This is a genomic window from Pseudonocardia parietis, assembly GCF_017876315.1.
Taxonomy (GTDB): Bacteria; Actinomycetota; Actinomycetes; order Mycobacteriales; family Pseudonocardiaceae; genus Pseudonocardia; species Pseudonocardia parietis.
In genome coordinates, this window is sequence record NZ_JAGINU010000001.1 from 6,435,498 (window position 1) to 6,492,810 (window position 57,313).

At 72.0% G+C, this 57,313-nt stretch carries 52 protein-coding genes (2 of these 52 only partly in view); 31 read left to right on the plus strand and 21 right to left on the minus strand.

Annotation, left to right across the window (positions count from 1 at the left end; genetic code table 11):
• The 3 genes from JOF36_RS30335 to JOF36_RS30345 form a co-directional block, all read left to right on the plus strand.
• Window positions 1-116, plus strand: partial view of a tryptophan 2,3-dioxygenase gene (locus tag JOF36_RS30335; RefSeq protein WP_210033699.1) — the 3' portion only. The gene continues 742 nt to the left of window position 1, outside the view; the window shows 116 of its 858 coding nt (coding positions 743-858); its start codon lies off the left edge, out of view; its stop codon occupies window positions 114-116.
• Window positions 113-1,396, plus strand: coding sequence for an aminotransferase class V-fold PLP-dependent enzyme (locus JOF36_RS30340; protein ID WP_210033700.1), 1,284 nt, complete (start codon window positions 113-115; stop codon window positions 1,394-1,396). The genes JOF36_RS30335 and JOF36_RS30340 overlap by 4 nt, the downstream gene beginning before the upstream one ends.
• A gap of 74 nt (window positions 1,397-1,470) precedes the next feature.
• Window positions 1,471-1,878: a dihydrofolate reductase family protein gene (locus JOF36_RS30345; protein ID WP_210033701.1), complete on the plus strand. Its 408-nt coding sequence runs from the start codon at window positions 1,471-1,473 to the stop codon at window positions 1,876-1,878.
• Window positions 1,879-1,902: 24 nt separating this feature from the next.
• On the opposite strand, the gene JOF36_RS30350 is transcribed toward JOF36_RS30345, so the two are convergent.
• Complete coding sequence (locus JOF36_RS30350; RefSeq protein WP_210033702.1) at window positions 1,903-3,744, minus strand: flavin-containing monooxygenase; 1,842 nt, start codon at window positions 3,742-3,744, stop codon at window positions 1,903-1,905.
• 180 nt (window positions 3,745-3,924) lie between these two features.
• Between JOF36_RS30350 and JOF36_RS30355 the strand changes: the two genes are divergently transcribed.
• The gene (locus JOF36_RS30355; RefSeq protein WP_210033703.1) at window positions 3,925-4,509 is read left to right on the plus strand and encodes a TetR/AcrR family transcriptional regulator; all 585 of its coding nucleotides are present in this window, start codon (window positions 3,925-3,927) and stop codon (window positions 4,507-4,509) included.
• Between the two features lie 148 nt (window positions 4,510-4,657).
• Here the strand turns inward: JOF36_RS30355 and JOF36_RS30360 are convergent, their stop codons facing one another.
• Window positions 4,658-5,242: a hypothetical protein gene (locus JOF36_RS30360; protein ID WP_210033704.1), complete on the minus strand. Its 585-nt coding sequence runs from the start codon at window positions 5,240-5,242 to the stop codon at window positions 4,658-4,660.
• A 109-nt stretch (window positions 5,243-5,351) separates the two neighbouring features.
• On the opposite strand from JOF36_RS30360, the gene JOF36_RS30365 reads away from it, so the two are divergent.
• Both JOF36_RS30365 and JOF36_RS30370 read left to right on the plus strand, forming a co-directional pair.
• Entirely contained in the window at window positions 5,352-5,768 is a 417-nt protein-coding gene (locus tag JOF36_RS30365) for a cupin domain-containing protein (protein ID WP_210033706.1), read from the plus strand.
• A 4-nt stretch (window positions 5,769-5,772) separates the two neighbouring features.
• On the plus strand, window positions 5,773-6,123 hold the full coding sequence (locus JOF36_RS30370; protein ID WP_210033714.1) for a VOC family protein: 351 nt from the start codon (window positions 5,773-5,775) through the stop codon (window positions 6,121-6,123).
• 2 nt (window positions 6,124-6,125) lie between these two features.
• Here the strand turns inward: JOF36_RS30370 and JOF36_RS30375 are convergent, their stop codons facing one another.
• From JOF36_RS30375 to JOF36_RS30430, 12 genes are all read right to left on the minus strand, one after another.
• The gene (locus JOF36_RS30375) at window positions 6,126-7,103 is read right to left on the minus strand and encodes an NAD(P)H-dependent flavin oxidoreductase (RefSeq protein ID WP_210033716.1); all 978 of its coding nucleotides are present in this window, start codon (window positions 7,101-7,103) and stop codon (window positions 6,126-6,128) included.
• The gene (folD, locus tag JOF36_RS30380) at window positions 7,100-7,960 is read right to left on the minus strand and encodes a bifunctional methylenetetrahydrofolate dehydrogenase/methenyltetrahydrofolate cyclohydrolase FolD (protein ID WP_210033718.1); all 861 of its coding nucleotides are present in this window, start codon (window positions 7,958-7,960) and stop codon (window positions 7,100-7,102) included. Before folD ends, JOF36_RS30375 begins: the two co-directional genes overlap by 4 nt.
• A 9-nt stretch (window positions 7,961-7,969) precedes the next feature.
• On the minus strand, window positions 7,970-8,905 hold the full coding sequence (purU, locus tag JOF36_RS30385; protein ID WP_210033724.1) for a formyltetrahydrofolate deformylase: 936 nt from the start codon (window positions 8,903-8,905) through the stop codon (window positions 7,970-7,972).
• A 22-nt stretch (window positions 8,906-8,927) separates the two neighbouring features.
• A complete protein-coding gene (locus JOF36_RS30390; protein WP_210033726.1) occupies window positions 8,928-10,262 on the minus strand; it encodes an NAD(P)/FAD-dependent oxidoreductase in 1,335 nt (444 codons plus the stop codon).
• A gap of 44 nt (window positions 10,263-10,306) precedes the next feature.
• Window positions 10,307-11,668, minus strand: a complete 1,362-nt coding sequence (locus JOF36_RS30395; RefSeq protein ID WP_210033727.1) for a trimethylamine monooxygenase — start codon at window positions 11,666-11,668, stop codon at window positions 10,307-10,309.
• Between the two features lie 30 nt (window positions 11,669-11,698).
• Window positions 11,699-14,059 (minus strand): trimethylamine N-oxide demethylase, encoded by a 2,361-nt coding sequence (locus tag JOF36_RS30400; RefSeq protein ID WP_210033735.1) that lies wholly within the window; start codon window positions 14,057-14,059, stop codon window positions 11,699-11,701.
• A 234-nt stretch (window positions 14,060-14,293) separates the two neighbouring features.
• Window positions 14,294-14,605, minus strand: a complete 312-nt coding sequence (locus tag JOF36_RS30405) for a hypothetical protein (protein ID WP_210033736.1) — start codon at window positions 14,603-14,605, stop codon at window positions 14,294-14,296.
• Entirely contained in the window at window positions 14,605-15,666 is a 1,062-nt protein-coding gene (locus JOF36_RS30410) for a DMT family transporter (RefSeq protein ID WP_210033740.1), read from the minus strand. The genes JOF36_RS30405 and JOF36_RS30410 overlap by 1 nt, the downstream gene beginning before the upstream one ends.
• A 55-nt stretch (window positions 15,667-15,721) precedes the next feature.
• Window positions 15,722-16,360: a sarcosine oxidase subunit gamma gene (locus tag JOF36_RS30415; protein ID WP_210033742.1), complete on the minus strand. Its 639-nt coding sequence runs from the start codon at window positions 16,358-16,360 to the stop codon at window positions 15,722-15,724.
• Complete coding sequence (locus JOF36_RS30420) at window positions 16,353-19,235, minus strand: 2Fe-2S iron-sulfur cluster-binding protein (protein WP_210033744.1); 2,883 nt, start codon at window positions 19,233-19,235, stop codon at window positions 16,353-16,355. Before JOF36_RS30420 ends, JOF36_RS30415 begins: the two co-directional genes overlap by 8 nt.
• Window positions 19,235-19,492 carry a sarcosine oxidase subunit delta gene (locus tag JOF36_RS30425; RefSeq protein WP_210030705.1) on the minus strand — a complete coding sequence of 86 codons (258 nt, stop codon included), beginning with the start codon at window positions 19,490-19,492 and terminating at the stop codon, window positions 19,235-19,237. The genes JOF36_RS30420 and JOF36_RS30425 overlap by 1 nt, the downstream gene beginning before the upstream one ends.
• An 87-nt stretch (window positions 19,493-19,579) precedes the next feature.
• The gene (locus JOF36_RS30430; RefSeq protein ID WP_307862668.1) at window positions 19,580-20,875 is read right to left on the minus strand and encodes an FAD-dependent oxidoreductase; all 1,296 of its coding nucleotides are present in this window, start codon (window positions 20,873-20,875) and stop codon (window positions 19,580-19,582) included.
• A 345-nt stretch (window positions 20,876-21,220) separates the two neighbouring features.
• Here JOF36_RS30430 and JOF36_RS30435 point away from each other — a divergent pair, with 345 nt between their 5' ends.
• The 10 genes from JOF36_RS30435 to JOF36_RS30480 all read left to right on the plus strand — a co-directional run bounded on the left by JOF36_RS30435 (window position 21,221) and on the right by JOF36_RS30480 (window position 31,825).
• Complete coding sequence (locus JOF36_RS30435) at window positions 21,221-22,618, plus strand: glutamine synthetase family protein (protein ID WP_210033746.1); 1,398 nt, start codon at window positions 21,221-21,223, stop codon at window positions 22,616-22,618.
• 40 nt (window positions 22,619-22,658) lie between these two features.
• A complete protein-coding gene (locus JOF36_RS30440) occupies window positions 22,659-23,588 on the plus strand; it encodes a class II glutamine amidotransferase domain-containing protein (protein WP_210033747.1) in 930 nt (309 codons plus the stop codon).
• Window positions 23,576-24,400: a GltB/FmdC/FwdC-like GXGXG domain-containing protein gene (locus JOF36_RS30445; protein ID WP_210033749.1), complete on the plus strand. Its 825-nt coding sequence runs from the start codon at window positions 23,576-23,578 to the stop codon at window positions 24,398-24,400. Before JOF36_RS30440 ends, JOF36_RS30445 begins: the two co-directional genes overlap by 13 nt.
• An 11-nt stretch (window positions 24,401-24,411) precedes the next feature.
• Window positions 24,412-25,824: an FMN-binding glutamate synthase family protein gene (locus JOF36_RS30450; protein ID WP_210033751.1), complete on the plus strand. Its 1,413-nt coding sequence runs from the start codon at window positions 24,412-24,414 to the stop codon at window positions 25,822-25,824.
• Window positions 25,817-26,266: a hypothetical protein gene (locus JOF36_RS30455; RefSeq protein WP_210033753.1), complete on the plus strand. Its 450-nt coding sequence runs from the start codon at window positions 25,817-25,819 to the stop codon at window positions 26,264-26,266. The genes JOF36_RS30450 and JOF36_RS30455 overlap by 8 nt, the downstream gene beginning before the upstream one ends.
• A 109-nt stretch (window positions 26,267-26,375) precedes the next feature.
• Window positions 26,376-28,043 carry a sodium:solute symporter family protein gene (locus JOF36_RS30460; protein ID WP_245351036.1) on the plus strand — a complete coding sequence of 556 codons (1,668 nt, stop codon included), beginning with the start codon at window positions 26,376-26,378 and terminating at the stop codon, window positions 28,041-28,043.
• A 30-nt stretch (window positions 28,044-28,073) separates the two neighbouring features.
• Window positions 28,074-28,205: a putative transporter small subunit gene (locus tag JOF36_RS30465; protein ID WP_210033756.1), complete on the plus strand. Its 132-nt coding sequence runs from the start codon at window positions 28,074-28,076 to the stop codon at window positions 28,203-28,205.
• 50 nt (window positions 28,206-28,255) lie between these two features.
• On the plus strand, window positions 28,256-29,878 hold the full coding sequence (locus tag JOF36_RS30470; protein ID WP_210033757.1) for a trimethylamine N-oxide permease: 1,623 nt from the start codon (window positions 28,256-28,258) through the stop codon (window positions 29,876-29,878).
• Window positions 29,879-29,912: 34 nt separating this feature from the next.
• Window positions 29,913-30,599 (plus strand): helix-turn-helix domain-containing protein, encoded by a 687-nt coding sequence (locus tag JOF36_RS30475; protein WP_210033758.1) that lies wholly within the window; start codon window positions 29,913-29,915, stop codon window positions 30,597-30,599.
• Window positions 30,600-30,637: 38 nt separating this feature from the next.
• A complete protein-coding gene (locus JOF36_RS30480) occupies window positions 30,638-31,825 on the plus strand; it encodes an aminotransferase (protein ID WP_307862669.1) in 1,188 nt (395 codons plus the stop codon).
• Between the two features lie 49 nt (window positions 31,826-31,874).
• On the opposite strand, the gene JOF36_RS30485 is transcribed toward JOF36_RS30480, so the two are convergent.
• Window positions 31,875-32,048, minus strand: coding sequence for a hypothetical protein (locus tag JOF36_RS30485; RefSeq protein ID WP_210033761.1), 174 nt, complete (start codon window positions 32,046-32,048; stop codon window positions 31,875-31,877).
• Between the two features lie 233 nt (window positions 32,049-32,281).
• Window positions 32,282-33,931: an FAD-dependent oxidoreductase gene (locus JOF36_RS30490; RefSeq protein WP_210033763.1), complete on the minus strand. Its 1,650-nt coding sequence runs from the start codon at window positions 33,929-33,931 to the stop codon at window positions 32,282-32,284.
• Between the two features lie 192 nt (window positions 33,932-34,123).
• Between JOF36_RS30490 and JOF36_RS30495 the strand changes: the two genes are divergently transcribed.
• Complete coding sequence (locus tag JOF36_RS30495) at window positions 34,124-35,278, plus strand: DegT/DnrJ/EryC1/StrS family aminotransferase (RefSeq protein WP_245351037.1); 1,155 nt, start codon at window positions 34,124-34,126, stop codon at window positions 35,276-35,278.
• A 19-nt stretch (window positions 35,279-35,297) separates the two neighbouring features.
• On the opposite strand, the gene JOF36_RS30500 is transcribed toward JOF36_RS30495, so the two are convergent.
• Window positions 35,298-35,960, minus strand: a complete 663-nt coding sequence (locus JOF36_RS30500; RefSeq protein WP_210033765.1) for a Dph6-related ATP pyrophosphatase — start codon at window positions 35,958-35,960, stop codon at window positions 35,298-35,300.
• Window positions 35,961-36,085: 125 nt separating this feature from the next.
• Here JOF36_RS30500 and JOF36_RS30505 point away from each other — a divergent pair, with 125 nt between their 5' ends.
• From JOF36_RS30505 to JOF36_RS30530, 6 genes are all read left to right on the plus strand, one after another.
• Window positions 36,086-36,724, plus strand: a complete 639-nt coding sequence (locus JOF36_RS30505; RefSeq protein ID WP_210033767.1) for a sigma-70 family RNA polymerase sigma factor — start codon at window positions 36,086-36,088, stop codon at window positions 36,722-36,724.
• A 252-nt stretch (window positions 36,725-36,976) separates the two neighbouring features.
• A complete protein-coding gene (locus JOF36_RS30510) occupies window positions 36,977-37,900 on the plus strand; it encodes a DUF5134 domain-containing protein (RefSeq protein WP_210033769.1) in 924 nt (307 codons plus the stop codon).
• Entirely contained in the window at window positions 37,897-39,354 is a 1,458-nt protein-coding gene (locus tag JOF36_RS30515; RefSeq protein ID WP_307862670.1) for a PepSY-associated TM helix domain-containing protein, read from the plus strand. Before JOF36_RS30510 ends, JOF36_RS30515 begins: the two co-directional genes overlap by 4 nt.
• Before the next feature lie 41 nt (window positions 39,355-39,395).
• The gene (locus tag JOF36_RS30520) at window positions 39,396-40,289 is read left to right on the plus strand and encodes an oxidoreductase (RefSeq protein ID WP_210033770.1); all 894 of its coding nucleotides are present in this window, start codon (window positions 39,396-39,398) and stop codon (window positions 40,287-40,289) included.
• Window positions 40,290-40,361: 72 nt separating this feature from the next.
• Window positions 40,362-41,474 carry a WD40/YVTN/BNR-like repeat-containing protein gene (locus JOF36_RS30525; RefSeq protein WP_210033771.1) on the plus strand — a complete coding sequence of 371 codons (1,113 nt, stop codon included), beginning with the start codon at window positions 40,362-40,364 and terminating at the stop codon, window positions 41,472-41,474.
• An 80-nt stretch (window positions 41,475-41,554) separates the two neighbouring features.
• Complete coding sequence (locus JOF36_RS30530; RefSeq protein WP_210036348.1) at window positions 41,555-41,863, plus strand: MoaD/ThiS family protein; 309 nt, start codon at window positions 41,555-41,557, stop codon at window positions 41,861-41,863.
• An 8-nt stretch (window positions 41,864-41,871) separates the two neighbouring features.
• Here JOF36_RS30530 and mftD read toward each other — a convergent pair whose 3' ends face one another.
• Window positions 41,872-43,089, minus strand: a complete 1,218-nt coding sequence (gene mftD / locus JOF36_RS30535) for a pre-mycofactocin synthase MftD (protein ID WP_210033772.1) — start codon at window positions 43,087-43,089, stop codon at window positions 41,872-41,874.
• Window positions 43,090-43,478: 389 nt separating this feature from the next.
• Between mftD and JOF36_RS30540 the strand changes: the two genes are divergently transcribed.
• The 3 genes from JOF36_RS30540 (at window position 43,479) to JOF36_RS41105 (ending at window position 49,137) form a co-directional block, all read left to right on the plus strand.
• Window positions 43,479-44,525 carry a LytR/AlgR family response regulator transcription factor gene (locus tag JOF36_RS30540; RefSeq protein ID WP_307862671.1) on the plus strand — a complete coding sequence of 349 codons (1,047 nt, stop codon included), beginning with the start codon at window positions 43,479-43,481 and terminating at the stop codon, window positions 44,523-44,525.
• A 132-nt stretch (window positions 44,526-44,657) separates the two neighbouring features.
• Entirely contained in the window at window positions 44,658-45,602 is a 945-nt protein-coding gene (locus JOF36_RS30545; protein ID WP_210033773.1) for a hypothetical protein, read from the plus strand.
• 1,843 nt (window positions 45,603-47,445) lie between these two features.
• A complete protein-coding gene (locus JOF36_RS41105) occupies window positions 47,446-49,137 on the plus strand; it encodes an LCP family protein (RefSeq protein ID WP_210033774.1) in 1,692 nt (563 codons plus the stop codon).
• A 40-nt stretch (window positions 49,138-49,177) separates the two neighbouring features.
• Here the strand turns inward: JOF36_RS41105 and JOF36_RS30555 are convergent, their stop codons facing one another.
• Entirely contained in the window at window positions 49,178-50,791 is a 1,614-nt protein-coding gene (locus JOF36_RS30555) for an asparagine synthase-related protein (RefSeq protein ID WP_210033775.1), read from the minus strand.
• A gap of 246 nt (window positions 50,792-51,037) precedes the next feature.
• Here JOF36_RS30555 and JOF36_RS30560 point away from each other — a divergent pair, with 246 nt between their 5' ends.
• From JOF36_RS30560 to JOF36_RS30575, 4 genes are all read left to right on the plus strand, one after another.
• A complete protein-coding gene (locus JOF36_RS30560; RefSeq protein ID WP_210033776.1) occupies window positions 51,038-52,486 on the plus strand; it encodes an NAD(P)/FAD-dependent oxidoreductase in 1,449 nt (482 codons plus the stop codon).
• 110 nt (window positions 52,487-52,596) lie between these two features.
• The gene (locus tag JOF36_RS30565) at window positions 52,597-53,043 is read left to right on the plus strand and encodes a nuclear transport factor 2 family protein (RefSeq protein WP_210033778.1); all 447 of its coding nucleotides are present in this window, start codon (window positions 52,597-52,599) and stop codon (window positions 53,041-53,043) included.
• 233 nt (window positions 53,044-53,276) lie between these two features.
• Window positions 53,277-53,588: an integration host factor, actinobacterial type gene (gene mihF / locus JOF36_RS30570; RefSeq protein WP_210033780.1), complete on the plus strand. Its 312-nt coding sequence runs from the start codon at window positions 53,277-53,279 to the stop codon at window positions 53,586-53,588.
• An 87-nt stretch (window positions 53,589-53,675) separates the two neighbouring features.
• On the plus strand, window positions 53,676-54,602 hold the full coding sequence (locus JOF36_RS30575) for an alpha/beta fold hydrolase (RefSeq protein WP_210033782.1): 927 nt from the start codon (window positions 53,676-53,678) through the stop codon (window positions 54,600-54,602).
• On the opposite strand, the gene JOF36_RS30580 is transcribed toward JOF36_RS30575, so the two are convergent.
• Together JOF36_RS30580 and JOF36_RS30585 are read right to left on the minus strand one after the other, a co-directional pair.
• A complete protein-coding gene (locus JOF36_RS30580) occupies window positions 54,584-55,276 on the minus strand; it encodes a response regulator (protein ID WP_210033787.1) in 693 nt (230 codons plus the stop codon). The two genes, JOF36_RS30575 and JOF36_RS30580, sit on opposite strands and share 19 nt — an antisense overlap.
• Window positions 55,273-56,913 carry a sensor histidine kinase gene (locus tag JOF36_RS30585; RefSeq protein ID WP_210033789.1) on the minus strand — a complete coding sequence of 547 codons (1,641 nt, stop codon included), beginning with the start codon at window positions 56,911-56,913 and terminating at the stop codon, window positions 55,273-55,275. Before JOF36_RS30585 ends, JOF36_RS30580 begins: the two co-directional genes overlap by 4 nt.
• A 132-nt stretch (window positions 56,914-57,045) precedes the next feature.
• Here JOF36_RS30585 and JOF36_RS30590 point away from each other — a divergent pair, with 132 nt between their 5' ends.
• A protein-coding gene (locus JOF36_RS30590) for a Bug family tripartite tricarboxylate transporter substrate binding protein (protein WP_210033790.1) crosses the window boundary here: on the plus strand, window positions 57,046-57,313 show its beginning. The gene runs 782 nt beyond the window's last position; the window shows 268 of its 1,050 coding nt (coding positions 1-268); its start codon is at window positions 57,046-57,048; the stop codon falls past the right edge of the window.

A 57,313-nucleotide genomic window follows, 5' to 3' on the forward strand; every position in this document is an offset into this window, starting at 1 on the left:
CGATCGGCGCCGCACCCGGCACCGGCGGCTCCAGCGGAGTGGGATTCCTGCGCAGAGCCCTGAACCTGACCTTCTTCCCCGAGCTGCTCGCCGTCCGGACCGAGATCCAGGCATGACCACCACGACCCGCACCGGTACCTGGGCCGAACGCGCCGCGGCACTCGACGCCGCCGATCCGCTCGCCCCCCTGCGGGAGCGGTTCCTGCCCGCCCCCGGCGTCGTCGCCTACCTCGACGGCAACTCGCTCGGCCGCCCGGTCGCGGCCACGCCCGCCCGGCTCGACGAGTTCGTCCGCGACCAGTGGGGGTCGCGGCTGATCCGCGGCTGGACCGAGGACGGCCCCGACGGGCCCTGGATGGACTGGCCGCAACGGGCCGGGGACCGGATCGCCGCCGCCGCGCTCGGTGCCGCGCCCGGGCAGACCGTGCTCGGCGACTCCACCACCGTGCTGCTCTACAAGCTCGCCCGCGCCGCCGTCGACGCCGCCACGGCCGCCGACCCGGCCCGCACCGTGATCGTCGCCTGCGCCGACGACTTCCCCACCGACCGCTACGTCGTCGAGGGCATCGCCGCCGAACGGGGCGGGCGGGTGCGCTGGATCGAGACCGGCCTCGACGACGGCGTCACCCCCGACCAGGTCGCGGACGCCGCCGGACCGGACACCGCGCTGGTGCTGCTGAGCCACGTCTCCTACCGGTCCGGGTGGCTGGCCGACGCACCGGCGATCGCCGCGGCGGCACACGGCGCGGGCGCCTACGTCCTGCTGGATCTATGCCACTCGGTGGGGTCGGTCGAGCTGGCCCTCGACGCCTGGGGCGTCGACCTGGCCGTGGGCTGCACCTACAAGTTCCTCAACGGCGGACCCGGCTCCCCCGCATTCGCCTACATCCGCCGCGACCTGCACGGCGACCTGCAGCAGCCGATCCACGGCTGGATGGGCCGGCACGACCCGTTCACGATGGGCCCCGGCTACGTCCCCGCCGCCGGGATCCGGCAGGTCGTCAGCGGCACTCCCCCGATCCTCGCCGCCGTCCCGCTGCTGGCGGCGCTGGACCTGCTCGACGAGGCCGGGATCGTCGCGGTCCGCGCGAAATCGGTGGCGCTCACCGAGTTCACCCTCGAACTCGTCGACGCCTGGCTCGCCCCGTACGGCGTCGAACTGATCTCCCCCCGGCAGGCACAGCAGCGCGGCGGGCACGTCACGATCCACCGGGCCAGCTTCCGCGAGGTCGTCGACGCCCTCTGGGAACGCGGCGTGCTGCCCGACTACCGCGAACCCGACGCGATCCGGATCGGACCGGCACCACTGTCCACCTCGTTCACCGAGCTCCACGACGGCCTCGCCGTCCTGCGCGAGCTGCTCGGGCCCACCCCGCGGTGGCCCGCCGATCGATGAGTTCCGGGTCGAGCGGAGGTCACAGGCTGCAGGACCACTGCGCAGGCTGACGCGCTCGTACCCGAAGGAGCCCCGTGGCAGAGCTCATCTACTCGATGATCACCTCGCTCGACGGTTACGCCGAGGCGGCGGAGGGCGACCTCGGCACCGGAGCCGACGACGAGGAGGTGCATACCTTCGTGTACTCCACGACGCTGGAGTCGGTGTCCAGCTCGAGGACCAGGATCGAGCGGACCTTCGATCCGGACGCGGTGCGCGAGCTCAAGGCCGCGGCCGAGCACGATCTCACCGTCGACGGCCCGAACCTCGCGGCCCAGGCGATCGCGGCCGGTCTGGTGGACGAGTACCACCTGTTCATCACCACGAGCGTGGTCGGCGGCGGCACGCGGTTCTTCCCCGACGGCGTGCGCCTCGATCTCGACCTGGTCGAGGAGCGTTCGTTCGACAGCGGACTGATCTACGCGCGCTACCGGACCCGCTGAGCCGCACCGATGACGACGAGGTCGTCAGTCATCGTGCTGATCGGTGCCCGGAGCGACCAGGACGTCGTCCATGCCGCTCTCCCGCCACTCGGCGAGGAGCCGGTGGAAGGCGACCGGTCCCGGGCTGTACGAGACGGGCGCCGCCCGCCTCGTCCCCTCGCCGTTGTAGTAGCCCGGCGTGCATCCCGCCAGGAACTCGGAGTTGTCGACCGCGACCTCCCGGATGGTCGCGCACCAGGCGTCCTCGGCCTCGCGCGTGGGCTCGACGTAGCGCGCACCGGCCTTGCCCGCGGCAGCGACGACGGCGGCGATGTGGCCGGCCTGCTCCTGCAGGATGTGCACGAAGTTCACCGAGGTCGCGTTCTGCAGCGGGCCGAGGTGGAACAGGTTCGGGAAGCCGTGCGAGTAGAAGCCGTGCAGGGTCCGCGGGCCGCGGGCCCAGGCCTCGCCCAGCGTCGTCCCGCCCCGGCCGTACACCGGCAGCGTTCCGGAGAGCACGCCCGAGACACCGGCCTCGAAGCCGGTGGCGAAGACGACGCAGTCCACCTCGTACTCGTCCTCGCCGACGACGATCCCGGTCGCGGTCATCCGTGTGATGCCGCCGTGGTCGGCGGTGTCCACGAGCGTGACGTCCGGCCGGTCGAAGGCCTGCAGGTACTGGTCGCTGAACCCGGGCCGCTTGCACATGTACCGGTACCACGGCTTGAGGGCCTCGGCCGTGGCCGGATCGGAGACGAGGTCGTCCACCCGGGCGCGGAGGTCATTCATCGTGGTGAAGTCGGCGAGCTCGTCGAGCCGCTCCCGCTCGGCCGGGTCCAGCGTCGTGTCGACGGCGCCGGTGATCATCTTGCGCTGGAGGCGGGCGGTGGAGGTCCATCCGTCCTGCGTGAGGTCCTCGTCCACCTCCTCACCCGAGAGGATCGCGAGGAAGTTCTCCATCCGCTCGCGCTGCCAGCCGGGCTCCAGCGACGCCGCCCACTGCGGGTCGGTGGGCCGGTTGTCCCGCACGTCAACCGTCGACGGCGTGCGCTGGAAGACGTACAGGTGCTGCGCGTCGCGCGCGACGTGCGGGACCGCCTGCAGACCGGTGGCACCGGTGCCGACGACCGCCACCCGCTTGTCCGCCAGCCCGGTCAGGCCGCCGTCGGCGTCACCGCCGGTGTAGCCGTAGTCCCACCGGCTGGTGTGGAACGTGTGCCCGCGGTAGTCCTCGATACCGGGGATGCCCGGGAGCTTGGGCTGGGTCAGCGTGCCGGAGGAGACGACGACGTAGCGGGCCCGCATCACGTCCCCGCGGTCGGTGCGCACGACCCACTCGGCGGTGTCCTCGTCCCACCGCAGCTCGGTCGCCCGGGTGTGGAAAACCGCGTCGCGGTACAGCCCGTAGTGCTCGGCGATCGCCACCGCGTGCCGGCGGATCTCCTCGCCGGGGGCGTACCGCCACTGCGGGACGTAGCCGACCTCCTCGAGCAGCGGCATGTACACGTAGGACTCGATGTCGCAGTGGATGCCCGGGTAGCGGTTCCAGTACCAGGTGCCGCCGAAGTCCCCGGCCTCGTCCATCATCCGGATCGACTCGACGCCGGTCTCGCGCAGCCGGGCGCCGGTGATCAGGCCACCGAAACCACCGCCCACCACCAGGGCCTCGACGCGGTCGGTCAGCGGCTCGCGCTCGGCCCGCGGTGTGTAGGGGTCCTTCGCGTAGTAGCCGAACTCTCCCGCGGCGCGCCGGTACTGGGCGTTGCCGTCCGGGCGCAGTCGCCGGTCGCGTTCCCGGCGGTAGCGCTCGCGCAGGGCGTCCGGGTCGAAGCCCGGTCCGGAGGGAGTGCCGAGGGGAGAGCCGGTGGACGTCGTGGCGTCGTCCATGAATCGGGCCTTTCGTCGAGACGCGAAGGGGTCGGGATGCGCCTGCCCGGGCACGCGTCGCGAAGGGCCCCGGAGGGCCGGGGCGGTGCGAGCAAGCGACATTCGTCGCGGTAGCAGAGTGAACCGTACATCGAAGTACGTTTCCACGCGCAGCGGGTCCGTTGTCGCTACCCTCGCTCCATGTCCGAGGCACCCACGCGACGCGACGCGACGCGCAACCGCAAGCGCCTCGTCTCGGCAGCCGCGGACGTCTTCAGGGCGCGTGGGCCGGACGTCCCGCTCGAGGAGATCGCCGGCGCCGCGGGGGTCAGCCGCACCACCCTGCATCGCCATTTCGCCGACCGCGAGGCGCTCGCCGCTGCCGTGCTGGAGGAGAACGTCTGCAGGATCGAGGCCCGGGCGGCGGCTCTGACCGATGTGGACGACGGCGCGGAGCAGCTGTACCACTACCTGCTGGACGTCCAGCTCGAAGCCCCGTGGCTCGCCCGGACGGTCGCGGGCGAGGACGTGCTCGGCCTCAGCGATCTCGCCGACCGCACCGCGGCGGCACTCGAGCCGCTCATGACGCGCGCCCGCGCCGCCGGCGTGCTGCGCCCGTCGGTCACGACCCAGGACGTGCTCCTCACCCTGCCCATGGCGATGGCCGTTCAGCCGGTCGCAACGCCCAGCGGCCGCGGGGGCCGCACCGCCAGGTGTCGCGCCATCCTCCACTTCGGCCTCTTCACGACGGAACCGCCGCCCTCACGCGTTCCCGACACCCCCTGAGCGCGGCGCGGATACCGGTCGCACGCTGCGCCCCTACGGGTGCAGGACGATCTCCCCGACATGGTTCCGGCGGGCGAGCCCTCCTGGGCGCAAGCGGCCTGTGGGAATCGGCGCACCGACCTGGGGCGTGCCGGCGCCTCGGCTGCGGTCAGAAGCCGGGGGCACGCTCTCCGTCGGTCTTCTCGTCGTCCCCGATCCACACGTGGATCGCCGAGACACCCGGCGTGCCCACCGTGATCTGGAGGTCCCAGGTGCCGGCGGCCGCGGGTACGACGTCGGTGGAGAACCGGTCCCATTCGCAGTCCGGTGCACACCAGGCCTCGAGTACGAGCTCGTCGTCGATCGCGGTGCGGCCGTCCGGACCGGCGAGGCGGATCCGCATCCGCACCGGGTCCCGCATGGCGGGACCCGCCGGTTCGACGGCGATCAGGATCGGGTGCCGCGCGCCCGGGTGCTCGACCGTGAACGTGTGCCGCTCGGCGAACGGAACCTCCACCGCCGTGGTATCGGTGACGATCTCGTACAGGGTCCGGTCCGCGTTGCCGGAGTCCAGCACGAACGCCAGCGCACCGAACGCCGTGCAGAACGCCATGATTGCCACGGGCAGCCCGGCGTCACGCCACCGGTACCGCCGTGTCCGGGTTCCGTCGCGCAGCTGCGCCCACAGCGCGCACCCGGCGAACAGCACCCCGCACCCGACTGCGGTCCAGAACAGGATCCAGCTCGTCGACACGCCACCACCCCCGCCCCGGATGTGATCATCGACCGCGCAGGCCCGTCATCGTCACGACTGGTGATCGCGGACCGCCCTCACCCGGCGAAACCGGGCTACTCTCCGGACCATGCTGGAGCGGTCCGGCCGGGCGCAGTTCGGGATCACGTTGCACAGCGGGGAACGGCCCACCGACGTGCAGTGGTACTTCCGCGAGGAGAGTGCGCTCCCGGTCGCGATCCAGCGCTGGGAGCTTCCGCCCGGTGGTTCGGAGGGTCTGCACGCACACCCGCCGGGCGCCGAAGCCCTCGAGGAGATCTACGTGCTGCTGCACGGCACCGCCCGGATGACCGTCGACGGGGAACGGTTCGACCTCGAGCCGGGCGACGCGGTTCTCGCGCGTGCCGGCCAGCAGCACGACCTGCGCAATCCCGGCACCTCTACGGCGGTGGTGATGGTCGTCTGGGGGCCTCCGGGTACCGCGCTGGACTGGCCGCGGTACCGCACCGGGCGGGCCTCGCGGGACGCCGCCGAGCGCGAGGAGTAGCCGGATGGACTCGCTGGAGATCACGATCAACGCCGTCGACGGGGAGCGCGCGGCCGGCTTCTGGTGCGAGGCGCTGGGCTACCGGCTCCGTTACCGGCGCGACCGCTACCTCGTCCTCGAGCCGGTGACGGGCACGGGCCCGCAGGTGGTCGTCCAGACGGTCGACGCCGCGCCGGCCGGCGGCGCGGGCACGCACCTGGACCTGCGGGTGGACCGGCGCGAGGAGACCGTCGCCCGGCTGGTCGCCCGAGGTGCACGCGTGCAGCGCGAGGTCACAGAGGCAGGTCGCACGTGGACGGTGATGGTCGACCCGGAGGGCAACGAGTTCTGCGTGTGCCCGGCACGGACCGGGTGACGCTAGATCGCAGCCTGATGCAGTGCGTCGATCGCGCAGCGGGCCTCCGCCGCCATCAGCTGGACCACCGTGGCCGCCGACTCCGCGCGGTCGATCAGCCCGACCGCCTCACCGGCGTGGACGAGGACGGTGTCCGGGTCGTCGCGCCGGGTGCCGTCCCGGAACTGCGCGGTGGCCTCCTGCAGGTGTTCCACCGGCACGCCACCCGTCCCCTTCCGGTGCCACGCGTCGGTGAACCGCGAGCGCAGCGCCCGGGCGGCGTAGCCGTCGGGCCAGTTCACGCCGCGGACGTCGTCGTAGACGCGGGTGGTCAGGGTGTCGTCTCCCCGGGCACGGACCATCCGCTGGAGTGCCGCGGGCGAGACCGTGGCCTCGGCGGTCGCCGCGAACCGGGTCCCGACCACCGCCCCGCCGGCACCGAGGGCGAGCACGGCGGCCAATCCCCGGCCGTCGGCCACCCCGCCCGCAGCGAGCACCGGCACGGTCTCCCCGCGCTCGCGCACCAGGTCACAGACCTCCGGCACGAGCGTCAGCGTCGACCGCAGCCGGGCGCCGTGGCCGCCGCCCTCGCCACCCTGCGCCACGATCACCTGGGCTCCGTGATCCAGCACCCGAGCCGCTTCGTCCCGGTCGGCCACCTGGCAGATCAGCGGGATGCCGGCCGCCCGGATCCGCGCGGCGAACCGTCCGACGTCACCGAACGACAGCATGACGGCGGCGACGTGGTGGTCGAGGGCGACGTCCAGCACGCGTGGGTCGCGTTCGAGGCACCAGGTGATGAACCCGCAACCGACCCGGGCACCCCGGGCGATCCGGAGCTCCGCGGCGAGCCGGTCCGTGTCGGCGTAGCCGGCACCGATCATGCCGAGCCCACCGGCGCGGGACACCGCAGCGGCCAGTGCGCCACCGGCCACGCCACCCATGGGGGCGAGCACGATCGGGACGCTCGTCCCGAGCACGGCAGCGGCCGACGCGCTCACCCGCGGGTCCCGACGGTGTCCTCACTGCGCAGCCGCGCGGCGCGGACGGTGTTGCGCAACAGCATCGCGATGGTCATCGGCCCGACCCCACCGGGGACCGGGGTGATCGCGGAGGCGACCTCGGCGACCCGCTCGGTGTCGACGTCGCCGCACAGGCCGGACTCCAGCCGGTGCATGCCGACGTCGATCACTACCGCTCCGGGTTTCACCGCGTCCGGGCCGATCATCCGCGGCACCCCGGCGGCGGCGACCAGCACGTCGGCACGGCGGGTGACCCGGTCGAGATCGCGGGTGCGGGAGTGGCAGGTCGTCACGGTGGCGTTGCGAGCCAGCAGCAGCTGGGCCTGCGGCTTGCCGACCAACGAGGACCGGCCGACGACGACGGCCTCGGCTCCCTCGAGCGCCACGCCGGCCCGGTCGAGCAGGTGCATCACCCCCGCCGGCGTGCACGGCACGAGACCGGGCTTCCCGAGTGCCAGCCGGCCCGCACTGCGCTCGGTGAGCCCGTCGACGTCCTTCGTCGGCGGGATCCGGGCCAGCAACGCGTTCGCGTCGAGGTGGCCGGGCACCGGGAGCTGCAACAGGATGCCGGTGACCTCGGGATCGTCGGCGAGCTCGTCGATGATCCCGGCCAGCTCGTCCTGCGAGACGTCCCCGGGGACGTGCCGGTGCAGGTCGCGTATCCCGGCCTGCGTGCACTGCTTACGCTTGTTCCGGACGTAGATGTGCGAGGCGGGGTCGTCGCCGACCAGCAGCGTCGCCAGTCCGGGCGCGCGCGGCAGCTCGGCGACCTCGCGCGCGATCTCGGCCCGCAACTCCGCCGCCGCGGCCTTCCCGTCGATCAGTACTGCGCTCACGTGCGCCCCTCAGAAGACGATCGTCGTGGTGTCGTTGAGCAGCACCCGGTCGTCACAGTGCGCCTCGACCGCACGCGCCAGCACGACCCGCTCGATGTCGGCGCCGCGCCGGGCGATCTCCCGCACCGACTGACGGTGCGTGATCCGCGCGACGTCCTGCTCGATGATCGGACCCTCGTCCAGGTCCTCGGTCACGTAGTGCGCCGTGGCCCCCACCAGCTTGACCCCACGCTTCTTCGCCTGGTCATACGGCCCCGCACCGGCGAACGCGGGCAGGAACGAATGATGGATGTTGATCGCCGGAACCCCCACCCGGTGTAGGAAGTCACCGCTGAGCACCTGCATGTACCGGGCCAGCACGACGAGATCGACCCGGCCGTCGAGCAGATCGAGCTGCTGCTGCTCGGCCTGCTCCTTGGTCGCCTTGAACACCGGAATGTGGGCGAACGGGACATCGAAACCCGCCACATCCTTCTCCAGATCCGGATGGTTCGACACCACCTGCACGACATCCACCGGCAGCTCACCACGCCGCCACCGCCACAACAGATCCAGCAGGCAGTGGTCGAACTTCGACACGAACAGCGCCACCCGCTTCGGGATCTCCGCCGCCGTCATCCGGAACTCCATACCCAGCCGGGTCGCCACCTGATCGGCGAACTCCTGCTCCAGCGCGGGCAGCCGATCCAGGAACCCGGGCAGATGGAACACGATCCGCTGGAAGAACTTCCCACCCTCGTGATCGGTGGAGTTCTGATCCGCCTGCACGATGTTCGCACCCCGGGCCTGCAGGAAGGCCGTCACCGACGCCACGATCCCCGGACCGTCCTGACAGGACATCAACAGATGCCCCTGGTCGTGCAGCGCCCCATCCCGGGCCCACTGGTCCCGCCGGTCGGGCGCCACGACGGTGGCGCGGGAGAGCTCTGACCTCGCCTCGTTCATCAGATCTCCTGCATTCGGTTCGTCAGCTCCAGGGGAACGGTGAGTGACTGGTCGGGTGGAGGTCGCCGGTGCGGTACCGATCGAAGCGGAACGGTGCGAGCAGCTCCTGCGGTTCGCCGAGCAGTTCCTTCGCCACCAGTTCGCCGACCCCGAGCATCTTGTAGCCGTGGTTGGCGTCCGCGATCACGTAGGCGTTGGCGCGGAACGTGTCGAACACCGGGAAGCTGTCCGGGGTGAACGCGCCGATGCCACCGGAGGGCTCCTTCGAGTACACGCCGCGCTTGCCCTCGAACCGCTTGTGGCACGCGGCCAGCGCCGAGGTCCACATGCGGACGAACGAGTCGTCGACGACGAACTCGGGGCTGGCCGGCCCGTACGGGTCCACCGCGACGTCGCCCGACGGCCGGTCGATCCGCTGCGGGGACGCGCCTCCCTGGACTCCTCCGAAGTGGAAGTCCGGCTTGTAGTAGATCCCCCACATCTCGTCGGTGATCAGCGAGCCGTCCTCGTCGTCGTACAGCGGAGCGTCCGAGTCGACGTGCACGACCGGGGGGAACCCGCCCGTGTTGTCGGTGAACTCGTGCGGGTCGACCTCGAGCGTGCCCTCCTGTAGCGCCCAGTACGTCCACATCGGCTGGTCCGGATGGTCCTGGCCCGAACCGTCCCGGACGGTGATCGACGAGGGCAGGTCGAGCATCGACCAGATGTCGCGTACCCAGGGCCCGACCGCCACCACCACGGCCTCGCAGGAGACGGTGCCCTGATCGGTCACGACCGCAGCGACCCGTTCGCCGTCGCGCTCGAAGCCCGTGACCGCGACCCCGGTCTCGATCCGGACGCCTGCCTCCCGCACCTTCGCGGCGAGCCCGGCGAGCGACAGCGTGTTGTTCGCGTAGCCGCCCCGCTTCTCGTGGAGCAGGATCGAGACCCCGGGCGCCTGCCAGTCCGAGAAGATCTCCCGCATGTAGCTGCGGCACTCGTCGGCGCCCTCCACCAGCACCGACTCGTAGCCGATCTCGTTCTGCTCGCGGGCGATCTGGCGGACGTCGTCGGCCATCGCGTCCGGCGCGATCTGGATGTAGCCCACGCCGTGGTACGACAGCGCCTCGGCGTCGCGTTCCCACGCCTCGACGGAGTGCGCCATCAACCTGCGCATCGCCGGCTGGAAGTAGTTGTTCCGGATGACGCCGCACGCGACACCGGACGCGCCGGCACCGACGTCGGTCTTGTCCACGACGACGACGTCGCTGCCGTCTCCCTGACCGGTCTCGGCCAGGCCGCGGGCCAGGTGCCAGGCGGTGCTGAGCCCGTGGATACCTGCGCCGATGACGACGTAGCGGGACTTCTCGGGAAGCATGTGTCAATTCCCCATTTCTCTCCGCGGTGCGGACCGGATGGACGTCAGGCGGTCGGGTTCTTCTCCCGCTGGTCGAGGAAGGTCGCCTGCGAGTCGTCGAGTGCCTCCCACCACGCCGTGTGGTGGATCGGCGCCGGGGTTCCGGTACAGGGCGACGAGAAGCCCTGGTCGCGGTAACCGACGATGCTCTCGGTCTTGTGGTGCTCCCAGGTCTTGAAGTGCTCCCTGGTCAGGGCCATGTCGAAGGCGGGATAGTCGACCTCGGCGAGGAGGTCCTCGATGTGGTCGGCCTGGAAGTCGATCTGCTCCGACGGGCCGTCGAGCGAGTCCTCGCGGGCCCGCCACACCGCGATGTCCTTCTCCATCTCGGCGCGGTCCGGAAGTGTGATCCGGTCGAGTACGTAGTCGCGCGCGTACCACGCCTCGGCGTCGAACATCGTGAACGTGTAGAACTGGTCCTGCATGCTCAGGTACATCAGTTTCGGGTTGTCCACCCAGAACACGCCCTTGTACAGGTTCGGCGGATAGAGCACGTTCGATGTGCTGAGCCGCAGCGAACCGGCCATGAACGGGAAGTGGTGCCGGTATCCCGTGCAGAGGATGATCGCGTCGACGTCGCGGCTCGAACCGTCGACGAAATGCACGGTGCGGCCCTCGACGCGGTCGAGCTGCGGGAGCTCCTCGATGCCGTCGGGCCACGGGAAACTCATCGGGGCCGACCGGTAGCTGATGGTGACCGAGCGCGCTCCGTACTTCTTCGTCTGCAGGGCGATGTCCTCCGCCGAGTAGCTGCCCCCGACGACGAGGAGATCCTTGCCCGCGAACTCCTGGGAGTCGCGGAAGTCGTGCGAGTGCAGGATCCGGCCCGGGAACTGCTCGAATCCGGGGTACGACGGCACGTTCGGGACGGAGAAGTGCCCGCTGGCGACGACGACGTGGTCGAACTCCTCCTCCCGGCTCTCCCCCCGCCCGAGGTCCTCGATGATCAGCCGGAACGTGTCGCTCGTGGCATCGTGATCCACCCAGCGGACGGCCGTGTCGAATTGGATGTGCCGGCGCACGCCCGACTTCTTCGCCCGGCCGAGGATGTAGTCCTCGAGCACAGCACGGGGCGGGAACGACGGGATCGGCCGCCCGAAATGCTCCTCGAAGGTGTAGTCGGCGAACTCCAGGCACTCCTTGGGCCCGTTCGACCACAGGTAGCGGTACATGCTCCCGTGGCACGGATCGCCGTGCTCGTCGAGACCGCTGCGCCAGGTGTAGTTCCACAGACCACCCCAGTCGCTCTGCTTCTCGAAGCAGACGAGTTCGGGGACGTCCGCGCCGCCTGCGCGGGCCCGCTCGAACGCGTGGAGCATCGCCAGGCCGCTCGGTCCGGCTCCGATGATCGCGACTCGTCCTGCCATGTTCTCATTCCTCGCCTCGGTGGGATCCATTCACGAACGGGGCCGTTCCTTGTCCGGGTCGTAGAACGGGAACCGCACGACGCGTGCAGGAATGCGCTTGCGGTGTCCGTCGAGTTTTCCGATCTCGACGTCCGTGCCGATCTCGGCGTGCTCCACCGCGATGCGGCAGAGCGCGATGTTCTTCCGCAGGACGGGCGACCGGGTGGCGCTGGTGACGACCCCGACCTGGAACCGGCCGACGTGCACGCAGTCCCCGTGTCCGGCCGGTTCGTTGCCGTCGAGCTCCAGGCCGACCAGCGTGCGCTGCGGGCTCGCCTTGCGGGCGAGCAGCGCGTCGCGGCCGGAGAAGTCGTCCTCCTTGGTCTTGAGCGGCACGGTGAAGCCGATGCCTGCCTCGTACGGGTCGGTCTGGTCGGAGAAGTCGTAGCCGGCGAAGACCAGTCCCGACTCGATCCGCAGCATGTCCAGTGCATCGAGGCCGAGCGGGAGCATCCCGTGCGGACGGCCGGCCTCCCACACCGCGTCCCAGAGTTCCGGGCCGTGGCCGGGGTGGCACCAGAGCTCGTAGCCGAGCTCGCCGGAGTACCCGGTGCGGGACACGACGACCGGGATGCCGTTGTGGTCGCGCAGGCGGCCGATCGCGAACCGGAACCAGGTCAGGTCGGTGAACGCGGGCTGGGTGTCCGGGGTCCAGATCAGGTCGCGCAGCGCGTCGCGGCTCGCGGGGCCCTGCACCGCGATGTTGTGCATCTGGTCGGTGGAGTGCTTCACCCACACCCGGTCCAGGCCGAGCCGCCCGGCCTGCTCGCGCAGCCACGTCCCGGTGTACTCGTCACCGCAGACGACCCGGAAGTTGGTGTCGCCGAGCCGGAACACCGTGCAGTCGTCGATCATGCCGCCGGTCTCGTTGCAGACGGCGGAGTAGACGACCTGGCCGTGCGAGAGCTTGCGGATGTTGCGGGTGAGCCCGTACTGCAGCAGCGCCTCGGCGTCGGGCCCGAGCACCTCGAACTTGCGCAGCGGCGACAGGTCCATCACGGCGACCCGCTCCCGGCACGCCCAGTACTCCTCCTGCGGCCCGTGCCCGTCGAAGCTCGCCGGCAGCCAGTAGCCGCGGTACTCGGTGAACTGCCGGGTGAGCGCGGAGGTCCGCGAGTGAAAGGCGGTCTGCTTGGTCAGCTTTGCCGGCTGCTCCGGGGTGACACGGTGGGCGATGGCCATGGAGAACTTCCGTTCGGCGTCGTAGACCCGGACGTGGACGTCGGTCGGGACCCAGCCGTTCGACGGGTCGACGTCGTCCGGGCACGCGGAGGTCCCGCAGACGAGATCGGTCCCGGCCCGCAGGAGCACGTAGTCCCCGGGGCGCGACCACGGCTCGTCGAAGACGAGCTGGTTGTGGCCGTCGAAGGCGGTGTTGTAGAAGAGGTTCAGCGCGGGCCACCCGGCGCGCGGGGCGATGCCGTAGCGGTCCAGCTCGGCGTTGAAGTTGTCGGTGCAGTTGACGTGGCCCGGGTAGCCCATGTCCTCGTAGTACTTCGCGTTGCACGCGAGACCGAACGTGTCGTGCCTGCCGACCGTGTCCTGGACGACCTCGATGAGGGGTTGCATGTCCTGGTCGTAGAACTTCCCGTGCAACCCGGGCTGCGGGTACGCCTGCCCCATGAAGTACCGGGTCGCGGTGGAGTCGAGCCCGCGCTCGAGCCCCTCCTGTAGGCGGTGCGAGTGGAAGGCCAGGAAGTCCGAGCACTGCCTGCCCTCGACGTCGATGATCTGGATGTACTGGCCGGCCTTCACTTCGTAGCCCAGCGCGGTCGCGCTGTTCACCCGGAAGTCCATGACCGGCTCGGCAAGCGGTTCGGGCAGCGGCGGTGGCGGGACGAGGCCGCGGTTCGCCCGCCGGAGCTCGATCAACAGGTCCGACGGCGGGTTCGCCTCGACCGCGTCGAGCCGCATCTCGCCACCGGGGGCTGCCACGACCACCGTCCCGGGCGCCTGCGCGGTGAACGTCTCGGTGGCACCGGCCGGCGACCACTCCCCGAACAGCCGGGCCGCGTCGAGCCGGGTGGGGTCGAGCCCCTGGCGGACGAGCTGGGCCACGACCGGGTCCGCGATCCGGGTATGGCGCCCGACGAGGGCCCGGAGCACCGTCGCCGGGCCGTCGGGCGCGATGTCGAGGACCGGCTGCTGCGTGCCCTCGAGCCGCAGCGTCGTGAGCTCGGCGACCTGGCGACCCTCCAGGTCGACGACCGTGAGCTGGTCACCGGCGGCCAGCCGGACACCGGTCAGGCCGCCGGCGCGGACCCAGTACGTCTCGAGCCCGGGCTCGGGCGAGAGCAGGCCGGGCAGCAGCAGGCGTCGACGGTCCGGCCTCCGGTCGGTCGGTACTGCCATGGAAATCGTCTCCCTTCCTGCACGACCCGCCCGGCTCCCCCCGGGACCGGGACGGGTCAGAGCTTCCGGACGAACGTCCGGGCCTGGTAGAGGGCGAGCAGTGGGAGGACGATGAACAGGATCGTCGCCACGATCGGACCCGCCGGATACGCGTACCACTCACTCATCGCTGCCTCCACTCGTCGCTGCTGCTTCCGGTCGTCGCTGCTGCCTCACTCGTCGCTGCTGCCTCACTCATCGCACTGCCTCCGACAATCCGGACTGGGCCATACGTTCACGGCCGAAACCGTTCACCTGGTAACGGAGCATGAGCTTCTCCCCGCCCCCGCCCCCGGCCCCGGCCCGGGAGGGGTCGACGTCCGCCCCCACCTCGTCGAGGAGACCGCCCGAGTAGAGGTCGGTGAGCGTCAGCCGGACGGTCCCCGCCCAGTACTCACCGGACACCCCGTACTCGTCCTCGACGGCCGCGACCACCTCGTGGTCCCAGAGCGGACCGTCCCGCAGCAGCTTCTGCAGGACGAATCCCTTGATGTGCACGCGGGCCATCAGCTCGTCCCGTCCGTGGTGAGGGGCGCCCGGTGCCTGCTGGGCACGGAGCGGATGACTTCGAGGACGTCGCGGCGCTCGGTGAACAGGATGAAGCTGCCGAGCACCGCGATGAGGGCCCCGATGATGAACTCGACCCCCGGGAGCTCCAGGGTGAACACGAAGATCCAGACCAGGGACAGCGGCCCGTACAGGGCGGCGATCGCCTGCCCGCGACCGACCCCGATCAGCGGGAAAGACTTGTACCAGGACACATAGCAGAACCCGAACGTCAGGCCCAGCAGGACCATCAGCAGCAGGACCGGGCCCGAGGTGAGGGCCGCCCCGACGGCGGACCAGAACGCCCCGCCCGCGAGGATCGAGGCCAGCGGGACCGCGATCACCAGCCAGAGCGCCACTTCGGCCGTGAACCGCAGCGGGAGCCCGATGTCGGGGTCGCTGACGTCGAGTGCCCGGCCGGCGATGGCCCCTTCCAGTCCCCAGCCGATGATCGCCATCACGCCCCCGACGTAGCCGAGCAGGCCGCTGCCCTCGTCGGCGGCGAGCCCCGGAGCGAAGATCACGACGCCGCCCAGCATGATCACGGCGATGCCGAACGCGGCCCGCTTGGTGATCGTCTCGCCGTACCAGGCCCGCGCGGCGAACGCACCGACGATCGGGTAGAGCAGGGCGGCGACCGCGGCGAACGCCGTCCCGACGTAGGCGATGGCGAGGATCGACCCGAAGATCGCGAGCATCCCGGCGACACCGGCCGGCAGGTACCAGCGGGAGATCCGGGGCTGCATCAGCGTCCGGCCGTAGTCACTGATCTTCCCGAGGGCGCCCATCCAGACGAACATGGCCAGCAGGACGGCGATCGCGTTCAGAATGGTGATCACGAGTGCGGCCAGCAGGTAGTTGTCCGTCAGGCCGGCGAACGGTTCCACCTCGTAGATCACCGTGCCGGGTACGTACCAGGCTCCCCAGAGCACCGCGCACCACAGCGCCCAGATGAAACCCCATCTGACCTGGCGGTTCCGGTGTTCCACACGTAATGCGGCAATGCCCTCAGTACTCGGCATGGGTACCTCCCGGCCGATGGTGGGGTGCTGCGTCGGACGCAGCTGTGGAGGACGTTCAGGTGTGGTGCTCCGGCCCGGTCACGTCGATGCCGTACTCGGCGCCGGCGTCGAGCAGGACGTCGAACAGGTATTGGCCACTGGAGCGTTCGCAGTGCAGCAGGTAGGAGGGTGTGGTGGTGTCGGGGTCGTCGTCGCGGATCAGGTCGGTGGCCAGGCCGGCGACCGAGGTGCGCAGCGCGGCGCCGGCCGGTGTGGAGTCGTGGTGCAGGTCGATACCGCAGATCTTGGCCAGGACCTCGGCGCTGCGCCGGCCGCGCAGCCGGATCAGGGCGCGGCCGTGGGTCAGGTCGAGCACCGACACGAACTCACCCGTGGCCTGTGCGGCATGTTCGAGGTGGTCGCGTAGGGGTCGGGCGGTGGCGGGTGGGCCGATGATCAGCCATTCCCCGGGCCCGGACCCGACGGCGAGTACGGGGTGTCCGGCCTGTTCGGTGCGCACCGCCCGCCCGAACCGGGCACCGACGATGTCGCGCAGCGCCCCACCGAACGGGCCGCGCACCAGGACTTTGGCCCGGGCGGATTCGTCGGTGAGGGTGAGGTCGGCGGTGCTGCGCCGGGCACTGATCTGCCATCCGTCACGCTCGACGGGATCGGCTGCGGTGATCGGGGTCCGGGCCACGACGGTGTCAGGCACGTTGGCGTTCTCCCTTCGGGTCGAAGTGCGCATGCCCTTCGATCACCCGCGCGGTGATATCGGCCCCGTCGGGTAGGTGCACGGTGAGGCGGGTGCCGGGCGCGGCGAGGTCGGGATCGACCTGGCCGAGGCAGATCGAGCGGCGCAACGTCGGTGACATCCGCGACGAGGTGATCCGCCCGGCGATCCGCCCGTCCGACCGCACGATCTGACTGGCCTCCGCGGGCACGATCCGGCTGTCCTCGGGCTGGATCGCCACCAACACCGGATAGTCACCGTGCTGGTGTTGCCAGACGAGTTCGGGTTTACCGACGAAATCGGCCTTGTCGAGTTTGATCAACCCGCCCAGGCCGGCGGTGTAGCCCTGGGACAGCCCATCGGTGTCCTGACCGACGATGAAATGCCCCTTCTCCAGGCGCAGGACCCGTTGCGCCTCCACCCCGAACGCCGCGATCCCCAAATCCCGACCCTGCTCCATGAGGTGTTCCCAGACGTGGAGGCCGTAGGAGGCCGGGACGTGGATCTCATAGGACAGTTCGCCGGTGAACCCGATCCGCCACAGCACACAGTCCTCGACCCCGGCCACGGTCCCGGTCCGGACCTGCATGTAGCCGAACGCGTCGGAGCCCAGATCCACATCAGTCACCCGGGCCAAAAGCTCCCGCGAGCGGGGCCCGGCCAAATTCATGCTCGCGTAGGCGGTGGTGACCGGGGTGACGTGCACCTGCCAGTCCGGGTGCGAGGTCTGCAACCAGTCCTCGACCCACTCCCACACCGTCGCCGCCCCCGACGACGTGGTCGACATCAGGTAGTGATCCTCACCGAGCCGGCCGGTGACGCCGTCGTCCATCACCACACCGTCGTCGGCGCACATCACCCCATACCGCACCCCACCCACCGGGAGTTTCGACCACTTGTTGACATAGAGCAGGTTCAGCAGCTTCGCCACGTCCGGGCCGCGCAGGTCCAGCTTCCCGATCGGGGTGACATCGATCAACCCCACCCGCTCACGCACCGCCCGCACCTCCGCGGCCGGGTCGCCGTAGTGCTCGGGGCGGATCCACTGCCCGGCCACCAACGCCGTCGCGTCGTGACGTTCGTGCCAGGGCTGCATCGGGGAGTGGCGCACCGGTTCCGGGACCCGCCCGGCCAGAGCACCGAGCGTCACCGGCGCATACATCGGGCGCCACGTGGTGGTGCCGGTCTCGGCGATACTGCGCCCGGTCGCCTCGGCCAACACCGCGACCGCGTTGACCGTCTCCAACTTGCCCTGCGTCGGACCCATCGTGACCGTCGTGTAGCGCTTGACCAGCTCGACGGAGTCGTAGCCCTCCTTCACCGCACTGACGATGTCCTTCGACGACACGTCCTCACACAGATCCACGAACCCGTGCGTGCTGCTACGGAACAACTCCGGATGCGGAGCCGGGCGCAACGGCGGCACCGGCCGTGGGGTGTGCGCCTCGCCGGTGGTGGTGGCGTGGTCGGGGCGGGTGGGCAGCTGTGCGCGGGTGACATCGGCGGTGTGCGCGGCGCGGCGGGCGGCTTCCTGCCCGACCGCGTGACCGTGGGCGACCAGGTCGTCGACCGTGCCGTCACCCACCACGCCTCCCGCGGCCAGCACCGTGTCCGGGAGGACGGCGGGGTCGGGGACGAAGCGGGCCGAGCCCGGGTCGTAGACCGGCAGGTCCCCGGCCATGTTCAGCAACGACGTCGGCGCGGTCCACCCCGTCGCGGTGACCAACAGGTCACACGCGATCTGCGAACCGTCGGCCAGTGTCACCGAACGGACCCCGCCCCGGCCTTCGGCGCGCACCACGTGCTCGCCGCGGCGGGCGTCGACGACCGCGGCGATCTCCACACCGGCGCGCCGCAGGTCCTCCACCGCCGCATCCCCGGAGCTGTTGGCGCTCATCACCACCGCCCGCTGTCCGGGGCGCACCGCATACAGGTTGATCAGGCGCCGGACCGCGGTCGAGAGCATCACCCCGGGCAGATCGTTGCCCTCGAACACATACGGGCGCTCGATCAACCCCGGCGCGACCACGAACGACCGCGCCCGCGCCTTGATCAACCGTTCGAACACGTGCGGCAGCCCGCGCTGCACGATCGGGACCCAGTTGTCGTCATAGCGGGCCAGTGCCACCGAGTTGGTGAGGACCTCGATACCGGGCTCGGCCGCGACCTGCGCCCGCAACTCCCGCAACGCCGCCAGATCGCCGGCCGTCCCCCAGCGCAGGTGCCCGCCGAGCTGGTGTTCCTCCTCGACCAGCATCACCTGCGCACCCGTGCGGGCTGCGGCCACGGCGGAGGCCATCCCGGCCGGGCCACCGCCGGCGACGACGACGTCGGGGTGGGCGTAACGCTTGTCGAACACCGCACCGGACGGCTCCGACGACACCGTGCCGGCGTGCACGAACTGGCGCAGGACCTTCTCATACATCGGCCACAACGGCTCGGGCTTGATGAACGTCTTGTAGTAGAACCCGGTCGCCAAAAACCGGCCCACCAGACCGTTGACCGCCTTCAGGTCATACTTCAGCGACGGCCACGTGTTCTGCGACCGCACCTCCATCCCCTCGGCCACCAACCGATGCGCGCCGCGCACGTTCGGCTCGTCACCGACCTGGACCATGCAGCCCGGGTCGTGGAAATCCGCGGTCTGGATCCCCCGCGGGCGGTGGTACTTGTAGCTACGCGACAACACCCGCTCCCCAGCCGCCGCCAACGCGGAGGCGATCGTGTCCCCGGGGTGCGCGGTGCAGGGTTTGCCGTTCCAGCGGAACTCCAGCAGCCGGGAGCGGTCGATCACCTCACCGGGCTGCGGAGCCAGCCGCGCCGGGGCCGTCGTGGTCGTGGTCGTGGCCGCGGTCATCAGGTCGCCCCCTGGGCCCGGTGGGCGTGGTGGGAGTTGGTGGCGGTGTCACGCTCCACGGCGAAGTACCGGCGGCACCCCGCCCGGTGATACCACGACTCCGCCACCGTCCCGAGCGGGTTCGACTTCGCATACAGGAACCGGCGCCACTGCTGCGCAGACACCGTCTCCACCTCCGGGCGCGCCCGACGCTCACCGCCATAACGGAACTCGGTCACATTGCGCGGCCCGCACCACGGGCACGACAACACCATCATCAGCGTGTTCACCTCTCCACAGCCGCGCGCGCAGCCGGAAACAGTCGGTCGGGTCGGTCGGGGCTCGGCGACAGGCCGCCACCCGGGCTAGTGGCCCACCGCGGCAGCACCCTTCTCACCCACCAACCGGCCCGCGGCGAACCGCTCGATACCGAACGCCGAAATGATCTCCGGGGGGCGGCCGTGCGCGATGCAGTCGGCCATCGCCTCCCCCGACACCGGACCGGCCTTGAACCCGTAGGTCCCCCACCCCACATCGACGTAGAAACCCTCCACCCCGGTCGGGCCCATGATCGGCGAATAGTCCGGCGTCATGTCACACAGACCCGCCCACTGGCGCAGCAACCGCATCTTCGACAACGCCGGCATCAACTCCAGCACATGCCCGCCCAGGCCCTCGGTGAACTCCAACGACCCCCGGATCGAGTACGACGCGAACGGATCCACACTGGCCCCGAACACCAACTCACCACGGTCGGTCTGGCTGACATAGACGTGCAACGTCCCGGACACCACCACCGTGTCCAGGAACGGCTTGACCGGCTCGGTCACCGCCGCCTGCAACGGGAACGTCTGCACCGGCATCTCCACCCCGGCCATATCCGAGATCAACGTCGACCAGCCCGCCGTGCAGTTCACCACCACCGGCGCCGAGACCCGCCCCCGGTCGGTCTGCACCCCGGTCACCTTCCCGCCGTCGACGTCGATACCGGTCACCGTCGTCTTCTGATGAATGTGCACCCCGTGCGCATCCGCCCCACGCGCGTACCCCCACACCACCGCGTCGTGGCGCACGATCCCACCCGGCGGGTGATACAGCGCCCCCAGGATCGGGTACCGCGCATACGGCGACACATCCATGTGCGGGACGAGCTTCTTCACCTCGCCCGGGTCGATCACATCCGAATCGACGTCCTGGAGCTTGTTGACCTCCGCCCGCCACCGCATCGTCCGCAACGACGAGTCGTTGTGCGCCAAGGTCATGTGCCCACGCTGGGAGAACATCACATTGAAGTTCAGATCCGCGGCCAGATGCTCATACAACTTCACCGAACGGTCATAGAACCGCACACCCTCCGGCGTCAGATAGTTCGACCGCAGGATCGCCGTGTTACGCCCCGAACCACCACCACCGATATAGGACTTCTCCAACACAGCCACATTCGTGATCCCATGATTCACAGCCAGGTAATACGCCGTCGCCAGACCATGCACACCACCACCGATGATGATCACGTCATAGGTATCGGCGAGATCATGACCCCGCCACGCCCGCGGCCACTGCGCATCCGACACACCATGCTGGAACAAGCTCCACGCGGAGTAACCACGGAGCTTGCCGTTCCCGTTGGTGCGGGACACGCCATTGGTCGATCCGTCCACGCAGTGCCTCCAGGCTCGTGGTGGTGTCGATCAGGTGTGACCGGGAGCATACGAGTTGTGGTGAACGACGTCCACCAGTAGTGGACGTTTTTTGCGGGCGCTTCACCGTCCGACCGAAGATCGCCGGCCGTGGCAATCCGCCACATGAGGGTTCTACCAGCAGATGCGTACCGAAATGCCCGCTCGGAACCTGCCCGGAACCGCCCGTGACGAGCCCTCGACGAGGTCGTCCGAGACACAGGGGTTGTCACCTGTGAGTAAACGCGGTCTACTCGGCTGGGCTGTACCAGGTGTGGCCGTGCTCACGCCGGGCCCAGATGCCCGAGACCTTCGGAGGTCCAGACAATGCCGACCGATCTCGACGCCCACCTCGATCAACCAGGACGCGACGACGCCATTCGCGAGGTTCGAAGCAAGATCGATGAGAGCGGCGTCCGCTACATCTACTTCCAGTTCGTCTCGGTCACCGGCCGGATCATGGGGAAAGGAGCACCGACCGCGCACTGGGAACGCTTCGCGAACAAGGGATTCCAGCTGGTCTACGGATCGACTGCCAATCTCTTCATCGACCGCCACGGCGAGTACATCGGGTACGGGGCGGAGGCGTGCGAGCTCATCGGCCTGCCCGATGTCGAGACCTTCCAGGTCCTGCCCTGGGACCCGAAGACGGCCAGGGTCTTCTGCACGCTCTTCCGCGGCCGCGAGGAGCCGGAGGAGCCGGGCGCGTTCCTGACCTCAGACTGCCGCGGGAACCTGAAGCGACTCCACGCGGAGTTCGAGCAGCGGACCGGCCTGCACCTGAAGGTCGGTACCGAGCCCGAGATGATGTGGCTCAAGAAGAACGCCGACGGGACACCGTCGGTCGAGGGCATGACCAAGCCGTACTGCTATCACATCGACCAGTTCTCCGAGCTCCAGCCGCTGATTCACCGGGTGATGGAGTACAGCGAGGCGATGGGCCTGGACATGATCCAGGGTGACCACGAGGACGCCCCGGGCCAGCTGGAGCTGAACTGGCAGTTCGACCGGGCAGAGCTGACGGCTGACCGGCTCACCACCTACCGCCAGATCTGCAAGCAGGTCGGCCGTGAGTTCGACGTCTACCCCTGCTTCATGCCCAAACCGTTCATGGGCGTGTCGGCCAACGGGTGCCACCACAACATGTCGTTGTGGGAGCAGGACACGAACGTGTTCCTGCCCGACGGCGAGGACCAGCGGATGCCGAGCAAGATCGGCCTCGCAGCGATCGGCGGGGTGCTCGAGCACCTCTCCGCGCTGACCTGCATCACCTCGCCGACCGTGAACTCCTACCGGAGGTTGTGGGACACCGGTTTCTGGGCCCCGCTCTACGCGGACTGGGGCTACCAGAACCGCACGACCGCGCTGCGCGTGAGCGCCCCCGACCGGTTCGAATACCGGTCCGTGGACTCCGCGGTCAACCCCTATCTCTCGTTCGCCTCGCTGATCGCCGCGATGTCCGACGGGATCGAACGCAACCTCGATCCGGGACCTCCCGAGGAGCGCAACATCTACCACGCCATGGCCGAGGGCAAGGAGGTCAAGAAGATCCCCATGACCCTGGGCGACGCCCTCGAGGCCCTCCGGGCGGACGAGGTCGTCCGCAGCGCCCTGCCGGGCGACATGTACCGGGTGTTCGAGCACTACAAGCGCGACGAGTGGGAGCGCTACTGCGCCACCGTCACGGAATGGGACGTCAAGGAGTACCTCGACATCCTTCCGTGAGCAACCGAAGTTCCGTGACCGCCCGAAGGGAACAGCAGACATGTGTGGGATCGCGGGAATCATCCACCTGGACGGCCCCGGGGACGTCGGCCATGAGATGACCAGAATGCTGCAGTCGATGAAGCATCGCGGCCCGGACTCCTCCGGTTACGCGCTCTACGGTGAGCCGCAGGACAGCCTGGTCATGCGGTTCAAGCTGGCCGACCCGAACGAGACCGGCGACTTCGACTTCTCCGAGCGGCTCGAGCGCAGCCGGCGCGAGGTGGAGTCGCGCCTGTCCAAGATCGGCGCCACGGTCGACCGGATCCAGAGCGAGTCCGCCTACGCCTACCGGGCCACCTTCACGTACGAGGGCGAGCTCAAGCCGCTCGCGGACTACGTCGAGAACATCCCGGGCTGCGAGGTCCTCTCGCTGGGCCACTCGCTCGAGATCGTGAAGGACCTCGGCGACGCGGAGACCGTCGCCGGCCAGTACAGGCTGGACTCGTTCCGGGGTACGCACGCCATCGGCCACGTGCGGATGGCCACGGAGTCCGATGTCGACATCGCCGGTGCGCACCCGTACTGGGCCTACCCGTTCTCCGACGTCGCCGTGGTCCACAACGGTCAGCTGACCAACTACCACCAGTGGCGGCGGCGGCTCGAGCGCTCCGGTCACCGGTTCCAGTCCGAATGCGACTCGGAGATCATCGCCGTCTATCTGGCCGAGCGGATGGCCGACGGGATGAGCCTCGAGACGTCGATGAAACAGAGCCTCGACGACCTCGACGGCGTGTTCACCTACCTGGTGGTGACCGAGACCAGTCTCGGCATGGCCAAGGACGAGATGGCGGCCAAGCCGCTGGTGCTGTACCAGGCCGACAACATGGTGGCCCTGGCCTCCGAGGAGGGCGCCATCCGTGCGGTGCTGCCCCAGGAGATCGATTCGTACGACCCCTATGAGCGGGAGGTGCTGGTGTGGTCGCGGTGAATGACAGGCACGAGGCGGTACCTGCCCGAAAGGGCCTGGGGGGAACCGTCCGCTACGACGCGCGCGGCCTCGTCGAGCCCGACGCCGAGGCGCCCAAGACGTCGCAGATCGACGGCGACTCCGCGGTGTTCGACGCGGCCGACCTGAGCACTCGACAGATCAACCTCGAGCTGCGCCGCCTCGTCTACGACGAGGGCATCACGCAGGTCACCGTCCGCAACCCCGGGGCGAAGCACTCGCTCGCCGTCGGGCTGCTCACCCGGTGCCGCATCACCATCGACGGCAGCCTCGGCTACTTCGGCGCCACCCTCGGCGACGGCCCGGAGATCCACGTGACCGGCCGGGTCGGGTGGGCGCTCGGGGAGAACATGATGTCCGGCGTCGTGGTCGTCGACAAGAACGCCGGCTCGCTGACCGGAGCCGCCCTGCGTGGTGGCGACCTCGTGGTCCGGGGACACGTCGGCGCCCGGACCGGGATCGACCAGAAGGGCGGAACAATCCTGGTCGGCGGCAACGCCGGGTCGACGACCGGGTTCATGATGCAGCGCGGCCGCCAGATCATCTGCGGCGACGTCGGGCCCGGTATGGGCGACTCCATGTACGAAGGTGCGATCTACGTGGGCGGCAAGGTCGCCTCGCTCGGAGTCGACTGCATCGAGGCGGAGCTGACGCCGGAGGACGACGAACTGCTCGACCGGAAGTTCCGCATCTACGGCATGGACCGGCCGGACGCGTTCCGCAAGTTCGTCTGCGGCAAGAAGCTCTACAACTACGACAACCTCGAGCCGTCCGAGCGCAAGCTCGTCCTGTGAAGGAGAGTCATATGGCTGACGAGACAGCGCCGTCCGACAAGACGGTCCTCGGCCACAGCAGGATCTTCACACCCGAGGTCGTCAACGACATCCACATGAAGGCCGAGCTCGGCCGCTACCGGATGCGCGGGGCCGGGATCTTCAAGAAGATCCCGCACTGGGACGAGCTCGTGTTCCTCCCGGGCACGCTCACGCGCTTCGTGATCGAGGGCTACCGCGAGAAGTGCGAGACGAAGACCGTGCTCGGCGGGCGCTTCGCGAAGAAGCCGCTCGAGCTCGACATCCCGATCTACATCACGGGCATGAGCTTCGGCGCGCTCTCGCTCGAGGCGAAGATGGCACTCGCCAAGGGCGCCTCGATGGCCGGCACGGCGACCTGTTCGGGTGAGGGCGGGATGATCCCGCCGGAACGTGACCTGTCGACGAAGTGGTACTACCAGGTCATCCAGAGCCGCTACGGGTTCAACCCGCACCACCTGATGCTGGCCGACGCGGTCGAGTTCTTCATCGGGCAGGGCTGCAAGGTCGGCATGGGCGGCCACCTCATGGGGCAGAAGGTCACCGAACAGGTCGCCGAGATGCGCTCGCTACCGGCCGGGATCGACCAGCGCAGCCCCGCCCGCCACCCGGACTGGCTCGGCCCGGACGACCTGTCCCTCAAGATCCAGGAGATCCGCGAGGCGACCGACTACCAGGTCCCGATCCAGCTCAAGCTGGGTGCCTCGCGCGTCTACGACGACGTGCGGATGGCGGCCAAGTGCGGGCCGGACGTCATCTTCCTCGACGGCGCCGAGGGCGGCACCGGTGCCGGACCGCACATCGCCACCGAGGAGACCGGCATCCCGCTGCTGGCCGCCATCCCCGAGGCCCGCCGGGCACTCGAGGACGTCGGCCTCGCCGACGAGATCGACCTCGTGGTGGCGGGTGGCATCCGCAACGGCGGTGACGTCGCCAAGTGCATCGCGCTCGGCGCCACGGCCGTCGCGATCGGTACCGCCGCGCTGATGGCGCTGGGCTCCAACAAGGAGATCGAGGGCGCCGACTACGAGGGCACGTTCGGCGTCCCGGCGAGCCAATTCTACCACTGGCACACCGGCAAGGACCCGGCCGGCATCACCACCCAGGACCCGGAGCTGCGCAAGCGGCTGGTGGTCGAGGAGGCCGCGGAGCGCGTCTACAACTTCCTGCACACGCTCACCCTCGAGGTCCAGATGCTCGCCCGCGCGTGCGGAAAGACCGACGTGCACAGCCTCGAGCCCGAGGACCTCGCCGCACTGACCACCGAGGCCGCCGCGATGGCCCGGGTCCCGCTCGCGGGGACCAAGTACATCCCCGGCGTCACCGAGGAACAAACGCTCACCGAGATCAAGGATCTGCTGGCCAAGCACATCGCCAACGACACCGGGGGCCGCCGCGATGTCTGATCTGTTCGACCTGTCCGAACGGAAGCTGTCCACCCGGCAGGGAATCGACACCGAGGAACTGACCGGCAAGACGTTCCCCTACCAGTTCGACGCCGCGCTGGTCGACGACGTCGACCTCGACGCCGCCACACCCGGCGACGACATCAACTGGCTGGAGGACATCCATCTGATGGCGGAGGACGGCATCCCGGCCGTCTTCGACCGGTACACCAACGCGTTCCTGAAGATCCATTTTCCGATCCCGGAGGGACGCGAGGACGAGTACGCCCGCAAGGTGCTGATCAAGCACCTGCAGGAGGGCAACTCGTACGGGATCTGGCTGAAGTACCGGCACGCCAAGTTCCCGCAGCCGGAGCTGGGCTCGTGGCTCGCGGGCTCGCCGACCGTCGGCGACCACTGGCAGCCGCCCGTGCTCGAGGGCTGGGAGCCCCCGGCCCACTGACGGGGACGGCCAGGGTGATCACCGGGGTACGACCGGGGTGGCAAGGGCGCCACCCCGGTCGGCCGGAACGGCACGGAGGGGGACTCAGCGTGGAGTGCGGGGAGCCGGTATGGACCTGGTGAGGTTCGACGGGGTGACCACGGCCCTGATCCTGGTCGTCTTCTTCGGCACGATGCTGTACATCGTCCGGAAGATCGCCAAGAAACAGGAGGACGCGGACGCCTACATGACCGCGGGCAACCGCGTCGGGTTCGGGATCTCGGCCGGCAGCATGACCGCGACCTGGATCTGGGCGTCCTCGATGTACGCATCGGCGACCTCGGGATACCTCTACGGGGTGTCGGGACCGATCCACTACGGGCTGTGGGGCGCCCTGATGATCCTGTTCATCTACCCGTTCGGGCGCAGGATCCGCGCCGTCGCGCCGAAGGCGCACACCCTCGCCGAGGTGATGTACGCGCGGCACGGGCGGTCGAGCCAGCTGATGCTCGCCGGCTCCAACGTGGTCGGCAGCGTGATCAGCCTGACCTCGAACCTGATCGCCGGCGGCGTGCTGATCGCCCTGCTCACCCCGTTCGAGTTCGCCCACGGTGTCGTGGTGATCGCGGTGGGGCTGCTCGTCTACACGGTCTGGTCCGGCTTCCGGGCGTCGGTGCTCACCGACTTCATCCAGGTCGTCGCGATGCTCGGCGTGGTGATCGTGCTCATCCCGGCGATCTTCCTGCTCTCCGGGTTCCCCGAGGCCTTCAGCACCGGCGCGGCGAACCTGACCCCGCAACAGGGCAGCTTCTTCTCCAGCGAGGCATTCCTCCAGCAGGGTGCGCCGTACATCGCCGCGGTGCTCGCCTACGCGATCGGCAACCAGACGATCGCGCAACGCCTCTTCGCGGTCCGCGAGGACCTCATCCGCAAGACCTTCGTGACGGCCACGATCGGATACGGCGGAACCGTCATCGGAATGGGCATGTTCGGCGTGCTGGCGCTGTACCTGGGGATGGAACCGCTGGACGGCGACCCGAACAACCTGATTCCGCAGATCGCGGCGACCTACCTGCCGACCGCACTCCTGGTGGGGTTCTTCGTCCTGATCATCGGGTCGCTGTGCTCCACCGCGGACTCCGACCTGTCCGCCCTGTCCTCGATCGCGATGGCGGACATCTACGGGCAGAACATCGCCGGGAAGGACAAGGCCGACCCCCGCCTGATGCTGCTGATCGGCCGGCTGACGATGGTGGCCGCGACGGCGGTGGCGCTGGTGTTCGCCAGTATGCAGCTCGACATCCTGGACCTGCTGGTCTTCGTCGGCGCGCTCTGGGGCGCCCTGGTGTTCCCGGTGATCGCCAGCTTCTACTGGAAGAAGGTGACGAACGCGGCCTTCACCGTGTCCGTCATCGTGGCCCTGGCCCTGTTCATCCCCGTCCGGTTCCAGCTCGTCGCACTCGGCGGGCTGCTCGGACCCGCGGTGGACGTGCTCTCCATCATCGGTGTGGGGGTCATCGCGGGCCTCATGACGTTCGGGTTCTTCGGGTTGCGGGCCGGGCAGGTCGTCGGGGTGCTGGCCACGATCGTGGTCACACCGTTCGCCTTCGGCGCCGTGCACGAGTACCACGTCCTGTCGGCATCGCTGATCGCCTACTCGGTGAGCACCCTCGTGTGCTTCGGGATGTCGGTCAACTCCCGCCGGTCGTTCGACTTCGACGTCATCAGGCAGCGGACCGGGAACTTCGACGAGAAGGAGGCCCTGGAACCTCGGGACGACCGTCTTCCGGAGGCCTGACGACACCTGAGGAGAAAGGTGGAGCACGGTGTGAACCCCATCTGGTTGAGCATCTACGTCCTGATCTGGCCGGTGCTCGTCGCCGGCGTCCTGTTCGTCATCTCCCGAGCATTCCTCGCCGAATGGCGAGAGGCCCGTGAGGAAGGGCGAGACATCATCTGACCTGCCATCCCGCCCGTGGGCGCGGGCGGCACCGAGCAAGGAGCTCGACAATGGCCGATATCGCACCCGACCCGGAACGCACGGCGTCACCGCAGGGCACCGCCGACGATGACCGGCTGCACCGCACCCTGGACTGGAAGGGCGGGTTCTGGATCGCCAGCGGCGTCCCCGCCCTGGTGCTGTTCTCGATCGGCACCATCGCCTCTACGATCGGCGCGCCGTCGGTCCTGGTGTGGGCGGTCTCCATCTCGTTCGGACTGATCCAGTCGTTCATCTGGGCCGAGATCGCCGGGCTGTTCCCCCGCAAGTCCGGGGGCGCCTCGGTGTACGGGGCCATGGCCTGGGTCCGGTACTCCAAGTTCATCGCACCGCTGTCGGTCTGGTGCAACTGGCTCGCCTGGTCGCCGGTGCTGATGATCGGCTCCAGCCTCGCGGCCGGCTACGTGCTGACCGCGCTGTTCCCGGCCGACGCCGTCGTCAACACCTGGTCGCTGACGCTGCTGCCACTGGACTTCCTGCAGGACGGCCTCGCGCTGCGGATCAACGCCACGTTCGTCGTGGCCGCGCTGTTCCTGCTCCTGGTCTTCGCGCTCCAGCACGGCGGGATCCTGCGCGCGGCCCGGGTGCAGACCATCATCGGCCTGGCCGTGCTCGTGCCGCTGCTGGTCATCGGGCTCGTCCCGCTGATCACCGGCGACGTGATGTCGAGCAACTTCACGCCGTTCGTGCCACTGAGCGGCGCGTGGGACCTGTCCGGCTGGACGCTGCTCGCCGGCGGTCTGTTCCTCGCGGCCTGGTCGGCCTACGCCTTCGAGACCTCGATCTGCTACACCGCCGAGTTCCGCGATCCCGGCCGGGACACCGTGCGCGCCATCCTGGCAGCGGGCCTCGCGTGCCTGGTGATCTACTTGCTGGTCCCGATCGCGTTCCAGGGTGTGCTCGGTGTCGAACGGCTGGCGGAGCCGGGCATCGTCGACGGTGACGGCGTGGGCCAGGCGATGACCGAGATCGTCGGTGGCGGCCCGATCGCGGCCAACCTGCTGATCGTGATGCTCGTGCTCGCCCTGCTGCTCACGATCATGACCACGATGGCCGGGTCGTCGCGGACCCTCTACCAGGGCTCGCGCGACGGCTGGTTGCCCCGCTTCCTGTCCCACACCAACCGGCACGGGGCACCCACCCGTGCGATGTGGACGGACCTCGTCTTCAACCTGATGCTGCTGCTCCTGAGCGACACGGTGTTCGTCCTGGCCGCCTCCACCGTCTGCTACATGATCTTCAACTTCCTCAACCTCAACGCGGGCTGGATGCACCGCGTCGACAACCCCTCCGCCCCGCGGCCCTTCCGCGCGCCGACGGTGCTGCTGGCGATGGGAACGGTGCTGGCGTTCGTCAACGCGTTGCTGCTCGGCTGGGGATCGAGCGTCTGGGGCGGCGGTGCGCTGGTCTTCGGACTCGTCGGTGCGGCGGTGATCGTCCCGGTGTTCGTGTACCGGCACTTCATCCAGGACGGGGGGGTCTTCCCGGCCACGATGTACGAGGACCTGCCCACCGCCGACGGCGGCCGCTCCGGGGTGCTCGAACGGCGGGCCGGGATCCGGCCGTACCTGGTGATCGCCGGCGGCGTGGGGATGGTCGTGATCGGTCAGGTGCTCGCCGCCGTGAGTGCGTGAGACCGCCGCCGTACGGTCTCGGAGGAGGCGCGCGATGACCGCCGACCGGCCTGCCGACCAGGACGTACCGGGTACTGTGGCCGAGGTGAGTCCACGACCGCTCGGTTCCCTCGAGCCGGCGCATGCCCTGCAGCCGGTGCCGCGGGAAACCGATTCCGACGACCTCGAGAAGGTCATCGCGGCGCGGGCGCGCGAGCACCGCGTGCTCAAGGGGCTGACCATCAGTGCGCTGGCACGGGACGTCGGGATCTCGAAGGCGATGCTCTCCAAGATCGAGCACGCTCAGACCTCCTGCAGCCTCTCGATCCTCAAGCGGCTGGCCGCGGCTCTGGAGATCCCGGTGACCGCCCTGTTCCGCGGGGCCGACGCGGATCGCGAGGCGGTCTTCACCCCGTCCGGGCAGGGGGCGCTGATCATCCGGCGCGGGAGCCACGTCGGGCACCTCTACCGGCTGCTGGGCGCACTGCGCGGCGAGCACAAGCGGCTCGAACCGCTGCTGTGCACCCTGACCGAGGCCAGCGAGGTCTTCCCGGTGTTCCAGCACTCGGGGACCGAGTTCCTCTACATGCTCGAGGGCATGATGGTCTACGTCCACGGCGACGCCCGGTACGAGATGCGGCCGGGTGACTCGCTGACCTTCGACGGCGAGGGCCCGCACGGCCCGGAGCGGCTGGTCCAGCTGCCCGTCGTGTTCCTGACCATCACGGCTTACCCGCAGTAGTGACAGGCCCGGACGGGCGACCAGGAAGGCTGGCAACGGTGCGAATCGACCCCACGACGGCTGCGGGGATCGACTCCCCGATCGGCGCGGCGCTCGCGCTGGCCGCCGAACGCGACCCCGCCCGCGACGCGGAACACCCGCTGCTCGACCTCTCCCAGGCGGCGCCGCCGTACGCGCCGGCACCGGAGGTCACCGAGCGGGTCGTCGAGGTCGCCCGGGATCCCGGCGGTGCCGGCTACGCCCCGGTGCCCGGGCTCCCGCCGCTGCGCCGGGCGATCGCCGGCGAGCTGTCGGGTGACTACGCGGGCACCGTCACCCCGGACGACGTGGTCGTCACCGCCGGCTGCAACCAGGCCTTCGTGGTGGTCGCCGACGCGCTCGCCGGGCCGGGTGACGAGGTGATCAGCCCGCTGCCCTACTACTTCAACCACGACATGTGGCTCCGGATGCGCGGCGTCACCCCGGTGCACCTGGAACCCGATGAGCACCTGGTCCCGCGGGCCGCCGACGCCGAGGCGCTGATCACCCCGCGGACCCGGGCGATCGTGCTGGTCACACCGGGCAACCCGAGCGGGGTCGTCGTCCCGCCCGCCGAAATCGTCGCGTTCGCCGAGCTCGCCCGGCGCCACGGCATCGCGCTGATCGTCGACGAGACCTACCGGTCGTTCCGCGACACCACGGCACCGCCGCATCCGCTGTTCGCCGATCCGGACTGGCGGTCCACGGTGGTCAGCCTGCACTCGTACTCGAAGGACCTGGCGCTGCCCGGGTACCGGGTCGGCGCGGTGGTCGCCGCGCCGGAGCTGAACCGGCAGATCCTCAAGCTGCTGGACTGCGTCGCGATCTGCGCGCCGCGGATCGGGCAGGAAGCCGCACTGGCCGGGCTGACCCGGGCCGGGGCGTGGCGCGCGGACCGGGTGGCCGAGATCGCCCGGCGGCGGACGTGGCTCGGTGCCGCACTCGCCGACCGGCCGGGCGGGTTCGAGATCGTCTCGCTCGGAGCGTTCTTCGCCTGGGTGCGTCACCCGTTCGACGGGCGTCCGACGCTCGACGTCGTCCGGGAGCTCGTGCTGGAGCACGACACCCTGGTCATCCCGGGGACGGCGTTCCTGCCCGACGACCGCCGGATGCTGCGGGTCAGTGTCGGGCGGGTCGACGAGCCGGCCGCGGCGACGCTCGCGCAGCGGCTGACCACCGCGGGCAGCCGGGTCGCCGCCGGGCACTGAGCCGGCGCGCGCCGGCGCGGCGCTGCGCCCGTCGGCTCAGCCCAACGGCTCAGCCCATCAGCAGGGTCGCCACGACCAGCACCACCAGACCCACGACGACGATGGCCAGGGTGCTCCAGCCCAGCACGAGGTGCAGCGTCGCGATCAGACCCAGTTCGACGGCCAGGATGCCCCCGATGGTCAGGAACGGGTGCCGGTACACGAACGCCTGTCGCGGGGTCATCGCCTCAGCCCGTCTCCGGTCGCCGCCCGGTGGACGCCACCGCCGTGACACGCACGCTCACGAACGGGCTCGGCGGCACCTCCACGTCCACATCGTCCACGTCCACATCGTCGCGCAGCTCCGCGCGAGTCTCCAGACCACGGCCGACGGCCGACCCTCCCGGGTGACGACCGGCGCTGCTGCGGGCCGGCACACCGACCCCGCCGGCCGGCTCCCGGGAACAGGGCCTCCGGTCACGCCTCCCGGGCGATGAGGTCCGCGGTCCGGCAGGCGAGCGCGACCAGCGCCAGGGTCGGTCCGACCGCCCCGGCGGAGGGGAACACGGCGCTCGAGGCGACGTGCACGTTCGGTGTCCCGTAGACCCGGCAGCGGGGGTCGACGACGCCGGTGCGCGGCGAGTCGGACATCCGCAGGAGCCCCATCTGATGGGTGCCGTCGGTCATGTCCATGTCCTGCACCCGGTCGATGTCGGACAGGTCGACGTGCGCCAGCCCGGCCCGCTCCAGCTCCTTGCCGATCAGCGTCAGCGAGGTCGCGATGGACTCCCGGTCGCCGGGCGCGACCTTGTAGTCGACCCGCAGCCGGTGCTGGCCCAGCGCGTCGCGGTCGCGGTCGAGGGTGACCCGGTTGGCCGGGTCCGGGGTCTGCTCGGCGTCGAACCGCAGCCGGCAGTGCCCGGAGTCCAGCGGCATGAACGACGGCACCCGCCGCTCGCCGGTGATCCGCGGCCGGGCCCAGCCGCGGGCGAACCGGGCGACCCGCAGCGGGTCGACCGCCACGTTGCGGACGTGCCGGCCGATGCCGCTGGTGTGGGCGTACTGGGCGTGCGTGCCGGCCGCCTTGAACCCGGTGCGCAGCTTGCCCATCCCCCAGTAGGTCAGCGCGAACGTCGACAGCAGCGCGTCCCCGTGGTCGGGGTCCTTCGGGTCGGCGAACCACAGGGCCGCCTTGAGGTTGCCGAGCCGGTGGTCGGACTGGGCGCGGCCGGAGAGCGCCAGCATCCGGCGGGCGTACACGCCGTCGTCGGTGGGGAGGTAGCCCAGGCCCAGCTCCCGCCCGGCGCGGGTGAGCCGCAGCCGCCCGACCTCGCCCACCGGGTGGGTCATGTAGTGCCGGCCGACCTGGCCGTACTCGTCGCCGATGCCCGCCCCCATGCCGGTGCCGCCGTACCCGTCGGAGGCCAGCATGATGCGGGTCGACTCCAGGCCGCCCGCGGCGATCACGAAGTGCCGCGCCCGGACCCGCACGTCCAGCCCCGGCCGCGGGACGACGACGGCCTCGGTCACCGCTCCGGAGACCGGGTCGCGCTCCAGCCGGGCGACCGTGGCGTGCAGGAACAGCCGGATCCGCCCGGCCTGTGCCATCGCCTCGACCCGCGGCGCGAACGACGTCGGCGGGCTCCACCGCCACAGGTCGTCCCAGTTCAGGACGTCCGACGACACCCCGGACGGGGTCGTCGGGAAGCCCGACCCGGCGGCGGAGTACTCACAGGCCCCGGCGTCGAGGTGCCGCTGGGCGACCGGGTACCAGGACCGCAGCTCGTCGTGGGTGATCGGCCAGGTGGTGCCGGGCAGCCAGTCGCGCTCGGCGAAGTCGACGTCGTCGAGCGGGGCGCAGCGCCCGCCCCAGACGAGCGAGGTGCCGCCGAGCCGCTTCTGCCGCACGGCGTCGACCGGATCGTGGGAGCCACGCCCGGTGACGCCCCGGTAGGTGTCGCGCGCGGTGCGCCCGAGACCCGATCCCCCGCCCTCCAGGACGACGACGCGCAGCCCCCGGTCGGCGAGCTCTGCCGCGACGGCGGCGCCGGCCGGGCCGCTGCCGATCACACAGACCTCGGCCTCGAACCAGGAACCGGGAAGCGCTCGCCGGGTGTCGATGAGCATCGGCGCGGATCCTTCCGATCGTGACGCGGTGTCGCCGGGTGGCCGATACGTCCCTCGGGGGTGGGAACGTACCGGAGAGGCGATCGGTACCGTCATGTCCGGTTCCTGCGGTCTGCACGGAACCATTTCGGTGTCGTTCGTTGTCGTCGCCCGGCCCGGGAGACCCCGATGTGCCGGGCCGGAGGGACAAGTATGGGGCTCGCCGCGATGGCGACGACCGCGCGGGGTATGGCCGCGACCGTCCGGGTGCTGGGACGCGGTGAGCTCGGCCGCTTCACCGGCGGTGACCGCTCCGAGGTGGCCCGCTTCGAGACCGATCTCGCCGCGCACGTCGGCACCCGGCACGCACTGGCCGTGAACAGCGGCACCAGTGCGCTGGTCGCCGCGCTCGTCGGGGCCGGGATCGGGCCGGGCGACGAGGTGCTGGTCCCCGCCTACACCTGGGTGTCGACGGCGGCCGCCGCGCTCGCGGTGGGAGCGGTGCCGGTACTGGTGGAGGTCGACGCGTCGCTGACGATGGACCCGGTCGATCTCGATGCACGGATCACCCCGCGCAGCCGGGCCGTGCTGCCGGTGCACATGGGCAACCACGTCGCGGACATGGACCCGATCATGGAGGTGGCGGCCGCGCACGACCTGCTGGTCGTCGAGGACGCCTGCCAGGCGATCGGGGTCACCTACCGCGGGCGGCGGGTGGGCTCGATCGGGCACGCCGGGTGCTTCAGCTTCAACCAGCACAAGAACATCCGCGCCGGCGAGGGCGGCGCCCTGGTCACGAACGACTCCGCGTTGTTCGACCGGGCGGCGATGTACCACGACGTCGGCAGCTACGAGCGGGACGGCTTCACCGGGGCCGACGCGAACCTGATCGTCGGCGTGAACCTGCGGATGCCGGAGCTGTCCGCGGCGGTGCTGCGCCCGCAGCTGGCCACCCTCGACGCGCAGATCGCCCGCCGCCGGCGGCACCGCGGGCTCGTGCTGGAGGCCCTGGCCGGGCGGGTCGGCCGGGACCTGCGCCCGATCCCGCACCACGACCCGGTGCAGGCCGCCGGGCTGGCGGTGCAGTTCGGGTCCCCCGAGGCCGCCGCGCGGTTCGGAGCGAACCGGGGCGTGCACCGGCTGATCGACACCGGCCGACACGTCTACACCAACTGGCGCTCGCTGCAGGCCCGCAACCCGCTGCACCCGGCCCTCGACCCGTACGCGGCGGTGGACGGCGAGATCGACCACGGGCCGGACGCCTGCCCGCGGACCCTGGAGATCCTGGCCCGGACCTGCGCGATCGACCTCGCCCCCGAGCTGCCGACCCCGGCCTTCCGGCTGCTGGCCCGGCGGATCGCCGGCTGAACGCCGCGGCGCCGGCCCGTCACCCGCGTTCGAGCACCGCCTGCAGGTGCCCGTCGCGCTCGACGGTGCCGGTGACCGCCACCGGGACGTCGTGGACGAAGCCGGGACCACCGGTCACGAAGGTGTGGAACTCGCCGTTCTCCCCGCACGGATCGACGCCGGCGGGCAGCGCGGCGAGGAACGCGGCGTCGAACGGGTGCCCGACCAGCTCCCCCGGCATCCGCGCCGGGTCGACGGCGACGACGACCGCGCGGCGCCCGGAGTCGATCATCTCGCGGGCGAGGGCTCCGGTGTCCCGGCCCCACAGCGGGAAGTGCCCGGCGATCCCGGTGCCCTCGAGCACCGCCTCGCGGAAGGCCCGCACGTCGGCCAGCGCGATGTCCCCGCCGACGAGCCGGCTCACCCCGATCGCGGCGGCGAGCGCCGTCCGGACGTGGGCTGTGTACTCCTCGTTCGAGCAGGGCGCCGGGAGGAGCACGGTGTGCAACGGGAGCCCGAGCGCGTCGGCCTGGGCCGCGACCAGTTCGTGCGGCACCCCGTGGATCGGGATCCCGGCCGTCCCGGCCCCCGCGCCGGTCTCGGTGTCGAGCAGCCCGGTCACCCGCAACCCGGACGCCTGCGCGGCAACCAGCGCAGCCGCCGCGTCCTTCCCACCCGACCAGCTCACCCAGACGTCGTCCACCCGGCGGACAGTAGCCGCCGGCCGCCGGGACGGACGGTTCCTCCCGTCGATCACCGGAGCCCCTCCCCGCGGAACGGCTGGTGGGCGCGGTCCCCGGCCCGCCGGGGGGCGGCTACCGTGAGCGTGTGTCCGAACGCCACGACGACGTCACCGTGACGGCGTGGGCGCTGGCCGCAGGAGCCGGTGACCAGGCCGCGCTGGCATCGTTCGTTCGCGCGACGCAGGCCGACGTCCACCGCTTCCTGGTGCACCGCAGCGGCCCCGCCGAGGCCGAGGACCTCGCGCAGGAGACCTACCTGCGGGCGTTGCGCACCCTGCCGACGTTCGCGGCGACCTCCAGTGCCCGCACCTGGCTGTTGTCGGTCGCCCGGCGGGTGGCCGCCGACGCCGTACGGACCGCGGTGCGCCGGCCCCGGATCCGGGACCTGGGTGCGGATACCCAGCAGGCCCTGGAACGGGTGGCCGCCCCACGCAGCCGCGCCCAGGAGGCGGTGCTGCTGCGCGCGCTGATCGACGACCTCGCCCCGGACCGCCGCGAGGCCTTCGTGCTGACCCAGATCCTCGACCTGGGCTACGCCGAGGCCGCCGAGGTCTGCGGGTGCCCGATCGGCACCATCCGGTCCCGGGTCGCCCGGGCCCGGGAGGACCTGGTCCGCGCGCTCCGCGCCGACAGCGGCGGCGGCTCCGGCACCGGCTCGGGCGCTGCCCCGGGCTCCGCGAGCGGGCCCGGTGCCGGCCGCGCCGTCCGCTCCGCGCCGCACTGACCCACCCGCTCGGCAGGCCCTTCGCACCCCGCGCGAGTGCCCCGCACCGACTGCAGCCGGTGCGCCGTCCCCGGCACGGTGCGACATCCCGGACCGAGGCCGCGACGTCCCGCCGCCGGGGAATCACCGCGTTACGCCGAGGCAGGTGTGACCGGCGTCGCACCGCGGGAACCGGACACGGTCCCCGGGCGACCACTGCTGCGTGCCCCGGGCGACCGTGGCGCACGCTCCCCGAGAGACCGAGGAGACCACGTGATCTCGTCCGTACCGATCGCCGTGACGCTCACCGTGCTGTTCACCCTCACCGGCGCCTACGCCCTGGCGCGCTGGTCGGCGGCGGTGTCCGCCCGGACGCCGGCGGCGCACCGCACCGCGGAGCTGGCGCACGTGGTGATGAGCGCCGCGATGGTCGTCATGACGTGGACCTGGTACGGCAGCACCGGGCTGTGGGTGCAGATCGCGCTGTTCACGATCTTCGGAGCGTTCTTCGCCGTGACCACGGTCCGCGGGATCCACTGCGGCCGGCCCGGGCGGGTCGCCGGTGCCGCGCACGGCCTGATGGCGGGGGCGATGGTCTGGATGCTGGCGGCGATGCCCGTGATCATGCCGACGGCCGTGTCCGCGTCCGGTGGCGGCGGGCACGAGGGCCACGGCGGGTCGCACGGTGCGCACGGTGCCTCCGGGGCCGACCACACGATGCACGCCGGCCAGGCCGGCTGGGCGGTCGCGGTGACCGTCGTGCTGTGCGTGGCGCTGCTGGTCGCGGCCGGGTTCTGGGCGGCGCGCGCGGTGAGCGGGAGCCCGCGGGCGGGTGACCCCTGGACGCCCGACGACCCGGGTGCCGGCCCCGTCCCGGCGCCGTCCGCGGGCGCCGCCATGTCCGAAAGCACCGGCACGGCCGAGAGCACCGGCACGGCCGGGAGTGTCGAACACAGCGACGCGGGCCGGCCGGGAGTGCTCACCGGAGTCCGCCCGACCGCCGACGTCGACACGATCGCCGCGGATGCCCCGCAGCCGGATGACCGGCAGCTCGGCGCCCGGCGGCCCGGCACCCGGCAGCTCGGTGCCCGGCGGCCCGGCACCCCGCGGCTCGGCGCCCGGGAGGACGCCGCCTGCCACGCCGTCATGAGCCTCGGCATGGTCCTGATGCTCGCCGCCATGGTGGCCGGCTGGTGAGCACCGCCCTGCACACCGCTCCCGGGGAACCCGCCCCGCCACCGACCGGCGGCGCGACCTTCCGCGGGCTGAGGCCGCTGATCGCCCGCATCCACTTCTACGCGGGCCTGCTCGTCGGTCCGTTCCTGCTCGTCGCGGCCGTCACGGGGCTGCTGTACACGCTGTCCCCCGCGATCGAGCGGTGGGTGCACGACGACGCGCTGCACGTTCCGGTCACCGGGCCGGAGCTGCCGCTGTCCGAGCAGGTCGCGGCCGCGGTCGCGACCCGGCCGGGGCTGCCGGTGGCGGAGGTGCGGCCGTCCGCGGAGCCCGGCGTCACCACCCGGGTGTCGTTCGACGCCGGGCTGCCGGAGAGCTACCGGCGGACCGTCTTCGTGGACCCCTACACCGCCGAGCCGCAGGCCACCCTGGACACCTACGCCGAGTGGCTCCCGGTGCGCGGAGTGATCGACAACCTGCACCGGTCGCTGCTGCTGGGTCCCCCGGGCCAGGTCTACTCCGAGCTGGCCGCCTCCTGGCTTGCGGTGCTGGCGGCGTCCGGCCTCGTCGTGCAGCTCACCCGGCGGGTCCGTGCGCGGCGGGAACGGTTCCTGCCCCGCGGTGGCGGTTCGCCCCGGGCGCGGCTGCGGTCCTGGCACGGGGCGGTCGGTGTCTGGGCGTCGGTCGGGCTGCTGTTCCTGGCCGCGACCGGGCTGACCTGGTCGCAGTTCGCGGGAGCGAACGTGGGCGCGCTGCGCTCGGCGATGGACTGGACGACGCCGGCGGTCGCCACCGCCCTACCTGCCACGTCCGCCACCGACCCGGCCGGGAACACGCCCGCCCCTGCGACCGCGGGCACGGCGACCCCCGCGACCGCGGACACCGCCGCTCCGGCGACCACGGACACCGTCGCCGGCACCGCGGACCGGGTGCTCACCGCCGCCCGCGCCGACGGGCTCGACGGTCCGGTGGAGATCGTCCCGGGCGATCCCGGCGAGGCCTGGTCGGTCCAGCAGACCGAGCGCAGCTGGCCGTCGCAGCAGGACTCGGTCGCCGTCGACCCCGCGACGGGCGTGATCACCGACCGGCTCGCGTTCGACGACTGGCCCCTCGCGGCGAAGCTCGCCCGCTGGGGCATCGACGCCCACATGGGGCTGCTGTTCGGCACCGCCAACCTGGTCGCGCTCGCCGCGCTCGCGTCCGCGGTGATCGTGCTCGTGGTGTGGGGCTACCGGATGTGGTGGCTGCGCCGCCCGGTGCTGCCCGGCGGAGCGCGGGGTGCGGCCGGTCCGCCCGGATCGCGGGAGCGGCCGTCGCCGGCCTCGGTGGGGGTGGTCGCGCTGGCCGCGGTCCTCACCGGGCTGCTCCTGCCGGTGCTCGGGGTCTCGCTGCTGCTGTTCCTGCTGCTCGACGCCGCGCTGTCCGCCCGGCGCGCCGCTCCGGCTGCGGTGGCAGGAGACGAGGGGAGCGGGTAGACCGGGATCGGCGATCCCGTCCCCGCGAAGGAGCCCCGCCCGTGTTCTGGTCCTCTCCCGCTCCCTGGACGACCGCCGAGATCCCGCCCCAGCAGGGCCGCACCGTGATCGTCACGGGCGCCAACAGCGGTCTCGGACTGGAGACCGCACGCGCGCTGGTCCACGCCGGTGCCCGGGTGGTGTTGGCGGTGCGCGACACCGCCAAGGGCGACGCCGTCGCCACCGAGCTGGGCGGCGCGGCGAGCGTGCACCATCTCGACCTGGCCGATCTCACGTCGGTGCGTTCGTTCGCCGCGGGCATCGAGGGCTCCGTCGACGTCCTGGTCAACAACGCCGGGCTGATGGCGATCCCGCAGGGCCGCACCGCGGACGGCTTCGAGACGCAGTTCGGGGTGAACTTCCTCGGCCACTTCGCGCTCACCGGGCTGCTCGCCGACCGGATCACCGACCGGGTCGTGACGCTGTCCAGCCAGATGCACCGGATCGGCCGGATCGACCTCGACGACCCGAACGTCGAGCGCCGGCGCTACGAGCGCTGGGCCGCCTACGGGCAGTCCAAGCTCGCCTGCCTGATGTTCGCCTACGAGCTGGAGCACCGGTTCGTCGCGGCGGGCTCGCGGCTGCGTTCGATGGCCGCGCACCCCGGTTACTCCGCGACGAACCTGCACTCGCGCACCGAGTCCGTCCAGGACGCCGTGATGGGCGTGCTGATCCGGAGGTTCGCCCAGTCCGGGGCGGCGGGCGCGCTGCCCGCGCTGTACGCGGCGACCGTCCCGGACCTGCCCGGCGGCTCCTACATCGGGCCCGACGGCTTCCGCGAGATGCGCGGCTCACCGCGCCCGGTCGGCTCGACGGCCGCCTCGCACGACCGGCGTGTGCAGCGCGCCCTCTGGGAGCGCGCCGAGGAACTCACCAAGGTGTCCTTCCCGCTCTAGCTCCTCCGGCGCCGATGAGATCCGGCACCCGCACCGGTCCACCCCTCATACGGCGACGAGAGGGAGAACGGCATGAGCGGGGTACGGGTACTCGTCGGGACGCGCAAGGGTGTGTTCGTGCTGACCGCGGACGGTGCGCGCCGGGACTGGAAGGTCACCGGGCCGCTGTTCGGCGGCTGGGAGGCCTATCACGTGACGGGCTCGCCCGCCGATCCCGACCGGGTCTGGGCGTCGCTGTCGCTGGGCTGGTTCGGCCAGCAGGTGCAGCGTTCCGACGACGGCGGGCGCACCTGGGAGGCGGTCGGCAACGACTTCACCTACGCCGGCGTCCCCGGTACGCACCAGTCCTACGACGGCACGCCGCGCCCCTGGGAGTTCACCCGGGTCTGGCACCTGCGACCGTCCGCGACCGAGCCGGACACCGTGCTCGCCGGGGTCGAGGACGCCGCGCTGTTCCGCTCCACCGACGGCGGTACGAGCTGGTCGGAGGTCCGCGGACTGCGCGAGCACGGCTCCGGGCCGCACTGGCAGCCCGGAGCGGGCGGGATGTGCCTGCACACGATCTGCCCCGATCCCCGCGACACCGACGCAATGCTCGTGGCGATCTCCGCGGCCGGTGTGTTCCGCACCGGGGACGGCGGCGCGACCTGGCAGGCGTCCAACCGCGGCCTGGTCAGCGAGGGCATCCTCGAGGCGTCCGCCGAGGTGGGTCACTGCGTGCACAAGCTCGCCCGCCACCCGGGCCGGCCGGACACCGTCTACATGCAGAAGCACTGGGACGTCATGCGCTCCGACGACGGCGGCTCCTCCTGGTACGACATCGGCGAGGGGCTGCCCAGCGACTTCGGGTTCGTCGTCGACGTGCACGCGCACGATCCGGACACCGTCTACGTCGTGCCGATCACCAGCGACACCGAGCACTACCCGCCCGACGGCCGGTTGCGTGTCTACCGCAGCCGGTCCGGCGGCGCGGACTGGGAGCCGCTGACCGCGGGGCTGCCGCAGGAGCACTGCTACGTCGACGTGCTGCGCGACGCGATGGCGGTCGACCGGCTCGAGGACTGCGGGGTGTACGTCGGCACCACCGGCGGGCAGGTCTACGCCTCCGCCGACGCCGGGGACAGCTGGGCGCCGATCGTGCGGGACCTGCCGTCGGTGCTGTCGGTGGAGGTGCAGACGCTGTGAACCCGGCCGACGCTGTGCGCCCGGCGGATCCTGTGCACCCGGCCGACGATGTGCGCCCGGTCGGGGAGGCGACGGCACCGGTGCTCTGCACGGTCCGCGTCGTGCTGCCCGCCCAGCTGCGCCGACTGGCGCGGGTGGACGGCGAGCTCGCACTCACCGTCGCCGGCCCGCCGGTGCGCCTCGGCGCGGTGCTCGACGCCGTGGAGGAGCGTCATCCGGTCCTGCGCGGCGCGATCCGCGACCGCACGACCGGGACCCGGCGGGCGTTCGTGCGCTACTTCGCCTGCGAGCAGGACCTGTCGCACGAGCCCTCGGGGGCGGCGCTGCCGCCCGCCGTCGCCCGCGGCGAGGAGCCGTTGCTCGTCGTCGGGGCGATGGCGGGCGGGTAGGAGCCGGATCAGAGCTTCGAGGCGCGGGTGAAGTTCTCCGGGATGATCAGGTCGTCCCGGGTCAGCTCGTGGACGGAGTTCTTGCCCAGTCCGAGCAGCGCCTCGTCGATGCCCTTGTAGAGGATCGACAGCACGTTGCTGACACCGCGCTCGCCCTGCGCGGCCATGCCCCACAGGTAGGCGCGGCCGATCATGCAGGCCCGGGCGCCGAGCGCGAGCGCCTTGACGACGTCGGCACCGCGGCGCACCCCACCGTCCATCACGACCTCGACCTGGTCACCGACCGCGTCGACGACGGCGGGCAGCGCGCGGATCGCAGCCGGGGTGCCGTCGAGGTTGTTGCCGCCGTGGTTGGACACCGAGATCGCGGAGGCACCGGCGTCGACGGCGCGGCGCGCGTCGTCCGGGTGCATGATCCCCTTGATCATGAACGGGCCACCCCACTGCTCGCGCAGCCACGCGATGTCGTCCCAGGTCGGCTGCGGGGTCGTCCACCAGATGCCGTAGGCGCCGAAGAACGTCGGTGCCGCACCGCCCAACGGCGGCACCATGTTCGGGACCGTGAGGTCGGGCAGCTTGCCCGAGCGCGCCCAGTCCAGCAGGTAGCGCGGCTTGGTGATCACCTCGGGGGCGAACTGCGCCATCGCCCTGAGGTCCATCTTCTCCGGGATGGGCGGGCTGCCCCAGTCCCGGCGGGTGGCGAAGGTCCAGTCCAGCGTCACGATCAGGCCCTTGGCGCCCGCCTCCTTCGCCCGCAGGGCGCGGGCCAGGATGTCCTCACGGGAGCCGGCCCAGTAGACCTGGAAGAAGACCTTGTCGTTGACCGCGCAGACGTCCTCGACCGACCGCGACGCGAACGACGACAGGCCCATCCCCGTCGACACCGTCTGCTCCGGGTTCAACGGATTCTGGATGTTGGAGCTCGCGGCGGCCCGCGCGACGGCGACCTCGCCCTCCGGGTCGACCGCCTGCACACCGGTCGGCGAGATCAGCACCGGCAGGTCGATCTCCTGCCCCAGGACCGTCGTGGACTGCTCGCGCTGCGGCGGCAGGTCCGCGATGTGCGGCCGGAATCCGATCTCGTCGAACGCGGCAACGTTGTCCGACAACGTGATGCCCTGTTCGGCACCGCCCACCAGTGCGTAGTAGACCGACTTCGGCAGCCGCCTGCGCGCCCGGCGCTGCGCCTCCGCGACGCTCTCGAACCAGTCCTTCGTGCTCGCCATGCCTGCCCCTTCGCAGTCGGTCGCGGTACTCGTTCACGGGTCGGGAGTCTCGTCACGCTGACACGTGACGGGCTTCACCGCAGGCTATCGTTTCGGCACCGGGTGCCACAATGCGGCCCGGCCCCGGCCCGTCCGATCGGCGGGGCCCGGGCCGTCCACCCGGCGGGGCCCGGCGCGCCGGGGCGGTCGCGGCCCACCGTCCGGCGAACGGCGTCCCTCGTCCGGCCGCTGGGCGTGTTCACGCTGCGCCACCGGAACCACCGGAACGGCCCACCCCGGATCGTGGAAGGACGTACGGAGGACCGGCCGTCGGTGACGTTGCGCGGTCTCGATACGGTGTGCCGGTAGTCACCGGTCAGCGGGCGGCGCGCCCGGGGCAAGGAGGAGCCGTGTACAGCCACGCGCGCGGTGGTCACGCCTCCGGTGCGATGCCGGTCGTCGCCGGCTCGGCCGGCTACGGCATGCCGCCCGGCTACGGGGCGAGCAACCATCGCCCGATCGGCCTGCCCGGGCAACCCGCCCGCGCGCCCGAGCCACCGCAGCCGTATCCGGCCCCGGCCGGTATCCGGCTGACCGTCCTCGCGGTGGACGACGAGGAGCCGGCCCTGCTGGAGCTCGCCCACCTGCTCGGCGAGGACCCGCGGGTCGACGTCGTGCTCACCGCGCCGGACGCGACCGAGGCGCTGCGCATCCTGCACGGCTCGCAGACCGACGCGGCGACACCGACCGTCGACGTCGTGTTCCTCGACATCCGGATGCCCGGCCTGGACGGGCTGGAGCTCGCCCGGGTGCTGAACGCGATGGCCGACCCGCCCCCGGTCGTCTTCGTGACCGCGCACGACGACCGCGCCGTCGACGCCTACGAGGTCGGCGCCGTCGACTACCTCCTCAAGCCGTTGCGCGGCGAGCGTCTCTCCGGGTCGCTGGACCGCACCATCGCCCTGCGGACCACGCACCGCGCCGAGGCGGGCGGCCCGCCCCCCGGCGCACCGGCCGCCCCCGCTCCCCCCGGCCGCCGGGGCGCCCCGCCCGCCACGCCCGACGACGAGGTCGTGCCGGTCGAGCTGGCCGGGACCACCAAGCTGGTTCCGCGCTCATCCATCCGATTCGTCGAGGCCCAGGGCGACTACGCCCGGCTGCACACCACGGACGGCAGCCACCTGGTCCGGATCCCGGTCTCGGTGCTCGAGGACCGGTGGGGCGACGCTGGGTTCGTGCGGATCCACCGGGCGTACCTGGTGGCGCTGCCGCTGATCACCGAGCTGCGGATGGCCGGTTCCGGCTACGTCGTGCGGCTGGGCAACGGGCCGAGCGCGGTCGAGCTACCGGTCAGCCGCCGGCACACCGCCGGGCTGAAGCGGATCCTGCGGGGGCGCCCACCGCGCCCGCAGCGGGGCCCGGAGGACGGCCCGGACGGCCCGATCCTGCCCCGGTAACCCGCCGGAGCTCCGCCGTCACGGTCCGCGCTGCCGAGGGGCCCGCTGATCGCCTGGGCACTAGATTGGTGATCGGTGTCTCTCCACGGTGTGCCGCAGCCGTCCACGTCCCCTCACCGATCGGCGGGCCGCATGCGGCCCGTCGCACTGCTCGCCGCACTGGCCGCGATCTGCGCGCTCCTCGCGGGGTGCATGTCCGATCCGCCCGCCGACGCGGCTCCTCCGCCGTCCCAGCCGGAGGGGGCGGCCCCGGCCACGACCGCCGACCCGCCGGTGCCCGAGCTCCCCGGCGGCGGTACCGAGGTGTTCCCCGGCCGCCGGATCGCGGCGCTCTACGGCCATCCCGGCACGCCGTCGATGGGCGTGCTCGGGGAGCAGGACCTGCCGCGGTCGATCGCCCGCGCCCACGACCTCGCGGCCGACTTCGCGCCGCTCGTGCCCGAACCCGTGGTGCCGGCGTTCGAGATCATCGCGACCGTCGCCGACAGCGCGCCCGGCGCGGACGGCGACTACTCCGCCGAGATGAGCGTCGAGGAGCTGCGCCCGTGGGTCGAGGAGGCCGGCCGGGCGGGCGTCTACGTCGTCATCGACCTGCAGCCGGGCCGTGCGGACTTCCTCACCCAGGCCAAGCGCTACACCGAGCTGCTCGCGCAGCCGCACGTGGGACTGGCGCTGGACCCGGAGTGGCGGCTGGAGGCAGGCCAGCGGCACGGCGTCCAGGTCGGATCCGTGGACGCCGCCGAGGTCAACGCGACCTCCGACTGGCTGGCCGGCCTGGTCCGGGACCGCGGGCTGCCGCAGAAGGTGTTCCTGCTGCACCAGTTCAGGGTCCCGATGATCGCCGACCGGCAGGACGTCGTGACCGCTCGCCCGGAGCTCGCGACCATCCTGCACGCGGACGGGTTCGGCACTCCACAGGAGAAGATCGAGACCTGGAACGTGCTCCATGCGGCACCGCGTCCGGAGGGTCTCTGGTGGGGCTGGAAGAACTTCCTCGACGAGGACTCACCGACGTTCACGCCGCGTCAGACCTACGACGTCCGGCCCGAATCGCCCGTGTTCGTCTCGTACCAGTGACGGGTATGTCCGGCCTGTCCGGAGACCCCACACGGGTGGGTGGCCACCCACCGAGATCGTGATCACGGCAAGTATTCTCGGATGACCCGCGCGCCGGTGCCGCCGCCGGGCAGATGCCCGTGCTGCGGCCCCGGAACCCGGCACGGTGGACCCGACGGTACCGACCAGCCGACCTGTGAAGGGGGTGCCCGGGGTGGACGACCGACCACGCGAGGGCACCCACCCGAGCGGCCAGGACCCGCGGCGCCCCGGGCGTCCCCGGGACGGCCGCCGTCCCCGGCGCGACGACCGCCCGCACCTGCGCGACGAGACCCGCGGCGACGGCTCCGGGCAGTCCGGCGCGGGTGATCCGCGCCGCGACACCACCGGTGCCGTCCCGCCGGGCCCGCCACCGGCCGGGAGCACCGGCAGGAACCCCCCGCCCGGCCCGCCGTCCGGACCTCCCGGCGGCAGCAACGCCCCGAACCCGCCACCTCCCGGCTCCCCGAAGCCGCCACCTCCCGGCTCACAGCCTTCCGGCCCGCCGCCCGGTGGCGGGCGTCCGGCGGCAGCCGGTCCGCCGAGCGGCCGGGGTCCGCGCGACGACCGCCCGGCGGGCAACGGTCCCGGCCGGCACATGTCCGGTGGCACCGGCAGGCCTCCGGGCGCGACCGGTCCCGACCAGCCATCCGGCCCCCCGCAGGCGGGTCCTGCCCAGCCAGGCCCTCCCCAGTCCGGCCCTGCCCATCCCGGCCCTCCGCAGTCCGGGCCTCCACAGTCCGGGCCTTCCCAACCCGGCCCTCCTCAGTCCGGTTCTTCCCAGGCAGGCGCTCCGCAGTCCGGCCCTCCTCGGTCGGGCCCTCGACGGTCCGGCCCTCCTCCGCCGGGCCCGCCGGGGCCTCGCAGGCCCCGCGACGGTTCCGAATCTCCGGGCGACCCCGACCGGCCCGACGACGACCCCGACGGCCCCTGGCTGCGCCGCCGCGAGCGCGAAGCCGCCGCCGAGGCCGAGCGCGCGGCCGCGTGGTCCGGGCGCGGCACCCGCGCCGACTCCGGCGGGCACAGCGACAGCCGCCCCACCGACATCCGGTCGATCGGTGCGTCCCGCCGTGGGATCGGCGACACGATGAAGACCCCCGGCCGGCCGGACACCGCGGCCGAACGGCGGCGCCACCGTGCCGCCGAGCCGGACGTACCACCGGCGGAGCGGGACCGCGCCGCCCGGCTGAGCGGCGAGCTGCCGGTCGTCCCGGGCCGTCCCGGCCACCCGGGCCCCGGGGCCTCCGGCCGCGGTGACCTCCCGCCCGCCGGGACCGGCGCGTTCCGCGGCCGGCCGGGCACGGCGCCGGGCCGTCCCGGCCCCGCGGGCGGTCCACCCGGTGCCTCCGGCCCCGCCGCCCGTCCGGACAACCGGCCCGGACCCGGCGACCGCCCCGACCGTCCCGGCGGCGCCGCACCAGCCGGACCCGGCGGCACTCCAGCCGGCGCCGGTGGCGGTTCGAGCAGCCCCGGTGGCGGTCCGAGCGGCGCCGGTGGCGCGCCGGCCGGCGCTGGTAGCGCACCGGCCGGTCGGGCCGGCGCCCCGCCCCGCTCCGCAACCGCCCCCACCGGGGCTCCGGCCGGGCCCGGGAACGTTCCCGACGCACGGCCCGCCGGTCGCGCACCCCGCTCCACCAGCGCACCGCCCCCGGCCGGGCCCGCCACGCGTACCGAGCATCCGTCCGGCCCGGGCGGGGACCGGCCCGGCGCACCGCAGCGACCGGGCCGGACCGCACCGGCCCGTCCACCCCGTCCCCCCGGCATCCGAGCGGCGGCGGGCGGTGCGGCAGCGACAGCGGGCGGTGCGGCAGCGACAGCAGCGGCCGTGCCGGACGGCGAACCCGATACCGGGACCCGGCCGGCCGAGCCTCCCGCCGAGCGCCCCACGGGCGACGAGCGACGGCGTCCGCAGGACACGGCCCGGGCCGGCCTCGGCGCAGCGCTCGGGCTCACCGCGGCGTCCACCGTGCTGCCCGGCACGGGGCACCTCGCCCTGCGCCGCCGCCGCACCGGCGGGCTGATCCTGGGCACGCTCGTCGCGGTCATCGGGTCGCTCGCGCTCCTGGTGCTGCTGACCCGCCGCTCGACGCTGCTGCAGAACCTGCTGTCCACGACCACGCTGACCGTCATCGCGGGTGCGCTCGTGCTGGGCGGCGTCGGCTGGATCGCGCAGATCGCGCGGACCTACGCCCTGGCCCGGCCTCGTGGCATGGCCCTCGGCCAGAAGATCCTCGGGACCGGGATGGCGGCGCTGCTCTGCCTCACCGTCGCCGTGCCGTTCGGGTACGGCGTCGAGCTCCTGAACTCCCAGCGCGGGCTGCTGAACTCGCTGTTCCAGGGCGGCGGGACGTCCGCGGCCGAGGCACTCGGCAAACCCCGCCTGAACGTCCTGCTGCTCGGCAGCGACGCGGGCGACGACCGCACCGGCACCCGGACCGACACGATGATGGTCGCCAGCATCGACACCACGTCCGGCCGGACGACGCTGTTCAGCCTGCCCCGCAACATCCAGCGCGCCCAGTTCCCACCGGGGTCACCGGCCGCCGAGGAGTTCCCGAACGGGTTCCGGGACCCCTCGGGATCGGCCGGGGACTACCTGCTCAACGGCGTCTACGCCTACGGGGAACAGCATCCGCAGCTCGCCCCGCCGGGACCCACCCCGATGCCCGGGATCAACCTGCTGCAGTCGACGATCTCGTACATGACCGGCCTCCCGATCGACTACTACCTCGAGGTCAACATGGCCGGCTTCTCGTCGATGATCGACGCGGTCGGCGGGGTGACGCTGAACGTCGGCCCGGAGCCGATCCCGGTCGGCGGGGTCACCGCGTTCGGCCGCCACACCACACCGGACTACTACATCCCGCCCGGCCTCCAGACCCTCAACGGGAACGACGCGCTGTGGTTCGCCCGCTCCCGCCGCGACGGCACCGACTACCAGCGGATGGGCCGGCAACGCTGCCTGATCCAGGCCGTGATCACCGAGACCAGCGCGACCGAGCTGATCAGCCGCTTCCAGGGCATCGCCGCGGTCGCCAAGGACAACGTCGCGACCGACATGCCCCAGCAGGTGCTGCCGTCGCTGGCCGTGCTCGTCGACGAGGGGTTCCGGCTGGAGAGCGTCGCGTTCGACCCGTCGCTGCCGGACCCGAACTCCTCGAGCGGGTTCTTCGAGACCGGCGACCCGGACGTCGACTACATGCAGCAGGTCGTGCGGGACGCGATCGCCGACCCGCCGCCACCGCCGGACCCGGCCCTCGCCGCCCCGACACCGGCTCCGGCGGCGCCGCCGTCCTCCGAGCAGGCCCCGTCGTCGTCCGCGACCCCGGAGTCGGGCTCGGCCTCGGCGGAGCCCGCCCCGGAGCCCGCGTCGGCGGCTCCGCAGTCGGTCGCCGACTCGTGCGCCACCGCAGGCGCCTCCGACGTCCCCGCCGGTGAGGAGGACGGGTCGTCCTCCACCGACACGACGACCAACGGCCTCGGTCCGGTCGAGGGCGTCCGCCGCCAGGACGGCTGACGGGGGCCGGCCGGTCCCGTCAGCCCTCGGCCGGGCTCAGTCAGGACTCGGCGAACGCGCCCAGGACCCGGTCCGGGCGGATCCCGGCGAAGTGCTTCTGCCAGATCTCGTAGTAGAGGAACTCCTCATCGCTGCGCAGCGGCCACGAGCCCTCCGGCTGCGCGGGCACCGAGCGGGTCTCCCCCGACCGGCGCGCCTCCTCGGCCTTGCGCCCGGCCAGCTCGGCGAGCACGGTGCCGGCACCGGAGCCGTCGCCGAACTGCTCCTTGCCCCGCCACAGCAGGTCCTCGGGGAGCCAGCCCTCGAACGCCTCGCGCAGGATCGCCTTCTCCGGGCGGCCGTCCGGGCGCTGCTTCCACTCCGCCGGCAGCGCCAGCGCCGTGCGGACCAGGCCGGAGTCCAGGAACGGCTCGCGCGCCTCCAGCCCGAAGTACATCGTGGTGCGGTCGCAGCGCTGCAGGTTCAGGTGGTGCAGCTGCTCCAGCGAGCGGACCAGCTCGGCCTGCAGGGTGTCCGGGTCGGCGTACTCCTCGGCGTGCACGTAGGGGTACCCGGCGAACAGCTCGTCGGCGCCCTCCCCGGTGAGCACGACCTTGACCTTCTTCGCCGCCTCGCGGGCCAGGATCAGGTTCGGCACCGAGCTGCGCACCAGCGCCGGGTCGTAGTGCTCGATGACCTCGACCGCGTGGTCGAGCGCCTCGCCGATCGCCTCGGGGGTCACGATGATCTCGTGGTGGTCCGAGCCGATGTGCGCGGCGACCTTGCGGGCCGCGAGCAGGTCGCCGGAGTCCTCGGTGCCGACGGCGAAGGTCGGCAGCTGCTCGCCCCGGGCCCGGGCCTCCTGCGCGGCGATCGCCGCGACCAGGGCCGAGTCCAGGCCGCCGGAGAGGAACACGCCGACGCCGACGTCGGACATCATCCGGCGGCGGACCGCGGAGATGACGGCCTCGCGGATCTGGGACAGGTCGGCGTCGTCCCAGCCGGGACGGACCGCCCGCCGGCTCGGCCGGACCTCGACCGGCACCGCCTCGGCGAACCGGACCAGGCCCGACGACGGGCTCCACAGGCATCCGGGCGGGAAGGACTCGACGTAGGGCCGGTCCTCGGCGTCGAACGCCCGCAGCTCGCTCGCGAACAGCACCGTCGCCTCGGGGTCCGGCGCGGTGTGCGGCGTCGAGTCGTCGGCACCGTCGACCAGGCCGGCCGGCGGCACCCAGTACAACGGCTTGACGCCGAACGGGTCCCGGGCGACCAGGCCCGACCCGTCCTCGCGTCCCATCGCGATGGCGAACATGCCGTTCAGCGACGCGACCGCCACCTGCCCGTCCCACATGACCGCGTGCAACGCCGCCTCGGTGTCGGACTTGGTGCGCACCGTGCCGTCCGGGAACGCCTTGCTGATCCGCTCGTGGTTGTAGATCTCGCCGTTGCCGACGATCCACGCCGTCCCCGACGCGTCGGACATCGGCTGGTGTCCGCCGCTGACGTCCATGATGGAGAGTCTCTGGTGGCCCAGCCAGGTGTTCCCGACGACCTGCACGCCGGTGTCGTCCGGCCCGCGGTGCGCCACTCTGGCGAGCATCCTCTCGTACTTGTCGGTGTCCTTCGGTGTTCCCACCGCTGTCCCGCCGAAAGCGGCGACGATCCCGCACATGACCTCATCGTCCCACGTCCGCGTGGTCGCACCCGGGGCTTGCGCTTGATCGAGATGTGAGTTCCGACGCTGAAAGGCGTTTCTGTGGCGGTCCGGTTTGCTCCGGAGTCCCGGGGTTCGTACGGTCGGGGACCGGCCCGGGACGGCCGTCGTGCACCGCCCTGTCACTCGGCGGCGAGGACCGCACCGGCCGAGTAGCGGCGTGGTGACACCGCGCCGGGACCGACCGACGAGGGGCGGACTCAGGTGAGCACGGCAGAGCGCGACGAACGGCAGAGCCGGCACAAGGTCGTGATCGTCGGCGGTGGGTTCGGCGGCGTGCGGGCCGCCCAGGCACTCAGGGGCGCCGACGTCGACGTCACCATCGTCGACCGCACGAACCACCATCTCTTCCAGCCGCTGCTCTACCAGGTCGCGACCGGGATCCTGTCCCCCGGCCTCATCGCGCCGGCGCTGCGCCGGGTGATGAAGAAGCAGAGCAACGTCCGGACCCTGCTCGCCGAGGTCGGCGACATCGACCTGGACGCCAAGGTCGTCCACGCGGCCGCACCGGACGGCAAGCACATCGACCTGCCCTACGACACCCTGGTCGTCGCCGCCGGCGCCACGCACGCCTACTTCGGGCACCCCGAGTGGGCCGAGCACGCTCCCGGCATGAAGTCGATCGAGGACGCCCGCCTGCTCCGGTCCCGCATCCTCGGTGCCTACGAGCTGGCCGAGGTCGCCACCGACCCCGCCGAGCAGGAGGCCTGGATGACCTTCGTGGTCGTCGGTGCCGGTCCGACCGGCGTGGAGCTGGCCGGGCAGCTGTCCGAGCTCGCCCGCCACGTGTTGCCGCGTGAGTACCGGGCCATCGACACCCGCAAGGCGCGGATCATCCTGCTCGACGCCGCGCCTGCCGTGCTGCCGCCGTTCGCGAAGAAGCTGCAGAAGTACACGAAGAAGACTCTGGAGGAGAAGGGCATCGAGGTCCGCCTGAACACCATGGCGACCGGCATGGATGCCGACTCCATCACCGTCAAGGGCCCGAACGGCGAGGAGCGGATCGTCGCCCGCACCAAGGTGTGGGCGGCCGGTGTGCAGGCCTCCCCGCTGGCCGAGCTGCTGGCCAAGGCCTCCGGTGGCGAGGTCGACCGGGCCGGGCGCCTGGCCGTGGACCCGGACCTGAGCCTGCCGGAGCGCCGGGACGTGTTCGCCGTCGGCGACATGGTCTCGACCATCGACCGGCTGCCGGGGGTCGCGCAGGTCGCGATGCAGCAGGGCACCTACGTCGGCAAGCTGATCACGGCGCGGGCGAACGGGGACGACACCACCCCGGCGCCGTTCAAGTACTTCGACAAGGGCTCGATGGCCACCATCGGCGCCCGCGAGGCCGTCGCCGACGTCCGCGGCGCCAAGTTCACCGGGTGGCTCGGGTACGTGATGTGGTGCTACGTGCACGTCATGTTCCTGATCGGCTGGGGCAACCGGCTCGGCACGCTCTACAACTGGGTCCGCTCGCTGCGGTACGCGCGCTACCGCGGCCACCGCCTGATCAGCGTCACCGCCTCGTACGACAAGTCCGAGGACCCGCACGAGGCCGCGGTGAAGTCGGCGCACCCGCAGGAGAACGTCGAGCACCGGCCGGAGCTCGACCCGCGGACGGCGCCGGGGACCCCGGCCCCACCGCAGGACAAGCCGGCCGCCTCGGCCTGACCCCGGTATCCCCGCCCGACGCCCGGGTGGCCACGCGGCCACCCGGGCGTTCGCGCGTCCGGCGCCCGTCCGGTTCGGCGATCGCGCACCGGCATGGCAGCGTGCACGGTGTGACCCCGGCGATGCAGACGCTGATGCGCGACGTCGCGCGGATCTGGGACGGTGCCGCGGCCGGCCTCTACGGGCCCGGTGACCCCGGACCGGCCGTCGACGTCCTCGCCGAGGGCGTGGTCTGGACCGAGCTGCCGACGGGTGCCGGCGGCACCGGCCGGGACGCCGTCACCGGGCACCTGAGCGCCCTGACGGCCACCCTGCCGGGCGAGCTCACCCGGACCCGGCTGTCCCGGACGGTGGACGTCCGCCGGGTCGTCGACGAGGTCCGGTTCGGGTTCGTGCACGACCGCGAGCTGCCGTGGCTGCTGCCCGGGGTGGCGCCGACCGGGCGACGGGTGGAGGTGCTGGCGGTGCAGCTGGTGCGGATCCGGCAGGGCCGGATCGACGAGGTGCGCACGCTCTGGGACGTCGCGGGCCTGCGCGACACGCTGAACCTCCGGTGAACGGCCCGGCCGCACGGCTCTGACCTGCGACAACAGGGTCGGCACTGGGTGGTGCGACGGGCGGTCGAGCGGTTGCGCCGAGCAGCCCCCCACGACACCCGATCCGGTGCCGACACGCCCCGAGGAGGGGGTTCCCGCAGGTCGTGAGGGTGTCTCTGCCAGTCTGTACCGCGATCCGCGATGGAAATCCACCCCGGACCCGGGGTGCGTGGAACCGAGAGGAGGCGTCAGCGATGGCACTGCCTACCCTGACTCCGGAACAGCGCGCCGAGGCGCTCAAGAAGGCGGCCGCCGCGCGCACCGCCCGCAAGGAACTCCGCGACAAGATCGCCAGCGGCGAGGAGACGATCCCCGCGGTCCTGGGGCGCGCGAAGTCCGATCAGATCATCGGCAAGACCAAGGTCGCCGACCTGCTCAAGAGCGTCCCGGGCTGGGGCCCGGCCAAGGTCTCGAAGGTGATGGAGAAGGCCGGCATCGACGCGTCGCGTCGGGCCGCCGGTCTCGGCGAGCGTCAGCGCCAGGCGCTGATCGACGAGGTCGGCTGACCTCGTTCCGCGCCTCGCGACGGCCCGGCTCCGCCTCCCGGCGGGCCGGGCCGTCGCGTGTGTGGGCCGTCTGACAGATTGCGGGGCATGGAACGCGAGGTCGAGGTCGAGCCCGGCGTGCTCCTCTGGGTGGAGGACCTGCCCGCCGCCGGGGACTCCCCGGCGCTGCCGGTCCTGCTCGTCATGGGTGCGAACGCGTGCGGGATCGCCTGGCCGGAGGAGCTGGTCGCGCAGCTGCGCGAGCGGCACCGGGTGGTCCGCTACGACCACCGCGACACCGGGCGGTCGTCACAGGCGTTCGAGGACCATCCGTACGGCATCGCCGACCTCGCGGGCGACGCGCTCACCGTGCTCGACGCCTGCGGGATCGAGCGCGCCCACGTCGTCGGCATGTCGATGGGCGGGCTGCTGGTGCAGCTGCTGGTGCTGGACGCGCCCGAGCGGCTGGCGAGCGCGGCCCTGCTGTGCACCGCGGCGCTCGACGCCGGCCACGCCGGGCTGCCGGGCCCGCCGCTGGACCTGCTGCGGATGTGGCAGGAGATGCACGACCCGCGCGACGAGCGCAGCGAGCTGGCCTGGCGGGTCGAGCACTCGCGGCGGCTGTCCGGCGGGGTGCTGCCGTTCGACCCGCGTGAGTTCGCGGAGCTGGAACGACGCGTGATGGCGCACTCCGGGCGACTGGAGCCGCCGACCGCGCACTCCCTGGCCGACATCGACGGTCTCGACCGCGGCGCCGAGCTCGGCTCGGTCACCGTCCCGACGCTCGTCGTCGAGGCCCCCGAGGACCCGGTGCACCCACCACCGCACGCGGCCTTCCTGGCGGAGCGGATCGGGCCGGCGGCCACCCTGGTCGCCATCGAGGGGATGGGCCACGCGCTGCCCGCGGCCGTGCTGGGGGTGCTCGCCGCGGAGCTGCTGGAGCACGCGGCCGAGGCCGAGGACGCCACGGTGGCCGCGATCGCCACGGTCGCCACCGTGCCCGGTGCGGAGCCGGCTCAGCCGACCCAGCGGTAGCGACGCTCCGGGCGGCCGGTCCCGCCGTAGCGCAGCCGCACGGTCACCACACCGGTCGCCACGAAGTGCTCCAGGTAGCGGCGCGCGCTGACCCGGGACAGCTCCGTGGCCTCGGCGCACTCGGAGGCGGACAGATCGTCCGGCCCGGCCGCGGTGCGCTCGCGCAGGGTGCGGGCGACCAGCTCCGCGGTCGGCGTGGTGAGCCCCTTCGGCATCCGCTCCGGCCCACCCGCCGGCCCGGACGGCATCCCGGCGGTGCCGAAGAGCCGGTCGATGTCGGACTGGCCGCGGACGTGGTCGAGCTCGCGGCGGATCCGCGAGGCCCGGTGCACCTGCGCCGCGAGCGCGGCCGAGTCGAACGGTTTGACCAGGTAGTGCAGGGCACCGCCGTGCAGCGCGGCGGCGACCGTGGCCGGGTCGTCGGCGGCCGTGACCATCAGCACGAACGGGTCGTCGGCGGCACCGGTGCGCAGCCGCGACAGGACCTCGAGGCCGGAGAGGTCGGGCAGGTAGACGTCGAGCAGCACCAGGTCCGGGCGCAGTCGCGCGGCGAGCTCGAGGGCCTCGGCGCCGCTGTGCGCGACACCGAGGACGGTGCAGCCCTCGATCCGTTCCACGTAGCCGGAGTGGACCCGCGCGACCATGAAGTCGTCGTCGACGACCAGCACCTTCATGTCCGAACCTCCGCCGTGAGCAGCGGCAACGTCGCCTCGAAGACCGCGCCGGCCCCGGTCGCGGACCGCACCGTGATCGTGCCACCCCGGCGCAGGCACGCCCGCCGGGCCAGCGCCAGGCCGAGCCCGCGGCCACCGCTGCGCGCCGCCTTCGTGCTGAACCCGGCGCGGAACACCTCCTCGGCCAGCTCGGAGGCCACCCCCGGACCGGAGTCGCGGACCTCGACCCGCACCGGATCGGCACCGCCTCCGGTCAGGCCGACCTCCACCCGCCGGGGAGCGCCGGCCGGTGTCGCCGCGGTCGCGTCGACGGCGTTGTCCAGCAGGTTGCCCAGCACCGTCACCAGGTCCGCGGACAGGTCGGGGTCGCGCCCGGGGTCGGTCGGCTCGAGCCGGGTGTCCGGGTCCAGCGCCAGCTCGATCCCGCGCTCGGCGGCCTGGCTGCTCTTCGCGATCAGCAGCGCCGCGGTCGCCGGGTCCCCGACGCGGGAGGACACCTCGCGGCGCCTGCCCTCGGTCGCCGCGACGATCCCGGCGACGAACCGGCGCACCTCGTCGTGCTCACCCAGCTCGGTCAGCCCGGCGATGGTGTGCAGCCGGTTCGAGAACTCGTGGGCCTGGGCACGCAACGTGTCGGTGACGGTGTGCGAGGTGTCGAGCCGGTGCTGGAGCGTGGTCAGCTCGGTACGGTCCCGCAGGGTGACGACGGCGCCGACCACCGTGCCGACGGCCGTGCCGTCCCGCCCACCGAGGCGCACCGGCATCCGGTTCAGCACCAGCGCCCGGGCGCCCCGCAGGACCAGCTGGTCCTCCCCCTCGGCCGCGCCGGTGAGCACCTCGCGCAGCCGTTCGTCCAGGCCGAGGTCGTCCACGTGGTCGCCGGGGCGGACGCCGGGCAGCTCCAGCAGCTCGCGGGCCACCGGGTTGACCAGGGTGATCCGGTCGGCGGTGTCCAGCCCGACGACGCCCTCCTTGATCCCCAGCAGCATCGCCTCGCGGCGCTGCACCAGCTCGACGATCTCGTCGGGCTCCAGGCCGAGGGTCTGCCTGCGGACCCGGCGGGCCAGCAGCAGCGACCCGGCGACGCCGACGCCGAGCGCCAGCCCGAGCAGGGCCAGCGACTCCGGTGCGACGGTGAACAGCGAGCCGAGGAACGACGGCGACCGGATGCCCGCCGAGACCAGCCCGACCACCTCGCCGCGGTCGCCGATGACCGGCACCTGCGCGACGACCGTGCGCCCGTCCGGGTTACCCACCCACGCCCGGCCGGCGGGCGCGGTGCTCGTGCCGGGGTCGAACCGCTGCCGCACCCGGGACGGATCCGGCGACGTCCGCACCGTCAGGCCCGCGTCGACGATCTCGATCTCGTCGGCGCCGGAGAGGTTCTCGGCGCTGCGGGCGAAGGCGGGCAACAGGTCGTAGCGGGGCAGCTGGAGCGCATCGCGCACGGTCGCGACGGACGCGACGTCCTCGGCGACCGAGAGCATCCGGCGCCCCTGGGTCTCCCGGAACGACTCGCCGGACTGCACCGCCGCCAGCGCCGCGACCGCGGCGAGCAGCACCACGACCACGGTCAGCTGCCAGCCCAGGAACTGCTGGGCGAGCGGGCGGCCGCGGCGGCCGGCGCGTCGTGGCATGGGCTCAGGTTAGGCCGGGTCCACCACGTGAACGAAAAGACCACAACGACCCTTGTGTCATCAAGGCAGACAGCGTCGGTGCCCCCTGCGCACACTCCCCCCCGTCCCCCTTCGACGTGGAAACGGGAGATCATGAACCGGTCGACGACGACCCGGCCCGCACAGGCTCCGCCGGGCGATCCTCCACCGCGGCGCCGCATCGGCCCCCTGCTGGGCACCGCGCTCGTGGCGCTCGTCGCGGTGCTGCTCGTGCCGCCCGCGGTCGGCGCGCTCGGCGGCGGCGGTGACGGGACCCAGCTGCGCGGCCTGCGCATGCTCGTCCCGAACGCCCCCGGCGGCGGCTACGACGTGACCGCGCGCAGCGCCGCGAAGGCGATGGAGGAGTCCGGCATCACCGGCC

Excerpts from the sequence above, each read along its gene's own strand:
- JOF36_RS30340 (WP_210033700.1), top strand. The coding sequence starts at position 113 with ATGACCACCACGACCCGCACCGGTACCTGGGCCGAACGCGCCGCGGCA.
- JOF36_RS30350 (WP_210033702.1), bottom strand. The coding sequence starts at position 3,744 with ATGGACGACGCCACGACGTCCACCGGCTCTCCCCTCGGCACTCCCTCC.
- JOF36_RS30355 (WP_210033703.1), top strand. The coding sequence starts at position 3,925 with ATGTCCGAGGCACCCACGCGACGCGACGCGACGCGCAACCGCAAGCGC.
- JOF36_RS30365 (WP_210033706.1), top strand. The coding sequence starts at position 5,352 with ATGCTGGAGCGGTCCGGCCGGGCGCAGTTCGGGATCACGTTGCACAGC.
- JOF36_RS30370 (WP_210033714.1), top strand. The coding sequence starts at position 5,773 with ATGGACTCGCTGGAGATCACGATCAACGCCGTCGACGGGGAGCGCGCG.
- purU (WP_210033724.1), bottom strand. The coding sequence starts at position 8,905 with ATGAACGAGGCGAGGTCAGAGCTCTCCCGCGCCACCGTCGTGGCGCCC.
- JOF36_RS30390 (WP_210033726.1), bottom strand. The coding sequence starts at position 10,262 with ATGCTTCCCGAGAAGTCCCGCTACGTCGTCATCGGCGCAGGTATCCAC.
- JOF36_RS30395 (WP_210033727.1), bottom strand. The coding sequence starts at position 11,668 with ATGGCAGGACGAGTCGCGATCATCGGAGCCGGACCGAGCGGCCTGGCG.
- JOF36_RS30400 (WP_210033735.1), bottom strand. The coding sequence starts at position 14,059 with ATGGCAGTACCGACCGACCGGAGGCCGGACCGTCGACGCCTGCTGCTG.
- JOF36_RS30405 (WP_210033736.1), bottom strand. The coding sequence starts at position 14,605 with ATGGCCCGCGTGCACATCAAGGGATTCGTCCTGCAGAAGCTGCTGCGG.
- JOF36_RS30410 (WP_210033740.1), bottom strand. The coding sequence starts at position 15,666 with ATGCCGAGTACTGAGGGCATTGCCGCATTACGTGTGGAACACCGGAAC.
- JOF36_RS30420 (WP_210033744.1), bottom strand. The coding sequence starts at position 19,235 with ATGACCGCGGCCACGACCACGACCACGACGGCCCCGGCGCGGCTGGCT.
- JOF36_RS30425 (WP_210030705.1), bottom strand. The coding sequence starts at position 19,492 with ATGATGGTGTTGTCGTGCCCGTGGTGCGGGCCGCGCAATGTGACCGAG.
- JOF36_RS30435 (WP_210033746.1), top strand. The coding sequence starts at position 21,221 with ATGCCGACCGATCTCGACGCCCACCTCGATCAACCAGGACGCGACGAC.
- JOF36_RS30440 (WP_210033747.1), top strand. The coding sequence starts at position 22,659 with ATGTGTGGGATCGCGGGAATCATCCACCTGGACGGCCCCGGGGACGTC.
- JOF36_RS30450 (WP_210033751.1), top strand. The coding sequence starts at position 24,412 with ATGGCTGACGAGACAGCGCCGTCCGACAAGACGGTCCTCGGCCACAGC.
- JOF36_RS30455 (WP_210033753.1), top strand. The coding sequence starts at position 25,817 with ATGTCTGATCTGTTCGACCTGTCCGAACGGAAGCTGTCCACCCGGCAG.
- JOF36_RS30460 (WP_245351036.1), top strand. The coding sequence starts at position 26,376 with ATGGACCTGGTGAGGTTCGACGGGGTGACCACGGCCCTGATCCTGGTC.
- JOF36_RS30470 (WP_210033757.1), top strand. The coding sequence starts at position 28,256 with ATGGCCGATATCGCACCCGACCCGGAACGCACGGCGTCACCGCAGGGC.
- JOF36_RS30475 (WP_210033758.1), top strand. The coding sequence starts at position 29,913 with ATGACCGCCGACCGGCCTGCCGACCAGGACGTACCGGGTACTGTGGCC.
- JOF36_RS30485 (WP_210033761.1), bottom strand. The coding sequence starts at position 32,048 with ATGACCCCGCGACAGGCGTTCGTGTACCGGCACCCGTTCCTGACCATC.
- JOF36_RS30490 (WP_210033763.1), bottom strand. The coding sequence starts at position 33,931 with ATGCTCATCGACACCCGGCGAGCGCTTCCCGGTTCCTGGTTCGAGGCC.
- JOF36_RS30495 (WP_245351037.1), top strand. The coding sequence starts at position 34,124 with ATGGGGCTCGCCGCGATGGCGACGACCGCGCGGGGTATGGCCGCGACC.
- JOF36_RS30525 (WP_210033771.1), top strand. The coding sequence starts at position 40,362 with ATGAGCGGGGTACGGGTACTCGTCGGGACGCGCAAGGGTGTGTTCGTG.
- mftD (WP_210033772.1), bottom strand. The coding sequence starts at position 43,089 with ATGGCGAGCACGAAGGACTGGTTCGAGAGCGTCGCGGAGGCGCAGCGC.
- JOF36_RS30545 (WP_210033773.1), top strand. The coding sequence starts at position 44,658 with ATGCGGCCCGTCGCACTGCTCGCCGCACTGGCCGCGATCTGCGCGCTC.
- JOF36_RS30555 (WP_210033775.1), bottom strand. The coding sequence starts at position 50,791 with ATGTGCGGGATCGTCGCCGCTTTCGGCGGGACAGCGGTGGGAACACCG.
- mihF (WP_210033780.1), top strand. The coding sequence starts at position 53,277 with ATGGCACTGCCTACCCTGACTCCGGAACAGCGCGCCGAGGCGCTCAAG.
- JOF36_RS30575 (WP_210033782.1), top strand. The coding sequence starts at position 53,676 with ATGGAACGCGAGGTCGAGGTCGAGCCCGGCGTGCTCCTCTGGGTGGAG.
- JOF36_RS30580 (WP_210033787.1), bottom strand. The coding sequence starts at position 55,276 with ATGAAGGTGCTGGTCGTCGACGACGACTTCATGGTCGCGCGGGTCCAC.
- JOF36_RS30585 (WP_210033789.1), bottom strand. The coding sequence starts at position 56,913 with ATGCCACGACGCGCCGGCCGCCGCGGCCGCCCGCTCGCCCAGCAGTTC.